Source organism: Microbacterium sufflavum (genome assembly GCF_023091155.1).
Taxonomy (GTDB): Bacteria; Actinomycetota; Actinomycetes; order Actinomycetales; family Microbacteriaceae; genus Microbacterium; species Microbacterium sufflavum.
Genome location: NZ_JAHWXK010000001.1, coordinates 333562 through 388194, shown reverse-complemented (window position 1 = coordinate 388194; position 54633 = coordinate 333562). Strand labels below are relative to the sequence as shown.

Here is a 54633-nt window from a genome sequence, read left to right as displayed (position 1 = left end):
ACTGGAGGGCGGCCTTGGTGGCGTCGTTGTCGATCGTGGACTCGGCGGTGCCGTCGCCGTTGTCGGTCTGCGTGCGGCCGCCGCGCGCGACGGTCTGCGAGGTGAGCTGCCAGCCGCCGGTGTTGTTGATCGCCATCTGCGCGTAGCCGGCCTTACCGGTGGCGTCGGTGATGGCCTTGGCGGCCTCGCGGATCTCGTCCCACGTCTGCGGCGGGTCGTCGGGGTCGAGTCCGGCCTGCTCGAACAGGTCGCGGTTGTAGTGCAGCGCGGCGGCGTAGGCCTGGCGGGGGAAGCCGTAGATCTTGCCGTCGTCGCCCGTGACGCCCTCGAGGATGATCGGGTTGAACTTGTCGGTGTACCCGAGCTCGTCGATCGCGTCGGTCACGTCCATGAGCTGGCCGTTCTCCAGCAGCGTCTTGGAGTCGGTGAACGGCACGGTGAACACATCGGGGAGGCTGCCGCCCGCGAGCTGCACGGCGAACGTCGGGCCCTCCCACTCGTACTCGACACCGATGATGTCGATGTCGGGGTGCTCCTTCTCGAACTGCTTCTCCTGGGCGGCGAACGCGTCGTACGCGGCGGCGTCGGCGCCGGGCGGGAACGTCGCGACGCGCAGCTCGAGCCTGCCGTCGGAGCCGGAACCGGTGTCATTCGCGGAGCATCCGGCCAGTGCGCCCGCCGTGGCGAGCACGGCGATCCCGGCGACCAGGGCCTTCTTCGGTGACTTCATCGTCTGTCCTTCCATGTGATGCGGATCGGGTGGTGCGGGTCAGTGGGGCGCGCGACCGGTGCGCGCCGGGCGCAGCGTGAGCCACGCGGTGGCGTCGGCCGGCAGGGTGCCGTCGAGCGGCGTGCTGGACAGCAGCACCGCGTGGTGGGCGGGGAGCGGGATCGGCGTCGCACCGAGGTTGGTGATGCTGACGGTGTCGTCGCCGCGGCGGAACGCGAGCACGTCGGACCCGAGCTCGAGCCACGACAGCTCGCCGTTCGCCAGGTCGCGCACCTCGCGGCGCAGCCGGATGGCCGCGCGGTAGAGGTGCAGGGTGGACGCGGGGTCGAGCTCCTGCGCGTCGACCGTGAGCCCGGCCCAGTCGGCGGGCTGCGGCAGCCACGGGGCACCGCCGAACCCGTACGGGCTCGCGTCGCCCGCCCACGGCAGCGGCACCCGGCACCCGTCGCGGCCGGGGTCGACGCCGTGCGACCGGAAGTGCATCGGGTCTTCGATCGCGTCGAGCGGCAGCTCCACCTCGGGCAGCCCCAGCTCGTCGCCCTGGTACACGTACAGGCTGCCGGGCAGCGCCGCCACGAGGAGGGCTGCGGCGCGCGCTCGCCGCAGCCCGCGCGCGGTGTCGGTCGCGGTGCCGAAGCGCTTGCGCTCGAACGCGAACGACGAGTCGGCCTGCCCGTAGCGGGTGACGGGGCGCGTGACGTCGTGGTTCGACAGCACCCAGGTGGCGGGGGCGCCGACCGGTGCGTGTTCGGCGAGGGTGCGGGTGATGGAGGCGCGCATGGCCGCGGCGTCCCAGGGCTGGGTCATGAACCCGAAGTTGAACGCCGTGTGCATCTCGCCGGGTCGCAGGTACCGCGCGAAGCGCTCGGCGTCGTCGAGCCACACCTCGCCGACGAGCACGCGCTCTCCGGCGTAGTCGTCGGCCACGGCCCGCCACTCGCGGTAGATGTCGTGCAGCTCGTCGCGGTCGATGTGCGGGTGGTCCTCCGCGGGGGCGGAGCCTGCGGGCAGGTCGGGCAGCGCGGGGTCCTTCACCGGCAGGGCGGCGGAGTCGATGCGCACACCGGCGACGCCGCGGTCGAGCCAGAAGCGCAGCACCTCCTCGTGCTCGCGGCGCACGTCGGGGTGGTTCCAGTTGAGGTCGGGCTGCTGCGGCGTGAACAGGTGCAGGTACCACTCGCCCGGTGTGCCGTCGGCGTTGCGCGTGCGCGTCCAGGTCTCGCCCTGGAAGCTCGACACCCAGTTGGTGGGGATGCCGGAACCGTCGGCGCCGCGGCCGGGGTGGAACCAGAACCGTTCCCGCTCCGGGCTGCCGGGGCCGGCGGCCAGTGCCTGCCGGAACCACTCGTGGCGGTCGGAGATGTGGTTGGGCACGATGTCGACGATGGTGCGGATGCCGAGCTCCAGTGCCTCGGCGATCAGCAGCTCGGCCTCCTCCAGGGTGCCGAAGCGCGGGTCGATGGCGCGGTAGTCCTGCACGTCGTAGCCGCCGTCGGCGAGGGGGCTGCGGTACCAGGGGGTGAACCAGAGGGCGTCAACGCCGAGGCTCTTCAGATACCCGAGGCGGGAGCGGACGCCGGCGAGGTCGCCGACGCCGTCGCCGTTCCCGTCGGCGAAGCTGCGCACGTAGATCTGGTAGATCACCGCGGTGCGCCACCAGCCCTCGTCCGTCGGGGGGACGGGCCGGGAAGCGGGGGCGGTGCTGCGCAGAACGTCGGTGTCCACGGGTCTCCTCATCGACGGTGATGAGTTGAATGTAGCTTTCCGAAGAGATCGACGCAAGAATCAAACAAAAGAATGAAAAACAGAAAGGATTTGAGCACGTGCGAAAGCCCCCGGGGGAGCCCGCGGGGGAGGAGCGGCGGAACGCCGCCGATTCAGTGCAGCGGACCGGTGGAGGCGCGCAGCACGAGCTCGGGCTCGAACAGCAGCTCGTCGGCGGCCTGCGGCGTGCCCGCGATCTGCGCGAGCAGCAGCTCGATCACGGCCCGGCCCATCGACTCGATCGGCTGGCGCACGGTGGTCAGCGGCGGCTCGGTGCAGCTCATCAGCGCCGAGTCGTCGAAGCCGACCACGCTCACGTCGCCCGGCACGGACAGCCCGGCGCGGCGGGCGGCACGCACGGCCCCGAGCGCCATCGGGTCGCTCGCGCACACCAGGGCCGTGGCTCCGGCGGCGAACAGTCGCGCGGCTCCCGCCTGGCCCGACTCGAGCGAGTAGAGGCCGCGCGCCACGAGCTCGTCGCTGAGCGGAGAGCCGAGCTGGTCGAGCAGTCGGCGGGCGGCGTCGAGCTTGCGGCGCGAGGGGATGTGGTCGTCCGGCCCGAGCAGCAGACCGATGCGCCGGTGCCCGAGCTGATGCACGTGGAGCACGGCCTGCTCCGCGGCCGCGACGTCGTCGGTGGAGACGGTGGGGAACGGCAGCTCCGGCACGCGCGCGTTCACGAGCACGGTCGGCAGGTTCACCGCCCGCAGCCGCTCGTAGTGCTGGTGGGCGGCATCGGCCTGGGTGTAGTTGCCGCCGAGGAACACCACGCCCGAGACCTGCTGGGCGAGCAGCAGGTCCACGTAGTCGGACTCGGTGACCCCGCCGGCGTTCTGCGTGCAGAGCAGGGGCGTGTAGCCGTTCTGGGTGAGCGCCCCGCCGACGATCTCGGCGAACGCGGGGAAGATCGGGTTCTGCAGCTCCGGCAGCACGAGACCGACAAGGCGCGCCCGCTCGCCGCGCAGCTTCGTGGGCCGCTCGTAGCCCAGCACGTCCAGCGCCGTGAGCACGGCCTGCCGGGTGGCGTCCGAGACGCCGGGCTTGTCGTTGAGCACGCGGCTGACCGTCGCCTCGCTCACGCCGACCTTGCGGGCCACCTCTGCCAGACGCTTCGACATGCGCTCAGTGTACGCAAGTCCTTGCAAGATCGCGCAAGCGGGTTGCGCTCACTCGCCGGGGCTCGAACTCACGCCGGTTTCGTCCACGTGAGGCTGTAGCGGTAGTAGAACCGTCGTCGCACCCGGCTGCCCGGGAGGATCGTGGCAGCGGCGTCGCGGATGTGCGTGAGGGATTCGGACGGTCGTGCGGTCGTCATGTCCGGATAGCCGGACTCACGGTGCACCCCGCTCATGACCCGGATCGGGAGCAGCAACGCCCCGGAGATCGCCCAGTCGAGGACGCTCGCGTTTGCCGACAGGCCGACGATGCGGAGCTGTCCTCCCGGAGCGAGCAGGTCGCGCAGGCGTTCGAGTGCCGGGATCAGCGGCAGGTGATGCAGCGTGGCCACGCAGGTGACGAGATCGAACCGCTGCCCCTCCAGGTCGGGTGAGCTCAACAGGTCACCGTGGATAAGGCGCACGGGCGAGGACTGCGGGAACCGCTCCCTCGCTCGGGAGAGCGCCGCGGCGTCGGGGTCGATGCCCGTGACCTGGCTCGCCCTTCCCGCGAGCTTCTGAAGGAGGAGCCCGTCGCCGCAGCCGACGTCGAGCACTCGGGCCCCCTGGCGCACGGCGGCGACGAGTTCCCGGTGGTAGGCGGTGTTGTGATTCCAGTAGTCGTCCACGCTGCTCTAACCCGCGTTGGCGGGTTCCCCCGCGAACGCGATCGCGCCCAGGAAGTTGTCGCTGGGGTCGGAGAACTTCAGGAACCGCGCGAAGCCCAGGTCCTCGATGCTGGCGATCTGCGTGTCGGACGCCCGCAGCCGCGCGGCCAGGTCGTCGAAGCGCTCCGTCTTGAGGAAGAGGGCCGGCTTCGTCTCGCCGTCCACGGTGACCCGCATCGGCGTGTACTCCGCCGCCTCCCAGAGCATGAGGTCGAGGCCGGGGTCCAGGCGCAGCATGGCGTAGGTCCCGTAGTGCGTGAGCACGCGGAAACCGAGCACGTCCGAGTACCAGCCGATGGCCTCGTCCAGGTTCTTCGCGGGCAGCTGGACATGGTCGAGGGCGGTGACGACGGGGGTCATGGGTGTCCTTCCGGGTGGGACTCCCAACCTATCCGCGGCCGCCGTGGGGAATGCCGCGTCCGATACCCGCCAGAACCTCGGGCGGCGGGCTGCTGGGCTGAGGGGATGCACCCGCGAGCCCCCCGCCCTCCGCTGCCTCCGGCGTTCACGCGACTGTCCTGGTCGAGCGTCCTCACGCAGTTCGCCGAGCAGATCGCCCTGGTGGCCGTCCCGCTCGCAGCCGTGCTGCTGCTGGGCGCCGACGCCGCGAGCACGGCGCTGCTCCAGGTCGCGCAGACCCTCCCGTTCCTGCTGCTCGCCATCCCGTTCGGGCTCCTCGTCGACCGTTCGTCTCCGCGCCGGCTCCTCCTGCTGTCCGAGGCGCTGCGCGCGAGCACGCTCGTGGCGGTGATCGTCCTCCTCGCCCTCGACGCCCTGCGCTTCGAGTCGTTGCTGGCCCTCGGTTTCGCGGGAGCCGTGGGCACCATGGGCATCAGCGTCGCCGTGCCCGCCGCCGTTCCGCGCACCGTCTCGCGCGATCGCCTGGTCGACGCGAACCGGTGGCTGGAGCTCGGGCGCAGTGCGGCGTTCATCGGGGGGCCGGCGGTCGCCGGTGCCATCGTGTCGCTGGGCGGCGCCGACACCGCGTTCGTCGTGGCGAGCGTCGCCTGCCTGGCCGCGCTGGTCGTGCTCGCGCGCACCGACATCCCCGCCCGCGTGGCCGCACCCCGCATGACACCCTGGCGCGACATCGGCGAGGGACTGCGCTTCGCGTTCTCGCATGCGCTGCTGCGGCCGATGATCGTGACCTCCTTCGTGTTCAACGTGGGATGGTTCCTGCTGCAGTCCGTGTTCGTGGTCTACGCGCTCGACCGCCTCGGCATGACCCCCGCGACGGTCGGTGCCGCGATGGCCGTGTACGGCGGCGGCATGGTCATCGGCGCGCTGCTCGCCCCGGTGCTGTCGCGACGGTTCGCGCTCGGCGCCCTGACGATGCTGGGGCCGCTCGGCGGGTTCGCCGCCGCACTCCTGATGGCTGCGACGCTGTGGGTGCCGGTGCCGGTGCCGGTGCCGGTGCCGGCGCCGGCGTTCGCGTTCGCGGCGTATCTGCTGTTCGGGCTCGGGCCGGTGCTGTGGACCATCGGCACGACGTCGCTGCGTCAGGCGGTGACGCCGGTGTCGATGATCGGCCGGGTGTCGTCGGTGCTGGTCGTCGCCACGTACGGGGCCCGCCCGGTCGGCGCGGCGCTCGGGGCCGTGGTCGCCGCCGGGGTGGGAGTCGAGGCGTGCATCGTGCTGTGCGCCGGGGTGTTCGCCGCGCAGCTCGGCTACGTCCTGCTCTCGGCGCTGCGCCGGGTGCGGGAGATCCCCGCCGACCCCGCGGACGCTGCGGTCGAGGCGACACCGCCGGACGAGTCCGCGGGCGGACGGACGGCACCCTCCGCCCGGGGGTCCGCATCCGAGTAGTTCCGCGTCAGACCCGGCCCGATGGCGTGCGCAGCGCCCTGGCCTCGGCCCGCGTGATGCGCGCCTGGACCACGGAGGTGACGCCCAGCGCGGCGCTCACCACCACCAGCCCCGCGACCACGAGGAACAGCACGTTCGCGTCGATCGTGTCGGACTGCCAGCGCGACAGATCGGCCGGGAGGGGGGCGGGCTCGCCGAGGATCGACGTGCACGTTCAGCTGCCGGACCGCCGCCGTCCCGCGGCGGTGCTCGGCGACGAAGTCACCGAAGTCCTGCTTGGCGCTGTGTGTCATGACGCCGAGTCAAGCGCGCGGGTGGCGTGCGGTTCAACATCCCGGAGGAATTGCGGACTCGACCGTTCGGCCAGTCCCGGAATCACGCGGGTGTGCGTCCGCCCGTCGCTCCATCGGACGACAGCCGCGGCTCGCCGATGCCGGAGGCGGTGAGGGCACCGAGGGTCTCGTCGAGCCACGCGATGCTCTCGGGAACCCAGCTCCGGGCGCGCGGCGTGAGGGGGCGCGGGTTCAGGTGCGCCGCCCCGGTCGAGAAACCGTGGGCACCGTACGAGTAGACGTGGGCCTCGAAGGGCACTCCGGCTCCGGCCAGCGCGGAGGCGAAGGCGAGCGTGTTCTCCACGACCGTCACGTCGTCGTCGCGCGTGTGGAAGAGGAAGGTGGGGGCGGTGTCGGCCGTGACGTGCTCCGCCGGGTAGGGCATGCCCGGTCGGCAGCGGTCGGCGATCTCCGGCAGGATCACCGGGTAGCCGAGGATCGCGGCGGCGGGCCGGTGCTCGGCCATGGTCGCCGCGACCGCCGCGAGGTGCCCGCCGGCGGAGAACCCGATGACGGCGATCTTCGTCGGGTCGAGGTGCCACGCCTCGGCGTTCGCCGTGAGCTGTGCCATCGCCTGCTCGTAGTCGTCGAGCGGGCGCGGCCAGGCTCCCTGATCGCCGACCGAATAGCGCAGCACGAACGCCTGATACCCCGCCGCGAGGAACGGGTAGGCGACGGGATCCGCCTCCCGGTCGCTGCAGTACTGGTAGCCGCCGCCGGGGAGGATCAGCACGGCCGGGCGGGCCGTGACCCCGGCGAACTCGCCGTCGACGGGCTGCACGTAGCAGGTGAGCGTGACGCCGCGCTCGGCGTTCAGGGTGACGGTCTCGCCGAGCATCGGGGCGGCCTTTCGGGGTGGGGGCGGGGTGGTCGTCAGGCTACCAAGCGCGGGACGTCGCCGGGGGAGCGCGGCGCTCACGCGCGCAGATACGGGTCGACGAGGAGCGGGCCCCGGATCTCGCGGAGCCGCTCGACGAGCCGATCGATCGCCGCCCGGCCGAGCCCCGTGAGCTGCACGTCGTACGGGCCGAGGGGTTCGAGCGGACCGGTGCGCAGCCGCACGACCTCCCAGCCGGCGCCCCGCACCGCGCGGTCCTTGCGGCGGTCGGCCTCCTCGCGCTTGCCGACGTGCTCGAGCCCGTGACGGCCGACGGAGTCGTACTCGATCGCGACCCGCAGCTCGGGCAGCAGGATGTCGGGCCACACCTCGGTGTGCCGGAAGAACGGCAGCACGACCTTGATCGCGTTGAGGCCATCGGTGAACTCCAGCCGGTCGCGCAGCATCGCGCGCAGCTTCGCCTCGGCCGCCGACGCGGGCTTCGGCGCGCACGCGCTGAGGAACGGGGTGCCCTTCGGCAGGTCGGGGGTCTTCGTGCACAGCGCGGGGGCGGGCTTCTTCGGGCGGGCGGGCAGCGCGCGAGCCTCGCCCAGCACCACCGGCTGCGGGCGGGCGAGCGCGGAGCACTCCGGACACCACGACGAACGCCGCCGCACGCGCCCCGGTCGTTCGCGCTGCTCGGTCGGGGTGGCCGCGAACCGGTGCCCGAGCGGACACTCCCAGCACAGCAGCACGTCGGCGGCCAGCGGCACCTGCGACAGCGCGATGCCGTGGTTCAGCTCCGGGTGGTACTGGCGGACGAGCTCGGGATACGCCGACCACGCCGACCGGTAGGTGCCCACCGCGTAGGGCACGGCGGCACCGCGCGAGAACTGGCGTCTCGCCCACCACGTCGGCACGGGATCTGGCATGCGGGAGACGGTAGGCGCGACCTCCGACATCGGTCGCGGATGTCGGAGGTCGACGGCAGACTCCCCGCATGGACACCCTCGCCCTGCGGCCGTGGTCGCCCGCCGACCTGCCGCTGCTGCACGCCGCCAACACCCCGGAGATGACCGCGCATCTCAACGGACCGGAGAGCGAGGCGGAGATCCTGGCGCGTCACGAGCGGTACCTCCGGCTGCAGCGCGACGGCGAGGCGCGGATGTTCGCGATCGTCGACGAGAGCGGTACGCCGCTCGGCTCGATCGGGCGGTGGAAGGTCGAGGGAAGCGCGGGCCCCTCATGGGAGACCGGGTGGTTCGTGCTGCCCGCGGCGCAGGGGCGGAGGGTCGCCGCGCGGGCGCTGTCCCTCCTCGTCGCGGAGGCGCGCGAGCACCACGAGGGCCGGAGGCTGCTGCTCGCGTTCCCCGCGGTCGACAACCCGGCCTCCAACGCGGTGTGCCGCCGCGGCGGGTTTGAGCTCGTGGGCGTGGCGACCGAGCGGTTCCGCGGGGCCGACCTCACCGTGAACGAGTGGGCGCTCGACCTCACCGCGACCCCTCGCGCGACCTGAGCCGCCGCGCCCGCGTCAGCGCCGCACGCGACCCCTCGCCCGCGCTGAGCCGCCGCGCCCGCGTCAGCGCCGCACGCGCGCCCTGGTCTTCGCGACGCCCGCGAGGGTCGCCCGCACGGGGGTGCCGAGGTAGAGGCCGAGGGAGGCGCCGGAGGCGAGCGCAATGCCGATCACCGCGGCGTCGATGAGCGAGCCGCCCGTGGCGAGCATCCCGGCGGAGGTGCCCGCCGCGTGCACCATCTCCAGCAGCCCCTGGAACACCGCGACCCCGGGCACGAGCGGCACGATCGCGGCCGTCGTCACCGCGACCGAGGGCACGTGCAGGTTGTGCGCGATCAGCATGCCGACGAAGCTCGCCAGCAGCGCGCCGACCGCGCTCGCCGCCGCGGGGTGGAGGTGCAGCGCCACGGTGCCCGCGTACCCGGCGAGCGTCAGGGCGCTCAGCAGCGCGCTCACCAGGATGATCCGCAGTCCCGCGCCGTTGAACACCGCCACGGCGACCGCGATGATGACGGCACCGGCGAACTGGTTCAGCAGCGGCCCGAACGGGGCGGGGTCGTCGGGCAGCCCCATCGTGAAGCCGAGCACGCCGCCCAGCTCCAGCCCGACGAGGATGCCGATCACGACCCCGAGGGTCTGCATCGTGAGGTCGAGGATGCGACCGCCCGCGGTGAGCGCGAAACCGTCGATCGCGTCCTGCGCGGCACCGACCACGGTGAGTCCGGCAAGCATGAGCACGATGCCGGACGCGACGATGATCGACGGCCGGATGCCCACGAAGGGCTCGACGCCGGCGCTGCCCAGCGCGGACACCGCGACCGCGACGACCGTCGTCACGAACCCGCCCGCGATCTGGCTGAAGAACAGAGGCACCCGCAGCCGCGCGAGCCCGGCCTGGGTGAGCGCGGCGCACAGGGCCGCGACGAACGTGAGCCCGACGATGATCGGGGAGGCGCCCAGCATGATGCTCACGCCCACCGCGAGCAGCGCACGGGCCACGATCACGACCGGCTGCTGGTAGCGGAACGGCATCCGCCGGATCACGCGGAAGGCGGTGCGGGCGGACTCCAGGTCGAGCCCGGCGTCGATGTCGGCGACCAGGGCCTGCACGCGCTGCAGCTTGGCGTGGTCGGGGGCGGCGACCCGCACCACGCGCACCAGGGTCTCCGGCCAAACCTCCCCGCTGAGGTGGAACGACACCGTGATCGAGTTGTAGGTGACGTCGACCTGGACGCCCTTGAGCCCGTAGGCCTCGCACACGCGGGTGATCGCGAGGGTCACCTCGTGCGCGGACGCCCCCACCGCGAACATCGACTCGCCGATGCGGGTCGCGAGGTCGAGCACGCGCGGCACGGTGCGCTCGTCGATGACGGGCAGGGCCTCGGTGTGCGCGACGCTCGACGGGTCGGTGTGCAGCAGCCGGCGGACCGAGGAGAGCAGTCGCTGGGGAGAACGCGCGGACATGGAGTCCATTCTCCCGCGCCGCGAGGGCGCCCCCGGTCGGCCGGCGGCGGTCAGGCGCGGCGCAGCTGCGCGGCGGCGGGGCAGTCGAACGGGTCGCGCGCGGCGAGCCCCACCCGGTTGAGGTAGTCGATCACGATCGCGTAGGAGCGCACGAGGCTCGTCTCGGTGTACGCGATGCCGTTGGCGGCGCAGTAGTCGCGCACGATCTCCCGCGCCTTCGCCAGGTGCAGGCGCGACATGTTGGGGAACAGGTGGTGCTCGACCTGGTGGTTCAGGCCGCCCATGAGCCAGGTGACCCAGCGGCCGCCGTGGATGTTGCGCGAGGTGCGCACCTGCTTGGAGAAGAAGTCGAGCTTGGCGTCGGGCGCGATGATCGGCATGCCCTTGTGGTTGGGGGCGAACGACGCGCCCATGTACACGCCGAACACCGCGAGCTGCACCCCGAGGAACGCGAACGCCATCCCGAGCGGCAGCATCAGGAACACCGGGATCAGGATGATCGCGAACCGGGCGACGATGAGCGACAGCTCGATCCAGCGGCCCTTCACGTTCTTGCGGGTGAGCAGGTGCTTGAGGCCGATGTAGTGCAGGTTGAGGCCCTCGAGCGTGAGCAGCGGGAAGAACAGCCAGCCCTGCTTGCGGGTGATCAGCCGCACGAGGCCGCGGGACTGCGCGGCATCGGTCTCGAGGAAGGAGATCGTGTCGACCTCGATGTCGGGGTCACGGCCGACCTGGTTCGGGTTGCCGTGGTGGCGGGTGTGCTTCGAGTCCCACCAGTGGTAGCTCATGCCGACGATCCCGGCGAGGATGCGCGCGAGGCGGAAGTTCGCGGGACCGGACGACAGGATCTGCCGGTGCGCTGCCTCGTGCGCGAGGAACGCGATCTGCGTGAAGACGATGCCGAGCGCCGCCGCGATGAGCAGCTGGAACCAGCTGTCGCCGAGCAGCAGGAAGCCGGTGACGCACCCGGCGAGGGCCAGCAGCAGGGCGCCGCCGACGAGCGAGTAGAACACGGGGGTGCGCTGCAGCAGCCCGGTCTCCTTCACCACCTGCTGCACGTCGCGGTACGCCCGTGTCATCGGGGGGAATTCGGCGGTGCCCGCGTAGGTCTGGCGGACGGGGCCGAGGGTGGAGGCGGGGGAGGCGGTTCGGGTGAGAGAGATGATGCTCTCCTGTCGATCGGGAGCCCTTGAGCTGTGGAAGCCAAGGGCGGATGCCGATCGCTGTCCTCAGGCTAACCCGGCCCGCATACGCCGCACGGCATGCGTCGAAGCGGCTCCGCAGACGACGAGAGCGGGGTGGCCGGATGGCCGCCCCGCTCCCGTCGAGCACCGTCGACTACTCGGCGTTCATGTCGCTCCGACGACGGCGGGCGACGACGTACACGCCGCTGCCGACCAGCAGGAGCAGGAGCGCGATCGGCACCGACCACACCGGCAGCTCGCCACCGGTGGTGGCCAGGCCCGGCATCGGCGGCACGTCGTGCTCGGTGCGGCACGGCTCGTTGGCCGCGCAGCCGCCGCGCGGGTCGTCGGTGGTGACGACGTTGTCGATGTCGCCATCACCGTTGCCCGTGACGGTCACCGAGTAGGTGATCGTCACCACGTCACCCGCGACGAGGTCGCCGGTCCAGGTGAGGTCCACGCCGTCACGGGTCACGGTCCCCGCGGACGCGACCGCATCGTCGTTGTACGTGGCGTCGTCGAGCACCGCGGTCAGATCGTCGAGGATCCGCGCACCGGGGATCGGTCCGACGCCGGTGTGGCGCACCGTCAGGGTGTAGTCGATCACGTCGCCGCGGTCGACCCGTCCCGGTGCGGGGTCCGATGTCTTCTCGAAGGTGTACGCGCCGACCTGGTGCACCGTGGCGCAGTCGGTCTCGCTCTGGCAGCCCGGGCTCGTGACCACGTTGGGCAGCTGCCCGTCACCCGATCCGATCGCCCCGACGGTCACGGAGTACGTGATCGTCGCGATCTCGCCGGGCGCGAGCGTCGCGTTCCAGGTGAGGTTCGCGCCGTCCATCGCCACCGTGCCGAGGCTCGCCGCCACGTCGCCGTTGTACGACGCGTCGTCGAGGACACCGGTCAGGTCGTCCGACAGCAGTGCGGCCACCGACCCGGCACCGTCCTGCGTGACCGTGATCGTGTAGTCGATCACCTGGCCGGCCGCGACCGTCGTGCCCGACACCGGGTCCGAGCTCTTCACGACGGCGTAGGTGCCGGTGTAGTGCTCGGTGGTGCACACCGACTCGGATTCGCAGCCGGGGCTGGTCACGACGTTGGTGAGCGTCGTGTCGCCACCCTCGACGACGGTGACCGAGTAGGTGATCGTCACCACGGCGCCGGGAACCAGGTCGCCCGTCCAGGCGAGCTGTGCCGTCGCCGGGTCGAACGTCGCGGCACCGCTGGTGGCGGTGATCGTGTCGTCCCACGTGGCGTCGTCCAGCACCTCGGACAGGTCGTCCGTGAGCGTCGCGCCCGTCACGGCGGCGAGGCCGGACTGGGTGACGGTCACGGTGTAGGTGATCGTGTCACCCGTGGCGACGTCGGTGCCCGGGGCGGGATCGGAGTCCTTCACGACGGAGTAGGAACCCGCGAGGTGGTTCGTCGTGCAGTCCTCCGGCGTGAGGCAGCCCGGGCTGGTGACCGTGTTGGTCAGGCTGGTGTCGCCCGCGGCGGTCACGGTCACCGAGTAGGTGATCGTGACGACGTCGCCCACGGCCAGGTCGCCGGTCCAGCTCAGCTCCTGCGTGTCCTCGTCGTAGTCGAGGTCGCCGGCGGAGACCTCCGCGTCGTCGTTCCACGTGGCGTCGTCGAGCACCTCGGGCAGCTCGTCGGTGAGGACGGCGTCCTGCACCGCCCCGCGGCCGGTCTGCGTCACCGTCACCGTGTAGGTGATGACGTCCCCCGGCTGGACGGCCGTCCCCGGTGCGGGGTCGGATGTCTTGACCACGGAGTACGCCCCGACGAAGTGCTCCGTGGAGCAGACGTCGGCGGTGGCACAGCCCGGGCTGGTGACGACGTTGAGCAGGTCGGTGTCTCCGGCGCCGCTGACCCCGACCGAGTAGGTGATCGTGGCCACCTCGCCCGGCTGGAGCGTGCCGTTCCACGTGAAGGCGTTCGTCGCGGGATCGAACGACGCGGTGCCGAGGTCGGCCGCCAGGTCGCCGTTCCACACGGCGTCGTCGAGCACCCCGGTCAGGTCGTCCGTGAGCACGGCGTCGACCGCGCCCGTACCCGCCTGGGTGACGGTCACCGTGTAGGTGATGGTGTCACCGGGGGCCACGTCGGTGCCCGACGCGGGGTCGGACTCCTTGACCACCGAGTAGGTGCCGTACAGGTGCGTCGTGCCGCACGTCTCGGGCGAGGCGCACCCGGGGCTGGTGACCTGGTTGATCAGCGACTGGTCGCCGTCTCCGGTGACGGTCACCGAGTAGGTGATCGTCACGACGGCGCCGGGGGCCAGGTCGCCCGACCAGTCCAGCTGCTCGCTGTCCTGGTCGAAGGACACCGTGCCGGCGGAGGCGACGAGGTCGTCGTTCCAGGTGGCGTCGTCGAGCACGTCGGAGAGGTCGTCGGTCAGCGTCGCGCCGTCCACGGAACCCTGACCGGTCTCGGTGACGGTGACGGTGAACGTCAGCTTCTGATCATCGGACACGGTCGTGCCGGACGCGGGGTCCGAGGTCTTCACCACGGAGTACGCGCCGATCGGGTGCACCGTCGAGCAGTCGTCCGCGGTCGCACAGCCGGGGCTGGTGACCACGTTGCCGAGACTGTAGTCGCCCGCGGGCAGGTCGGACATGTCGTCGACGGTCACGGAGTAGGTGATCGTCGCGGTCCCGCCCACGGGGAGGGTGCCGTTCCACGACAGGGTGGTTCCGGTCACGTCGACCGTTCCCGTGCTGGCGGCGACGTCGCCGTTGTACGCGGCGTCGTCGAGCACGTTCGCGAGGTCGTCGGTGAGCGTGGCGTCCGCGGGGACGTTGCCCACCTGTGCCACGTCGATCGTGTAGGTCACCACGTCACCCGACTGGACCGACTCGCCGTCGGCCGGGTCGGACGACTTCACCACGGTGTAGTTCGCCGCGGGTGCGACGATGATCTGCTCCTGCTCGTCGACCGGCGTGAAGGTCCAGTCGTCGATGTGGCGCACGTCGCCCCAGGGGCCGTCGACGCCGTTGTTCGCGTTGTTGGGCTGGATGCTCATGTCGCAGGGCCAGCCGTGCACGCCGCCGGGGACAGCGCTCGCCGTCCCCGCCCGTCCGTCCATCACGGGCGGAAGGCAGTCCGTGCGGTGGTTCGCGAGCTCCAGGGTCGTGTCGTTCCAGTACAGGGTGGACGACCCGGCCGCCGGGCCGTTGATCGCGGTCACGGAGATGCCGCCGCGGCTCTCGATGTCGGAGTTGACGAAGTGGATCTCACCCGCCTTGGAGATACCGGCGCGCGCGGCGAACTGCGTCGTCGCGGGAATCGGTGCTCCGAAGGCGTCGAGTCCGTCGAAGGACACCGCCTGCACGCCGTCCCCGTTGACCGCCACGGTGATCAGGCGATCGCCCGCGGTTCCGTAGAAGCCGTCGGCGTCCGCGTCGACCCAGAGGTCGACCGAGCCGACGTGACCGCTCGTGGTGAAGGTGAACGTGCCGGCACGCGTGTCGTTGCCGGCGGGCGCGAACGCGAAGCCGGAGATGTCCGGTGTTTCCGGCGCGGGCAGCACGAAGTGGCTGCCGTCCACGGCAGAGGCCGACGCGGGGAGGTCGGCCGCGGGCGTCTCGAAGAAGATGTGGTACGGCACACCGCACGAGTCGCTCGGCTCGATGCCGGGGATCTCCGAGCCGGTGGGCGCTCCCATGGCCGCGCTGCCGTAGTACGGCGTGCACGTCCCTGGCAGCACGTTGCCGAACTGGTTCACCTGGAACCGGCTCGAGATGCCGCGGAAGTCCGAGTACGTCGACCGGTACTGGTAGCCCGTCGAGCCGACGTACCAGAGGTCGAAGGTCGCCGGTTCCGTGTCTTCCATGATGAAGTCGTCGGACCACACGCGGCCGGGGATCGGCGTGCCGCCCGAGCTGACGGTGATGTTCCACTGGAAGGTGCCGGCGGCGGCCTGCGAGTCGGCGACGGGACGGACGAAGTCGATCGTCCAGATGCCGCTGACCGCCGCCGTCTGGGTGCCGAACGTGCAGGCGGTGCCGACGACCGCGTCGGCGGCCACGGTGCACTCGAACGTCTCACCGGACGGCGATGTGGCCCGGAGCGTGGCCGACTGGGATCCGACCCCTCGCACGAGCTTCGAGATGTCGCCGGTGAGCTGTTCGCCGGCGTTGACGTAGGCGAAGAACTGGTTGGTCTGACGAAGCGTCGTCGTGCCCCAGCTCTGGGTGGCCTCGGCGCTCGGAGCGGGGCCTCCGAGCGTGCTCACCCCGACCAGTGCCGAGGTGACGAAGAGCGATGCCAGGAGCATGCTCGTGAATCGGCGCACGCGACCGGGTGGTCGCGAGAGTACTGCTGCTGTGGAATCCACGGGTATCCCTTCAATGGTTGGTCGATCACGCCGGCGCGACGACACCGTGCGACGACGTGATGATCGGTTCCCTCGCGGACGCGCACCCGCGCCTGGCTGTCGGGACAGCCCGCGACCGTGAGGACGGCACACGGATGGCCGTGTGCCGTCTAGAAGGTAAAGGGTTACTCGTTACAGGCACAACGCCGTTCGGACGGCCTGGCGGGCCGGCGCAGAGGTCTGGCCGATCGTCGGATCCGCGCTGGACGAACGTCGAGCGCGACGTGCCCGGTCAGATGCGGCGGGGGCCCGGACCGTCGTCGCCGAGGGTGTCGTCGGGATTGAGCAGGCGGCACGCCTTGAGCGACAGGCAGCCGCAGCCGATGCACCCCGTGAGCTCGCGCTGCAGGTGTTCCAGCTGGGTGCGACGCTCCTCGAGCTGTGTGCGCCACAGCTTCGCGACCCGGCGCCAGTCGGCGTGCGAGGGCGGCGTGTCGATGGGCAGCGTCTGGAACAGCTCCTGCACCTCGCTGAGCGGGATGCCGATGCGCTTGGCGACGACGATCAGCGAGACGCGGCGGAGCATGTGCCGGCGGTAGCGGCGCTGGTTCCCCGCGGTGCGCGTCGACGAGATGAGGCCGAGCTGCTCGTAGAAGTGCAGCGCGGAGGGGGCGACGCCGGTGCGCCGGGTGACTTCGCCGATCGGAAGCAGGTCTTCGGGTTCCATCGTGCGCTCCCTTCGCTCGACCTCAACAATAGATGAGGTCTGCGCGGGTGCGGGGCGACGACGGCGCCCCTCCACCGGAGAACGGGGAGGGGCGCCGTGGGGCGAGGACGGCTCAGCTCGCAGGAGCGGAGCGGAACGTGCTCGACCGGGAGGGGATGTCGTCGGGCAGGAACGGGGCCGAGCCGACCTCGACGGGCGGGTCGTCCTTCGTGTGGCGGTTCCACAGCTGTCCCGGCACGGTCAGCAGGAACTCGTCGATCTGGACGACGGCACCGGCCGCCGGGTCGATCGACAGCCGATAGCGCTGCTCGTCGGAGGCGTAGGCGAGCACCTTGACCGCCGTGGAGTCCTCCTCGACCGTGATGCCCGGAGCGAGGGCGAGGGCTTCGAGGAAGGTCGCGCGGTACTCCGGCGATCCCGTGTGCAGCAGGGTCGAGGTGGAGAGCGTGGAGAGCATGTGCTCGGCGGCCGGCACGTCGTACCGCTCGTACGTCCGGTCGAGGATCCCGCTCGCCTCCAGGTCGCCGTCGACGAGTTCCGCGGACTCGGCGATCTCCGCGTCCATCAGATCCCTCATGCCCTGGGTCCAGGCCTCGAGGAAGGCGGCGGGATCGTGCGGGAAGTCCGCGGGCGACACGGGGAGCGTCTCCGGCGGCGAGTCCGCCGAGTGCGGGTCCTCGGCCACGGGTGGCGTGCCGAGGGGGCCGATCTCCGTGCTGCCGTAGTAGTCGTTCCACGCGGCCGCCACGGCGGCCTCGTCTCCGTAGATGTCGGTGGAGTGGAAGCGGATCTGGTCGGTGACGTGCAGGGTGCCGTCGGCGTCGAGCCGGTACGTGCCGCTCCACTGCGACACGACGGCGCCGGTGGCTCCGGCGCGGATGTCGCCGAAGGGTGCGAACACGGTGTTCGGGCCGCCGACCATCCCGAGGTGCCTGGTGGTGATGGTGACCGCGGTCATCTCCGAGGCGGGGGCCGCAGCCGCGGCGGCCCTGATGGACGCGGCGGTCTCGGTGAGGTACTCGGCGGCCGACGCGGCCTGTGGCTGGCTGACGACCCCGGGCGGCGCCACGGCGATGGCGGTCACGACGGCGGCGGCGACGGCGGCACCGCCGAGCGAGACCACCGCGATGCGGCGGAGGGGGCGCGAGCGCCGGGAGCGGGCGATCTCCTGGTGCAGCGCCCGGCGGGGCGCCTGGGGGGAGGTGGGATAGGTGGGCCGGATCTCCCTGACCTGGTCAAAGATGTCCATGAGCGGACTCCGTCTCTGCGTAGCGGATGTGTGTGGTGGCCGAGCGGGGGGCGTGCGCGAGGCGCGCGGGTGCCGGCGGTGGGGGCGCGGAGAGTTTCGCGCGGATGCGGCTCAGCCGGGAGCGCACCGTGCCGATGGGGATGCCGAGCGCCGCGGCGATCTCCGGGTAGGTCAGATCGCCCCAGGCGTGCAGGAACAGCACCTCGCGGTCCCTGGCCGACAGTGCGGCGATCCGGGGGAACAGATCCTCCAGCTGGGCCGAGGCGTCCAGCCGGGAGATCGAGCGGTCGAGGTCGTCGACCGTGTCCTCGTCGCCGGCGTCGAACGCGGCGTGCAGTGCGCGCCAGTGCGTGGCCTGCGCCCGCCGGTGCTGCGCGAGCACCTTGGTCGCGATCCCCATGAGCCAGGGGAGCGCGGAGGTCCTGGTCATGTCGTAGCGCTTGCGCCGACGGAACGCGGCGAGGAAGGTCTCGCTGACGATGTCGTCGCTGGCGTGGGGGCCGACCCGCCGCGCGACGTAGGCGGTGACGGCGGTGATATGTCGCTCGAAGATCTCGGCGAAGCGCTCCGGCGACGTGAGCGAGTCACGGATGATGTCGTTGTCGTTGGTCACAAGAGGTATCCGCATCCCGGCCGCATCCGGTTCCAAACCGGTCCGCGCGGCGAGGCGCTGCCGCTTGACCTCAACATTACTTGAGGTCATACCGTGACGGAAGGCCGCCGAGCACCGGCGCCACGGAGGTGATCGACCTCCGCCGACGCTGCAAAGGAATGCTCATGTCCTCACCACAGACGTCCACACCGGTCAGCGGGAGCTGGCGCGAGCTGCTGAGCAGTCGCTACGCCCCGATCGCCGCCGTGCTCGCCGGCGGCGTGCTGCTCGAGGCGAGCAACGTCTACCTCACCACGAGCCTCCTGCCCACGATCGTCGGCGACATCGGCGGGGCCGAGTTCTACGCCTGGACGATGATGACCTTCCTGCTCGCGTCGGTCGTGAGCGCGATGCTCGTGAGCCGCATCCTCACCCGTCAGGGGGCCGTGCGGGCCTACCTGCTGGCGCTCGGGCTGTTCGCCCTCGGCTCGCTCCTGTGCGCGGTGAGCCCTTGGATGTCGGCGCTGCTCGTCGGGCGCGCCGTGCAGGGGCTCGGCGGCGGCGTGCTCGCCGGTCTCGGCTATGCGCTCATCCAGCGTGCCCTGCCGGAGCGGCTCTGGGCCCGCGGCGCTGCTCTCGTGTCGGCCATGTGGGGCGTGGGCAACATCGTCGGCCCCGTCGTCGGCGGGATCTTCGCGCAGCTCGACGCGTGGCGCGCGCCGTTCGTCGGACTCGCCGTCCTGTCGGCGCTGATCGGACTGGTCGTGGTCCGCGCGCTGCCGCAGACCGCCCGTGCCCGCTCGAGCGAGTCGGTGCCGTGGGGGTCGCTGGTGCTGCTCGCCGGCGGGGTGGCGGCGGTCGGGGTCGCCGGCGTCGTGCCCGCGGGTGTCGGCACGGGCGTCGCGCTGGTCGTGGGCGTCGTGCTCGCCCTGTGGTTTGTGCGGCACGAGAAGCGCAGCCGCGTCGGGATCCTCCCCCGGGTCACGTTCGTGCGTGGCTCCTCCCTCGGGTGGGTGTACCTGACGGTCGCGGTGCTGGCCTTCGCGATCGGCACGGAGGCGTTCATCCCGCTCTTCGGGCAGGAGATCGGGGGACTGATGCCGTTCGTCGCCGGGCTGCTCGGTGCGGCGCTGTCGCTCGGGTGGTCCGTCACGCAGATGTTCACCGCGAACGTTACGGGGGTCCGGTCCCGGCGGGTGCTCATCACGGTCGGCCCGCTCACGGTCGCGCTCGGGCTCGCCGCGTACGGGCTGCTCCAGCACGAGGGGCCGTCGGCACTCGTCGTCGCGCTGTGGTTCGCCACGCTGTTCGTCGCCGGCGCGGGGATCGGCCTGGGCTTCCCGCACCTCACGGTCGCGGCGCTCGGCAGCACGCGCGATGAGGAGGAGGGGGCGAAGGCGGCGGCCGCCGTGAACACGGTGTTCCTCATCGCGAGCGCCTTCAGCGCGGCGATGGCTGGCGTGCTGGTGAACCTGGCGCTGCCGGACATGGTCGGCTCGGCGCGGCTGCTGATGCTGACCTTCGCGGTCGTGTCCGTGCTCGGCATGATGCTGGCGCGCGGAGCGAGCTGGGGCATCGGGCTTGGCGCGGACGCAGACGACGCGGACGACGCGACGCCCGCCACCACGGCGGTCCCGCGTCGGGCGCCGGACGCGGGGTGACCGGCGTCCGTCGAGGTGATGGGGCGGTGGCGGCGGGCGGCGATGGGTATCGTCGAGGCGAGGACGCCGATGTCCCGCCGCGGGAGGAATCATGGAACGGGTCGACACGGTCGTGGTCGGAGCCGGGGTCGCGGGACTGACCGCGGCACGGCTGCTGCAGGACGCCGGGCGCACGGTGGTCGTGCTGGAGGCGCGGGACCGCGTCGGCGGTCGCGTGCACACGGATCGGACGGACGGCGCCACCGACCTCGGCGCCTCGTGGATCCACGGCGTCGACGGGAGCCCGGTGGCGGCGGCGGCCGCGGCCTTCGGCATGCGCACGGTCGAGTTCACGGTGGGCGGCTACCAGGTCGACGGTCGTCCGATCGCGAACTACGGCGTGGACGGGCGGCGGCTGCCCGATGAGGCCGCCCGTGCCTTCGCGGCCGACGTGCACGCGGTCGATGCCGTCCTGCCCGAGGTCATCGCGGCGTCGGCGCCCGAGGCCTCGTACCGCGAGGCCACGGAGGAGGCCCTGGCGCGGCAGGGGTGGGATGCGGACCGCACCCAGCGCGTGCGCGAGTATCTGGAGCACCGCGCGGAGGAGCAGTACGGCGCGTGGATCGAGGACCTGGCGGCGCACGGGCTCGACGACGACCAGATCGACGGCGACGAGGTCGTGTTCCCCGACGGCTACGGCGCGCTGCCCGAACGGCTGGCGCAGGGTCTCGACGTGCGGCTCGGCCACGTGGTGACGGCCGTCGACTGGACCGACGGGGTGCTGGTGCACACGGGGCGCGGCGTGTTCGCGGGCGACACCGCCGTGGTGACGCTGCCGGTCGGGGTGCTCCACTCCGGGGCGGTCGACATCGTGCCCCCGCTGCCTTCGGCCAACGCCGACGCGCTCGGACGGCTGCGCATGAACGCGTTCGAGAAGGTGTTCCTGCGCTTTCCCGAGCGGTTCTGGGACGAGGGCGTCTACGCCATCCGGCAGCAGGGCCCGGAGGGCCGCTGGTGGCATTCCTGGTACGACCTCACCGCGGCGCACGGGCGTCCGACGCTGCTGACCTTCGCGGCGGGGCCGGCGGCGACCGCGACGAGGGACTGGGCAGACGAGCAGGTCGTGGCCTCGGTCATGGCGCAGCTGCGGCGGCTGTACGGCGACCGGGCCGTGGAGCCCGTGGCCGTGCACCGCACCGCGTGGCAGGACGACCCGTTCGCGCACGGCTCGTACGCGTACATGACGCTCGGCTCCACGACCGCCGACCACGACGACCTCGCGACGCCGATCGGGGGCGTGCTGCACCTCGCCGGGGAGGCCACCTGGACAGATGACCCCGCGACCGTGCCGGCCGCGATGCTGTCCGGTCACCGCGCCGCCGAGCGCATCCTGCGCGCGGCCGTCCCGATCGAGCGGCTCTGGGCCGACTGACCCCTGGGTGCTCGACGGGCGGGCTCGTGCTCGCGGGAGTGTGGGGCCTGGCGCGACGGCGGTCAAGCCCCTGCGCTCGGCCGTGGTCGCGCGCGTAGCGTCGGGGCACCAGACAGAGGAGGCACGACATGAGTGATCCGCAGAACACGCAGGGCACGCCGGGGGCCGACGAAGAGGCCGACACCGCCTCGGGTGGCGCTCCCGACGAGGGCGGCGACACGACGGACGAGGTGCTGGAGCGCGAGACCACCGACGACCAGGGGCGCCCGCTCGACAACCCGTCGGGCGGCTGACCCCGCGGGGGCGGCGGGTCAGGATCGGTCCAGGTGGCCCGGGTTACCCTCGGGTCATGCGCCGATTCGCCGTCGTCCCCCTCCTCCTCGCCGCCGGGCTCCTCGCGGGCTGCTCGCAGGTCACCCAGGCGGCCGGCGACGCCCTCGGGGTCGATGTGCAGGGCGCGTGCGCCACGATCGACGACGCCTACGCGCAGTACCAGGGTCTGCTCGACCAGGGTGGGGCGACCGCAGAGCAGGCGGATGCGGCGCGCGATCGGCTGGTGGCGACGCTCGACGATCTGGCGGCCGGGATCGACGGCCACCTGGGGGACGTGATCGCCTCGGGTGCCGATCAGATCGATGGACTGGGAGACCTCCAGTCTCCGGAGACGATCCAGGCCGTGGAGCAGTTGCACGAGTCGCTGGGGGCGTTCTGCGGCTGACGCGGACGGGGCACCCGGGATAGTTGCGTTTTCGCAACCATCGGCGTATGGTTGATCTCGATCAACTTTCTACGCAGGAGCGTTCCCCCTTGTCACACACCTCTTCTTCTCCGGCCGACGCCACGCGCTCGGCCCGCGAGGTCTTCACCGCGATCTCCGGCCTCATCGTCGGCATGTTCGTCGCCGTGCTCTCGGGCACCGTGGTGTCGACCTCGATGCCGGTCATCATCGCCGACCTCGGCGGCACGCAGTCCCAGTACACGTGGGTCATCACCGCGAGCCTGCTGGCCACCGCCGTCTCCACCCCGATCTGGGGCAAGCTCGCCGACCTCGTCGACCGCAAGGTACTCATCCAGATCTCGCTGATCCTCTTCACGGTCGGCACCGTGATCGCCGGGTTCTCCACCGACACGAACATGCTCATCGCCGTGCGGGTGATCCAGGGCATCGGCGTCGGCGGGCTCATGTCGCTGGTCATGATCGCGGTCGCCCTCATCATCTCGCCGCGCGAGCGCGGCAAGTACATGGGTGTCGTCGGCGGGATCATGGCCCTCGGCACCATCGGCGGCCCGCTGCTCGGCGGCGTCATCACCGACGCGTGGGGCTGGCGCGCCAACTTCTTCGTCGGCGTCCCGTTCGCGATCGTCGCGCTCGTGCTGCTGCAGTTCACGCTGCACCTGCCCAAGCCGCAGCGCGACACGAAGGTGTCGATCGACTACTTCGGCATCGTTCTCCTGGCCGTGGGCGTGTCCAGCCTCCTCATCTGGGTGTCGATGGGTGGCAACCAGTTCGACTGGGACTCCTCGACGAGCATCGTGCTCGCCGTGATCGCCGGCGTCGCCATCGCCGGGTTCGTGGCGGTCGAGTTCTTCGTGAAGGAGCCGATCGTGCCGATGTCGCTGTTCCGCAACCGCACGTTCACGCTGTCGGTCATCGCCTCCATCGCGATCGGCGTCTCGATGTTCGCCACCTCGGTGTTCCTCGCGCAGTACTTCCAGCTCGCCCGTGGCGCCACGCCCACCGAGTCCGGCCTCATGACCATCCCGATGATCATCGGGCAGATGGGTGCGTCGATCATCATCGGCCAGCTGGTCAGCCGCTTCGGCAAGTGGAAGGGCTGGATGCTCACGGGCTCCGTGCTCGCCACGGTCGGCGTGAGCCTCATGTCCACGCTGCGCTACGACACCCCGTTCATCCTGGTCGCCGTCTACATGTTCGTGCTCGGGGCCGGCCTCGGCATGGTCATGCAGAACCTCACCCTCATCGTGCAGAACGACACCGATCCGCGTCAGCTCGGCGCCGCGTCGTCGAACGTCAACTTCTTCCGCACGATCGCCGGCACCATCGGGGTGACCGTGATGGGATCGCTGCTCTCCTCGAGCGTCGCGACGTACGTCAAGGACGGGCTCGAGGGCTTCACCCCGTCGAGTCAGGCGGAGGTCGACGCGCTGAAGCACCTCGCCTCGGGCGACGTGCCGAAGGTGGGCCAGCTGCCCGATGCCATCCGCTCGATCGTCGAGAGCGCCTACGGCCACGGCATCGCCGACGCGTTCATCATCGCCATCCCGCTCGCCGTGATCTCGATCATCGCGATCGCGTTCATCAAGAACAAGCCGCTGTCCACCAAGAATGCCGCGGAGCAGCTGCGCGAGCAGGCCGAGGAGTCGGTCATCGAGGTGTCGGAGGCCGAGGTGGGCGCCTCGCTCTCCACGGGCACGATCCGTACCACGCGGGCCGAGCCGGCGACCACCACGGGAACGGTGGGCGTGCTCGAGCGCGAGGATCGGACGCGGGAGCGCTGAGATGATCGCCCCCGACGCGGTCGGCACTGCCGACGTCGACACGGCGCTCAGCGACCTGCAGGCGCACCTCAACCTGATCTTCGCGCGGACCCGGTCGCTGTGGAAGGAATCCGCAGCCCGGGTCCACCCGGAGCTCCCGGTGGCGGGGTACAAGCTGCTCACGTTCATCGACAGGGCCGGATCGGCCAATGCGCACGAGCTGGCCGAGCGCTTCGACATGGACAAGTCGGTCGTCAGCCGCCAGGTGCGGATGCTGGAGGAGCTGGGGCTGTTGGACTCCCACCCCGACGAGCGTGACGGCCGGCTGCGGGTGCTCACTGCGACCCCGGGGGCGTGCACCGCGCTCGCCGAGGTCCGTCGCGAGTACGGCACCCGGCTGCGGGCCGTGATCGACCAGCTCACGCCGCGCGAGATCGAGGCCGCGTCCAAGGCCTTCCGGCTGCTGTCGGAGGTGTGACGACGCCCGCCCGAAGCCCCGCCACCCCGGAGGTGGCGGGGCTTCGCCGTACACTGGCGGCATGAGTGCCCCGTCCGACCCCGCCCCCGGCGAGGGCGCCGTCGACACCTCCGCGTCGTCGGAGATCGACGTCGATCACGCCGCCGTGGTGCGCGTCGAGCACGAGCTCGGGCGACTGATCGCCCGCATCCGCGTCGCCTGGCGCGAGGCCGCGGTGACGGTGCACCCCGAGCTGCAGCCGCTCGGCTATCAGGTGCTCACCTCGATCCTGTCGGGCAAGGCGGCGACGGCCGGTGCCCTCATCGAGCGGCTCCAGACCGACAAGTCCGCCGTCAGCCGGCAGGTGCGGCAGCTCGAACAGCTCGGACTCGTGGAGAGCATCCCCGACCCGGAGGACCGTCGTGCCCGTCGGCTCGTGGCGACGCCCCTCGCGCAGGAGCGGGTGGCACTCGCGCGTTCCCGCTACGAGGGGCGGATCGGCGAACGACTGCGGAAGTGGTCGACCGCCGACCTCGACCACTTCGCGACACTGCTGGCCGACCTCGGCGGCGGCTGAGCGGGAATACCGCGGGCGCTGCGGGGATTGGTCCCCACTGTGACTCTTTACGACCCCGCCGTCCTCGGCGCCCTGCCGCTGTCCAACCGCGTCGTCATGGCGCCCCTCACGCGCACCCGTGCCGGCGCCGACGGCGTGCCGACGCCGGTCATGGAGGAGTACTACCGCCAGCGGGCCGGGCAGGGCCTCATCGTCTCCGAGGGCACCTGGCCCGCCCGTGAGGGCATGTCCTACCCGGGTCAGCCGGGCATCGTCACCCCCGCCCAGATCGAGGGGTGGCGTCGCATCACCGACGCCGTCCACGCGGCCGGCGGAACGATCGTGATGCAGCTCATGCACGGCGGACGCGTCGGGCACCCCGCCATCTCGGGTGAGCCGCGCGTCGTGGGGCCGAGCGCCCTCGCCGCCCCCGGCCAGACCCGGACGCCGGAGGGGAAGCGCGACCTTCCCGTCGCGCACGCGCTCACGCTCGACGAGATCCCCGTGGTCGTGGAGCAGTTCGCGCAGGCCGCGCGCAACGCGATCGCCGCGGGCTTCGACGGGGTCGAGGTACACGGCGCGAACGGCTACCTGGTGCACGAGTTCCTGTCGCCGGTGTCGAACGTGCGCGACGACCGCTACGGCGGGTCGCCCGAGAACCGCGCGCGCTTCGCGATCGAGGTCACGGCGGCCGTCGCGGCCGCGGTCGGCGCGGACCGCACGGGTATCCGCCTGTCGCCGCAGCACGGCATCCAGGGTGTTCTGGAAGACGACGCGGATGACGTGCGGGCCACATACACCGCGGTCGCCGAGGGGCTCGCGCCGCTCGGCCTCGCGTTCCTCGACGTGCTCCACGCCGAGCCGTCGGGCGACCTCGTGCAGCACCTCCGCCGGGTGGCGGGCGCGCCGCTGATCGTCAACACGGGCTTCGGCGTGCCCACCACGCGGGAGTCCGCGGAGGAGCTGGTGGCGGAGGGGTGGGCCGACGCGGTCGCGGCGGGCCGCCCGGTGATCGCGAACCCCGACCTGGTGGAGCGCTGGCGCACCCGCGCGGAGCTGAACGAGCCGCGTCCCGAGCTCTTCTACGGCTCCACGGCCGAGGGGTACGTGGACTACCCGTCGCTCGAGGGCGTGCGCTCCGGGAACTGACGGCGGAAGGGGTCGGCGTCAGGCCGGCCCCTCCTCCTGCTCGCGCCGCGCGGCCGCCTCGCGCATCCGCCGCCGGATGCGCAGCGCGATGAAGACCACGAGCAGCAGAACGATGGCGCCGACCGCGATGTCGGAGAGCAGGCCGCTCCACTGCTCCAGGATCGGGCGGATCGCGGGGCCGAACGCGAAGCCCAGGCCGATCCAGATGCCGTTCCACACCGCCGACCCGATGGTGGTGTAGAGCGTGAAGCGCCACAGGGCCATGCGCTCGATGCCGGCCGGGATGGAGATGAAGGAGCGCACCAGCGGCACGCACCGGCCGAGCAGCACCGCGCGGCCACCCCACCGCTGGAAGAACGCCTCCGCCTTGTCGAAGTCGTCGTGGTCGAGCAGGGGGATGCGACCGACGAGGCGTCGTGTGCGGTCCCGGCCGATCGCGGCACCGATCGCGTACCAGATCCAGGCCCCGACGAGACCGCCGATCGTGGCGGCCGCCCAGGCGCCCCAGGCGCTCATGCGTCCGTCGTACGCGAGGAAGCCGGCGGCGGGGAGGATCGCCTCCGAGGGGATCGGCGGCACGAAGGTCTCGATGAGCACGGCCAGCCCGACGCCGATCTCGCCGAGCGACTCGATCAGGCTGAGGACCCAGCCGATGAAGCCCTCGTATCCGGACTGGGGGGCGGCGAGGGCGAGGGTGCCGTGGGTCATCGTGTCCTCTGTTGGGGGATCGCGGTGATCGTGAGGGGGTCCCCTGCACGGTATCGCCCCTCCCTGGGCTCCACCTGCGCGGGTGCCGCACGCTCGCGCGTCCTGTCAAGGTGCTGGTGCGCGCAGGTCCGGTCGGCCGATGCTGGGACATCCGACCCCGAGGAGGAGACATGTCCGATCAGCGACGCGACGAGACGACCGGGTTCCACGGTGAACCGCCGACGGCGAACAACGGCGAGGGCGACGCCCCGGAGGTCGACGTCACCGACCTTGGTGAGGAGGAGCGGGAGGACGGCGTGGAGGTGGACGACCGCCCTTAGTCCGACTTTGACATAGGTCAATATCTGGCCTACGGTCGAGACATGGCCTCGGAAGACTCGCGCGATCCCCTCCACGACCGGATCGCCGGGTCGACCGCCGCTGAGATCTCCGACAGCATCCGCGACCTCGTCGAGCGCGGCGCCCTCGCCGCCGGCGACCAGTTGCCTCCCGTGCGCACCCTCGCCGAGCGCCTCGGCGTCAACCGCAACACGGTGCTGGCGGCCTACCGGGCCCTCGTCGTCGCGCGCATCGCGGCCACCGGCGGGCGCACCGGCACCACCGTGCTCGGCCCGGGGACCGGTCCCGACGAGGGTTTCACGCCGGGCACCGTGCTGCGCGACATCGGCAGCGGCAACCCGCAGGCGGCGCTGTTGCCCGACCTCGCCGCGGCGTTCGCGACCGTGCGCCCGGAGCACGTGCTGTACGGCGAGTCCGTCATCGACCCCGAGCTCGCCGAATGGGCGACCACGTGGATCGCCGAAGACCACCCGCGCCCGTTCCGGCTCTCGGTCACGGCGGGGGCGGTCGACGCGGTCGAGCGGCTCCTCGCCCAGACGCTCGTGCAGGGTGACCGCGTCGGGCTGGAGGACCCGTGCTTCCTCTCCAGCATCCAGACCGCGCGGCTCGCGGGGTACGCCCCCGTCGCCATCCCGGTCGATGCCGAGGGGATGACGGTCGACGGCGTGCGCGCGGCCCTCGACAGCGGGGTGCGCGCGATCGTCTGCACACCCCGCGCACACAACCCGACGGGCGCGAGCATCACCCCCGCGCGCGCGGCCGAACTGCGCGCCGTGCTCGCCCCCTACCCGCACGTGCTGCTGATCGAGGACGACCACTTCTCGCTGCTCGCCCCCGCGCCCTACGCCAGCATCATCGCGCCCACCCATGAGCGCTGGGCCCTGGTCCGTTCGGTGTCGAAGTTCCTCGGACCCGACCTGCGTCTCGCTGTCACGGCGTCCGACCCGGTCACGGCCGGACGCCTGGCCCTGCGACTGAGCCCCGGCACGATGTGGGTCAGTCACGTGATGCAGCGTCTCGCCGCCGGCATGCTGCGCGATGCCGATGTGCGGGAGCAGATCGCCAGGGCCGGCGCGCACTACGCCGCCCGCCACGCCGACTTCGTCGCACTGCTGCGCGAGCGCGGGATCGCGGCCGACGACGGGGCCGGGCTCAACGTGTGGCTCGACGCGCACGACGATGCCGCGCGCGCGGCCGAACGTCTCGCCGCGCGCGGCTGGCTCGTACGCTCGGGAGCAGACTTCGCGCTCGAGCACGGGGGGCCGGGCGCCCGCCACCTCCGCCTCACGGTGCACGACCTCGACGACGACGACCTGCAGCGCCTGGCCGACGATGTCGCGGCGGTCGTCACGGTCGCGGGGCGGGAGTCCGCGGAATGACCGGGGTACTGCGCGTCGGGCGCTCGTCGCGGCTCGACGGCGTGCAGTACGACCTGCGCGGCACGGTGGCCGCGCGGGCCGCGGAGCTCGAGGCCCGCGGCGAGGAGATCCTGCGGCTCAACATCGGCAACCCCGCGCCCTTCGGGTTCGAGGTGCCGACGGTGATCGTGGAGGCGCTGCGGGCCGCCCTGCCGCACGCGCACGGATACTCCGAGTCGCTCGGCCTGGTCGAGACCAGGGAGGCGATCGCGGCGCACTACGCCCGGCGCACGGGCTTCCCGCGGGTGGACCTCGACGACGTCACGGTGGGCAACGGCGTCTCCGAGCTGGTCGGCCTCGTGCTGCAGGCGCTGCTCGAACCCGGTGACGAGGTGCTCGTGCCGAGTCCGGACTACCCGCTGTGGACGGCGTCCACGGTGCTCGCCGGTGGCACCGCGGTGCACTACCCCTGCGTCGAGGAGGAGGGCTGGCTGCCCGACCTCGACGCGATGGCCGCGCTGATCGGCCCGCGCACGGTGGCCATCGTGGTCATCACCCCGAACAACCCCACGGGCGCGGTGTACGACCGGCGCACGCTGGAGGGCATCGCCGAGCTGGCGCGACGGCACGGGCTCCTGCTGCTGTCCGACGAGATCTACGACCGGGTCGTCTATCCCGGGCACGCGCACCTGTCGATGGCGGCGGTCGCGTCGGATCAGCCGTGCGTGACGTTCGCGGGACTGTCCAAGACCCATCGCGTCGCCGGGTACCGCGCCGCGTGGGCGGTGACCTGCGGCTTCGCGCTCGACGACCCGTTCCTGTCCGGACTGCGGCTGCTGGCCTCGCTGCGCATGTGCGCCTCCGTGCCGGCGCAGCACGCGATCACCGCGGCGCTGGAGCACGACACCTCGCTCGACGCCCTGGTCGCCGCCGACGGCAGGCTCACGGTGCAGCGCGACGCCGCCACCGCCGCGTTGCGGGCGATCCCCGGTGTCGAGGTGACGGAGGCGGGCGGCGGGCTCTACCTCTTCCCGCGGCTGGACCCCGCGCGCTACCCGGTGCTCGACGACGAGCGTCTGGTGCTCGACCTGCTCGACGCGGAAGGGATCCTCCTGGCGCACGGCCGCGGGTTCCACTGGCCGCGGCCCGACCGCCTGCGGATCGCGTTCCTGCCGGAGGCGCCGGTGCTGGTGGATGCACTGCGGCGCTTCGGCGGGTTCCTCCAGGGCTACTCTCCGCCGGGGAGCTGACGCCGTAGAACCCGGTGGAGTGACCGAGTGGCCAGGTCGCGGTCCGCAAGACCGTGTACGCAGGTTCGATTCCTGCCTCCACCTCCAGACCGGCTCGCCCGAGCCGACCAGACGACGAAGGACACCGCCATGCACGACCAGCTCATCCCCGCCGCGAAACCCCTGATCGGCGATGAGGAGGTGGCTGCGGTCGAGCGGGTGCTGCGCAGCGGCATGCTCGCGCAGGGCGCCGAGGTCGCGGCGTTCGAGGAGGAGTTCGCCGCCCAGTTCCTCCGCGGGCGGACGACCGTGGCCGTGAACTCCGGGACGAGCGGGCAGCTGCTGGGACTGATCGCGGCGGGCGTCGGGCCGGGGGATGAGGTGATCGTGCCGTCGTTCACGTTCGCCGCCGTCGCGAACTCGGTCGTGCTCGCCGGCGCCACCCCGGTGTTCGCCGACATCGAGCCCGTGCACTTCACCCTCGACCCGGAGCACGTGCGCGCACTCGTCACTCCGCGCACGAAGGGCGTCATGCCGGTGCATCTGTACGGCCACCCGTTCCTGGTCGACGGGATCGAAGAGGTCGCCGCGGCGCACGGCCTCGCGATCTTCGAAGACGCCGCGCAGGCGCACGGCGCGTCGTGGCGGGGTCGCCCTGCCGGCACGATCGGGTCGTTCGCGATGTTCAGCCTGTACCCCACGAAGAACATGACGGCGATCGAGGGCGGCATGGTCGCCTGTGCGGACGAGGGCATCGCCCGCCGTGTGCGGCTTCTGCGCAATCAGGGCATGGAGACGCAGTACGCCAACGAGATCGTCGGCTACAACAACCGCATGAGCGAGGTGCACGCGGCGGTGGGCCGGGTGCAGCTGCGCAAGGTCGCGGCCTGGACGGCGCAGCGGCAGCGCAACGCGGCCGTGCTCGACGCCGCGCTCGACGGCATCGACGGGCTCACCGTGCCGCGGGTCGCGGAGGGGGCGGAGCACGTGTACCACCAGTACACCGTGCGCATCGCGGACGGGGAGCGCGACCGCGTGCGGGAGGCGCTGCGCGAGGAGCACGGCGTGGGCACGGGCGTGTACTACCCGATCCCGAACCACCGACTGCCGTCTCTCACGCGCTACGCGCAGGGCGTGGAGCTGCCGGAGACCGAGCGGGCCGCGGCCGAGGTGCTGTCGATCCCCGTGCATCCCTCGCTCACGGACGGCGAGCTCGACCGCGTCGTCTCCGGGCTCACCGCCACGATGTCGGCGGGCGGCTGAGGCTACGCGGCGAGACCCAGCCACGCACGCGGCGAGTGGCCGAGACGCTGCGTGAACACCCGGGAGAACGCGGAGGCGCTCGCGTAGCCGAGCTCCGCGGCGACCGCGCTGACCGTCATGCCCGCGCGGAGCTGTTCCTGCGCGATCGTGAGCCGCCACTCGGTGAGGTAGTCGCCCGGCGCCCGGCCGACGACCTCTTTGAAGCGGGCCGCGAAGGCGCTGCGCGACAGGGCGGCGCGGCGGGCGAGGGCCTCCAGCGTCCAGGCCTCTCCGGGGGCCTCGTGCATCGCGACCAGGGCGGGGGCGAGCCGCTCGTCGGCGAGGCCCGGCAGCAGCCCGGGCGGTAGGGCGAGGCCGTCGGGGTGGTCGAGCATCCACCGCAGCAGTTGGATCAGCACGACCTCGAAGAGGCGGTCGGCGAGCAGCGGGCGACCGCAGCGGACGTTGTCGACCTCGGCGAACAGCAGGTCGAGCGCGGGGGATAGGGTGGCGACCTCGTCGAGGGGCAGCACGATCACGGGCGGCAGCGTGCGGACGAGGGGGTGGGTGGCACCGCCGTCGACGTCGATCGTGGCGCACGCGAAGTCGGATTCCGCGGTCGGGGCGTTGAGGAACGTATGGTCGAGCGGGCGGGGGAAGAACAGCAGGCTCGGGCGGGTGATGCGCTCGCGCGCACGGCCGCCGTCGACGCGCGGATACGTCAGCTCCAGTTCGCCGCGGCGCAGCACGTGCAGGAACCCCTGTCCTCGGCTCGCCGCGAACTCCGTGGTGCCGCACAGGGGCCCGGTGTGGAAGAGCCGCGTGCGCACGCGGAACCGATCGAGCAGGGGCGTGAGGCGGTCGAGGGGTGGCACCTCTTCATTCTCTGGACGATCTGCGGTGAATGCAAGACCAGATGATGCGTATCGTCCGAGGGGTTCGAGAAGACTGAGGGCGGGTCGACACCCGGCCCGATCGAACAAAGGAGCATCCCGTGCCCAACGTCCCTCTCATCGACCGTGACGCCGCCACCGGACCCGTCAAGGACCAGCTCGACCAGATCGGTGCCGCGTTCGGCGCCGTCCCCGCCATGTTCCGGGCCGTGGCGAACTCCCCGGCCGCGCTGACCAGCATGTGGAGCGCGTTCGGCGCCTACGGGGGCGGTTCGCTCGGAGCCGCGCTCAGCGAGCAGATCGCGGTGGCCGTCGCCAACCGCAACTCGTGCGGCTACTGCCTCGCGGCGCACACCGCGCTGGGCAAGAAGGCCGGGCTCTCCGCCGACGCGCTCGCCGCGGCGCAGGAGGGCACCTCGGAGGACCCGCGCACCGCGGCCCTGCTGACCTTCGCGCTCGCGGTGGTCGAGCAGCGCGGGCAGGTGAGCTCCGCCGAGGTCGACTCCGTGCGCGCCCAGGGCTGGAGCGACGAGGAGATCGTCGAGACGATCGGCCAGGTGGCGCTCAACCTGTTCACGAACTACGTGAACCTCGCGCTCGACGTGCCGATCGACTTCCCGACGGTGCCGCTGCGTCGCGCCGCGTGACGACGCGGGAAGGGGCCGGATCCGCGGGGGATCCGGCCCCTTCTCAGTGCGCGGGCTCGACCTCGTCGAGCCAGGTTCCGATCGCCGTGCGCGCGCGGTGCTCGAGTCGGGGGCCGTGCACGGCCGCCTGTCTCCGGATCGAGCGGGGGTCGATGCCGCGGTGGTGCAGCTCGTGCGCATGGCCGATCAGCCAGCGCTCGATCGTGCGGTGGTCGGCTTCGACGTGGAACTGCAGCCCGAGTGCACGACCCCGCGAGAACGCCTGGTGCGGGAAGCCGGGCGTGCGGGCGAGGTGGCGCGCGCCCGGGGGGATCTCGAAGGCGTCGCCGTGCCAGTGCAGCACGGGCTCGCCGTCCAGCGCCGACAGCGGTGACGTGCGCCCGTCCGGGGTGAGGTCCACCGGCGCGTACCCGATCTCGACGCCGCCCGTCGGGGCGACCCGAGCCCCCAGCGCCTCGGCGAGCACCTGGGCGCCGAGGCAGATCCCGAGCGTGGGACGGTCCGCCGCGAGTCGTGCCGACAGGGCGTCCTTCGCGGGGGCGAGGAACGGGTAGCGGTCGTCGTCGTACACGCCGATGGGGCCGCCGAGCACCACCACCAGATCAGCCGAGGCGACCTCGGCCCGGTCGAGTTCGTCGACGCCGGCGTCGTGATACCGGACGCGGTAGCCGCGCTCCTCCAGCAGCGGCGCGAGGATGCCGAGGTCTTCGAACGCGACATGGCGCAGAGCGAGGGCGGTGCGCGTGGGGGTCGATGCGCTCATGGGTCTCCTGGACGGTTGGGAGTCGCGGTCAGCCGAGTGCGGCGAGGGCGTCGTCGATCACGCTCACCGCCGTGTCGAGCTGCGCGTCGGTCGTGGTGAGCGTGGGGAGGAAACGGATGACGTTGCCGTCACTGCCCGCGGTGAGGAGCAGGATGCCTCGCTGCGCGGCGAACTCCGCGATGGCCGTCGCGGCACCCGCGAGGGGCCGGGTGGTGCCGGGCTCGCTCAGCTCGAACGCCTGCATCGCCCCGATCCCGCGGACGTCGCCGATGATCGGGTGGCGCGACGCCAGCTCGGTCAGCCGTGCCCGCAGGTGCGCGCCGATGCGGTCGGCGTCGTCGAAGAACTCGCCCTCTGCGAGCTCGTCGAACACCGCGACGGCCGCGGCGATCGACACGGGGTTGCCGCCGAACGTGCCGCCGAGTCCGCCGGGGTCCGGTGCGTCCATGATCTCGGCACGGCCCGTCACTCCCGCGAGCGGCAGTCCGGCCGCGATGCCCTTCGCGGTGAGCACGAGGTCGGGCACGAGGCCGAAGTGCTCGCTCGCGAACCAGGTGCCCGTGCGGCCCAGGCCGGTCTGGATCTCGTCGGCGATGAAGACCACGCCGTGGCGCGTGCACCACTCCTGCAGCGCGAGCAGGTAGCCGTCGGCGGGCACGACGAAGCCGCCCTCGCCCTGGATGGGTTCGGCGATGACGGCGGCGAGGTCGCCCGCGCCGATCCGCTGCTCGAGGTAGCCGATCGTGCGGGCCGCCGCCTCGGCGCCGCTCAGGCCGTCGCGGTACGGGTAGGAGTTGGGGACGCGGTGCACATCGGGCGCGAACGGGCCGAAGCCCGCTCCGTACGGCACGGCCCGGTGGTTCATCGCGAGCGCCAGGTTCGTCCGGCCGTGGAACGCGTGATCGAGGGCGGCGACGGCGCGGCGGCCGGTGTGCCTGCGGGCGATCTTCACGGCGTTCTCGACGGCCTCGGCGCCGGAGTTCGCGAGCATCGTGCGCTTCTCGTGGTCGCCGGGGGTGTGCGCGGCGAGCAGCTCCGCGAGGTGCACGTAGCCCTCGTAGGGGGTGACCGTGAAGAGGGTGTGGGTGACGCGGTCGAGCTGATCCGCCGCCGCGGTGACCGCCGCGCGGTTCGTGTGCCCGATCGTGGTCACGCCGATGCCGCTGCCCAGGTCGAGGAAGCGGTTGCCGTCGACGTCGGTGACCCAGGGGCCGTCGGCGTGCTCGATGTAGACCGGCAGCACGCTGCCGACGCCGCGGGGCACGACGCGCAGGCGCCTCTCGTGCAGCGCGCGACTGCGGGGGCCGGGCACCTCGGTGCGCAGGCGCGGGGTGATCAGGGCGGTGTCGGAGAACAGGCCGGGCACGGTCATGGGCGGACTCCTTCGGAGGGAGGGCGACGGCCGGCGGGCGCGCGGCGTGACTCGAAGCTATGTTAGATTTTGGCCTATGTCAAAGTCAGCCGACGAGGAGAACACCTCCGCCCGCTACCCCACGGCCACCACCGTCGCCGACTTCCGAGCCAACGTCGCCGCCGTCCGCGCGCGCATCGACGCCGCCGCCGACCGCGCCGGGCGCGATGCCGCGAGCGTGCGGCTGCTGCCGGTCAGCAAGACCGTGCCGACCGAGCGGGTGCGCATCGCGATCGACTCCGGGCTGCGGCTCCTCGGCGAGAACAAGGTGCAGGAGGCCGTGCGCAAGCACCGTGAGACGGAAGACCTCGACGTCTCGTGGGCGATCATCGGACACCTGCAGACCAACAAGGCGCGCGATGTCGCCGCGTTCGCGCACGAGTTCCAGGCACTCGACCGGCTCCGGGTCGCCGAGGCGCTGGACCGAAGGCTGCAGGCGGCCGGTCGCGGTCTCGACGTGTTCGTGCAGGTGAACACCTCCGCGGAGGACTCGAAGTTCGGCATGCCGCCCGCGGAGCTGTCCGGGTTCCTGAAGGCACTGCCGGTGTACTCGTCGCTGCGGGTGCGCGGGCTCATGACGCTCGCGATCCTCACCCCGGACGAGACCAGGGTGCGCGCGTGCTTCCGCGTGCTGCGCGAGCTCCGCGACCGCGCCAGGGCGGACGATCCCGACCTGATCGGCGACGGGGAGCTGTCGATGGGGATGTCGGGCGACTACGAGATCGCGGTCGAGGAGGGGGCGACGTGCGTGCGGGTCGGGCAGGCGATCTTCGGCGCGCGCGCCCTGCCCGACAGCTACTACTGGCCGGAGGGCTGACGCGGCCCCTCGTCGTCGGTCCGGAAGCCGGCCGCCTTGTGAGTGCCGTCGCAGAACGGCTTCACGGCGGACAGGCCGCAGCGGCACAGCGCGACCGTGCGGCGGCCGGGGTCGATCAGCGCGCCGTCCGCGGACCGCAGCTCGATGTCGCCGCGGACGAGCAGGGGCCCGTCCGGGTAGGGGGTGACGGTGACCGGCTCGTCGCGCCCGCTCATGACGACTCCCGCCCGCGCAGCGCCGAGGCGCCGGCCGCCCAGGCGTCGAGCATGTGCTGTCCCGCCCAGCCGTCCACGGTGAGGCACGCGGCGGCCCCGAACACGATGTCGCCGAGCACCTCGGGGCGGTCCTCCGCCAGGCTGCCGGCGAGGTCGCGCGCGGCGATCTGCTCGTGCACCGCGTCGGCCTCCACGTGCTCGTCGAAGTAGGCGGCCACCTCGTCGGTGAAGCCGAGGCGCCGCAGCCCGTCCGCGTAGAAGCGGCACGGGATCGACGACGTCATCTCGTACGCGGCGAGGTGCCCGACGATGGCGCCGACCAGCCGGCGGTTGAGCCCGAACAGGGTCATCAGATTGTGCGAGGCGAGCGTGATCGCGGGGGCGTCGTTGACGTAGGCGCCGTACGTGTCGTCGAGGTCGGCGGCCCGCATGGCCCTGGCGTACAGCTCCGCGTGCACGCGCTGCGGCCGGCCGCCGCCGTACTCGTCCGACTGGATCTCGACGAGGGCCGCCTTCGCCCGGCCGGTCAGACGCGGGATCGCCCACGAGTGCGGGTCGGCTTCGCGCAGCGTGTAGATCGAGCGGAGGATCAGCGACTCCTCCGCCTGCTCCCGCGTGGCCTTCTTGGCGATGTAGCGCGCCACGCTCGGTCCGGTGTCGGCGGCGGCGAGCGCGAACAGGGCCCGGCCCACCGCGTCGACCGTCGGCTCGGGCAGCTCCGGCACCGGCACGGTCTCGCGCAGGGCCGCCTCGAACGCGTCTTCCAGGAGGCGGCGGGCGGTGATGACGCCCGCGTCCCACTCCCGCGATGCGTCGAGCGCGGGAAGCGATCCGTACGACGACGCGTACAGCACGAACAGGGCGAGTTGGATGTCGTCGTCGCGGACGACGTCGGTGGTCTCGGCCACGGCGGTCGCCGCGAGTTCCGGCAGGGTCGCGGTGTCGTCGTCGCCGGTGAGGAACGACAGCACGGCCGCCGACAGTGGTCCGCGCGGGGAGAAGCCGACAGCGGTGTCGGGGTCGAGGGTGGAGACGGTCATGAGGAGGGGCTCCCATCGGTTCGATCACCGGCATCCTCGCGCGGGCGCGCGAACGGGGCCAGGGACTTGACGCCGAGCCGTCGGGCAGGCAAGCCGCGATCGCGGTCCCGTGCGCGGACGCGTTGCGCCTCAGCCGCGACCGGGGACGGGCGGGGCCGGGGTCGGGGCCGGGGCGCCCTCCGCGGAGGCCGTCGGGTCTTCGGACGGGTTGCGACGGATGCCGATCCACGACACCACGCCGCCCAGCACCAGGAGCGCGGCCGTGACCCAGGCGGCGCTGTGGAAACCGTCGAGGTCGAGGGCGCCGCCGACGATCGTCGACAGCATCGCCACCACCAGGAGTCCGGCCACGCGCGAGACCGCGTTGTTCACGGCCGAGGCGATGCCCGAGTGGTTCTCGTCGATCGCGCCGAGGATCGCGGCCGTCAGCGGAGCGACCGTGAGCGAGAGGCCCAGCCCCATCACGACCATGGCGGGAAGCACCTGCCACCAGTAGTCGAACTCGGCGGACACGGTCAGCAGCATCAGCGCACCGGCCGCCATGATCAGCGGACCGATCGTCATGAAGAGGCGCGGACCCCAGCGCCCCGCCCACCCTCCCGCGCGCGAGCTCACCAGGATCATGAGGATCGTCATCGGCAGGCTCGCGAGACCCGCGGCGGTGGCACTGAGCCCGGCGCCCTGCTGCAGGTACACCCCGACCACGAAGCCGTTGAGCGAGAGCGCGGCGTACACGAACAGCGTCGCGAGGTTGCCCCAGCCGAAGTCGCGCACGCGGAACAGCCACAGCGGCATGAGCGGGGCGGCCGAGCGGCGCTGGCGCAGCAGGAACGCCGCGAAAAGGGCGGCGCCCGCGACTGCGGGGACCCAGATCGCGGGCGAGGCCCATCCGAGATTCGGCTGCTCGATCAGGGCGAACACGACCGCACCGAGTCCCACGGCGCACAGCGCACCGCTCCACCAGTCCACCCCGACGCCGCGGGGCCGCTCGGGCAGCTGGAGTCGAGCCAGCAGCAGCAGCGTCACGCCGATGGGCAGCACGTTGATGAGGAACACGAACCGCCACGACAGGAAGTCGACGAACAGCCCGCCCAGCAGCGGCCCGACGAGCTGCGCCGCGGTCGTGAAGGCCGTCCAGACGCCGATGGCCCTCGCCTGCACGTCGCCGCGCATCGTGGCCGTGATCAGTGCCAGGGAGCTCGGCACGAGCAGGGCACCCGCCGCGCCCTGGGCCGCGCGGGCGATGATCAGCATGAGCGGGTCGACCGCCGCGGCGACCGCGATCGAGGCGATGCCGAACGCGATCAGGCCGATGCGCATGACCACCACCCGGCCATACGCGTCGGACAGCGACCCCGCCAGCAGGATCAGCGCGCTCAGGGTGATGAGGTAGGCGTCGACCACCCACTGCTGCGTGGTGATGCCGCCGCCGAGCTCACGGCTGATGGCGGGCAGCGCGACGTTCACCACCGTGCCGTCGAGGAAGGTCACGAAGGACGCGAGCACCGCGATCGCGATGACGAGCCGCTGGAGGGGGGCGAAGGAGGCCACGAGCCGACCCTACTCCCGGCCGCGGACGCCGGGGCGGGTCAGGCCGACGCGGTCTCCGTCCCCGCGCGGAGCAGTTCCGTGAGCCCCTCGCGACCGCCGTCGCGGTAGGCGGTCCGCTGCCGCTCGGCGCCGGTTCCCTCCGCGCGCAGGCGTCCCAGGGCCTCGTCGACCGCGGCCTCGTCACCGAGCTGCTGCAGCACCGGGCGGATCTCGGCGAGCAGGCCCTCCGCGACCGCCCACGCGTCGGCGACCTCGCCCGACAGCGGGTCGACGATGCGCGCGCCCATCCCGGCCCGCGCCGCCGTCCACACCGACGCGTCCAGGGCGTCGATGCGTTCCTCGGCCAGCCGCTGCTCGGTGCTCAGCGCGATCGCCCGGCACAGTAGCGCCGACAGCACGGCATCGTCGGCGGTGAGCTGCGCGTCGGCGATCCGTGCCTCGACGGTGGGGTATCGCTCGGACAGCCGCACCGCCCACGACAACGAGCTGGCCTCGCCGATAGTGCCCAGGGCGAGCAGCTGCCCGACCCGGGCGCGGTAGTCGTCGAGGTCGTGGAACCGCGGCGGGCACCACGATGAGGGCAGTCGCCGGATGAGCATGCTCCGCCAGCTCGCGAAGCCCGCGTCGAGGCCGTGGGCGAACGGGCTGTTGGCGCTCAGCGCGAGCAGCAGCGGGAGCCAGCCGCGCAGGCGGTTGAGCGCGCGCACCCGTTCCTCCTCGTCGAGCACCTCGACGTGCACGTGCAGGCCGTTCACCTCGTGCTCGCGGGTCAGGTGCGCGAGCCGCCGGGCCACGTCGTCGTAGTGCGGTGACGGGGAGAGCCGGGGCGAGCGCGCGGTGGTGAACGGGCTCCCGGTCGGGGCGGCCACCGCGTGGAGGGCGCGTGCGTGCTCGCCCAGCAGGCTGCGCAGGCCGCGCAACTGGCGCCGCGCCGCCTCCGCGGTCGACACCGGCTCGGTGAGGCACTCGAGCTGCGACGCCAGGTACTCCGTGGTCACCCGCCCGGTCAGCGGGCGGTCGCCGATGCGCTCCAGGACGTCGCCGGACAGGCCGACGGGCAGCAGCGAGTTCTCATCGAGCAGGAGGAACTCCTCCTCGATCCCGAAGCGCGCCATCCCGCCTCAGTGGTTGCGCAGAGCGGAGATGAGCTCCGCCTTGCGCTTCCCGCTGTAGCCGGTCAGTCCGATCTCCTTGGCCCGCTTGCGCAGTTCGGCGACCGTCCAGTCCTCGTAGTCGCCGTGCTTCCCGCCCCGGCGGCCGACCGTGCTGCGGCCGTCCCTGGCGGCGGCGTTGGAGATGCGTGCGGCCTTCTCCTTCGAGGCTCCGTCGTCGCGGAGCTCTTCGTACAGCTCCGGGTCCTTCAGGGAGTTGTTGCGTGCTCCTGGCATTGCTCTGCTCCTTCGCGCACTCGGAGGGTGGAAGTCAACCCCCTCGAACGAGGGTGTCCGTGCGGTCTAGCGTGAGGGCACCGCAGTCGGGCGCCCGCGCCCCCAGAGAAGGGAAAGACCGATGAACATCCTCCTGATCATCGTCATCGTCATCGCCGTGATCCTCGCGATCACCGGAGGACTGGTGCAGTCGCTCCAGTTCCTGCTGTGGGTCGGTCTGGTGCTCCTGGCTATCGCCGTGATCGCCTGGCTGATCCGAGCGATCAGCGGCAGCCGCAAGGTCTGACCCGTGTGCGGAGGGGGAGGCTCGCCGGTCCGGCGAGCCTCCCCCTCTTCATGGGATCAGCGGGGCGGGATCAGCGGTCGAACGCGTCCCGGACGCTGTCGCCGGCCTTGCCTGCGGCGTCCTTCACGTTCTCGCCGGCCTGCTTGGCGTCGGCCTTCACCTGATCCGCCTGGCCCTCGGCCTCGAGCTTCTCGTTGTCGGTGAGCTTGCCCACGCCCTCCTTGACCTTCCCGCCCAGCTTCTCGGCGGAGTTCTTCATGTCGTCTGCGCCACTCATGTGGGGCTCCTCTCCTCGGCGGATCGATTGCTCTCCGAGCCTCGCATCGGTGGCGACGACGGTCCACGGGATTGACAATCGCCCCAGGCCGTGTCAGCGTTCCGCCCCATCGACGGGGGACCCCCTCAGCGGCTAGCCTGGCGCCAGGCGGGTGGTCCTGCCCGCTGTCCTCGACGAAGGGAGCGGAGCCCGATGGACGCGACGATGATGGGCGCGATGTCGAAGAGCATGGAGTCGATGCCCGACATGGCGATGATGGACATGGCGGTGCTGCAGGCCTGCATGGACGCGTGCGCCGCGTGCGAGCAGGCGTGCACCGTGTGCTCGACGCAGCTGATGGACTGCGCGCCCGCGTGCATGAACTGCGCCGACATGTGCCACACGATGATGCGGTCGATGCTGCGGATGCAGGGCATGACCCCCGCGACGATGATGGCGATGCTCGACGCGTGCATCGCCATGTGCCAGATGTGCATGGACGAGTGCATGCAGCACGCCGATCACAGCGACGTCTGCCGCCTCTGCGCGCAGGCGTGCCAGGCGTGCATGAACGCGTGCATGGCCGTGCGCGACATGATGATGGCGAGCGCCTGACGCGGCAGGACGGTCGCCGTCAGACGGTGGCGACGTTGAAGCGCGCGTCTCCCACGGCCAGCACGCCGTAGGGGACGTGGAGGGCGACGGGGGTGCCGACGGCCGCTTCGAGCGCGGCGCCGGAGCCGTTCCACAGCGCGTGCGCGGTGCCGTCGAGGGTGCGCACGACCAGGTCGCCGGTCACCGGATCGGCGGACTCGACCAGCGCGTCTGCCCAGTCGGCGGGCGTGGCGGCGGCCAGGCGGGCCTGGATCAGGTGCAGCGCGTGTCCCGGTGCGATGGAGGAGCAGCGGCCACCCGCGCGGCACATGCACGTCGCACGCTCGCTCACCTCGAGGGGTGACAGGCGGTGGGGCGACGTGGACACGGTGGTCTCCTTCGGTTCGGCGTTCCGGCCACAGTAGGCGGCGCGGGCGGCGGGACGCGAGGGCGGGCGACATCGGGCGAAACAATCGGGTGTAGGCTCGCCGGGTGCTGTCGTCGATGAGCGCCCTCGGGGCGCGGAGCGGAGCCGCAGGCGCGTTCAGCGCCGCGGGCAGAGGCTGAGGACCGGCCGGAGGCGGAACCCCCGTCCCCGGTGCTGCACCGTACCCGGCTCCTGTCCGGGGTCCTCCATCCGACCCGACTCGCCGCACGGCGACCGTCCGAAAGCACACTCCCATGCGTCCCCTCGACGAGCGCGACATCCGCGCCTCCTTCCTCAACGCCTCCCGCAAGGAGGTCTCCGACCTCACCCTGCCCGCCGGTTTCGCCGACATCGACTTCGATCGGCTCGACTTCCTCGGCTGGACCGACCCCAAGCAGCCGCGTCGCGCCTACGTCGTGACCTGGGTCGACGACGCCCCGGTGGGCGTGCTGCTGCAGCGCGCCGAACAGCGGGTGCTCGCCCGCGCCCAGTGCTCGTGGTGCGAAGACGTGACCCTCCGCAACGACGTGCAGCTGTTCGTCGCCCGCAAGGCCGGTCCGGCCGGACGCAAGGGCGACTCGGTCGGCGTGCTGGCCTGCGCCGGGTTCGAGTGCAACCGCTCGGTGCGGATGCTGCCGCCCCTCGCGTACCAGGGCTACGACCGGGAGCTCGCGCGCGACCTGCGGATCGTCCGGCTGCAGGAGCACGTCACCGGGTTCCTGGCCGAGGTGGCCGGGACCGCCTGAGGCCGTGGGCGGCGGGCCGGTGCGTCCTCAGCGCCGGTCCGCCACCGCCGGATCCGGGGTATCCGCCCGATCCACCGCGGCCGCCGTGACGGCGCGCACGTGCGCCAGCGCCGGCGCGGACAGCTCGGCCGACAGCGCCGTGAACCGCTCCACGCTGCGGGCGCCGGGCCAGTCCGCCGGCAGCATCGACGCGGGCAGCCCGGGGTCGGTGTAGGGCAGCACGCGCCACCGGTCGAGCAGGTGCACGTACGCGGCGAACGGCTCGGGCGGCAGCGTGCTGAGCGACGCCTGGAAGGCGAGGTGCTCCGTCCGCAGCGCACCCAGGTCCCACCACTGGGCTGCCGCCTCCACGAGGGTGCCGGCGGGAGCGGGGGCCACGGCGTCGAACAGCGTCGCCCACTGCCGCGCGCCGAGCTCTTCCAGGATCTGCGTCGCCTCGTCGCGCAGGTGACCGGGGCAGATCCACAGGGCGGGCGACACCACGCCCGCGCCGATCCACTGCAGCCGGCGACGCAGCTGATGCCGCACGCTGCGGGCGCTCTCCGGGATCGAGAACGACACCAGGCACCACGGGTCGGTGTCGCCCATCTGCCGCATGGTGAAGATGCGCCGGTCGCCGCGCTCCAGCATGGGCAGCGCCTCCGGGTTCAGGCGGTATCCCGCGGTCTCGCCGCGCTCGGCCAGCAGCAGCCCCTTCTGCTTCAGGCGCGTCACGCCCGTGCGGGCCTGGGCGGCCGGGATCCCCAGCTCGCCCGCGAGGTGCACGAGATGCGCGGCGGAGATCCAGCCGCCGAGGGGCCGCAGATACAGCCCGATCAGCGTCCGCAGCAGCGACGCCGTGCTGCCGGGGCGGGCATCGATGTCGTCGCGCACGGCGGTCGGCGCCGCCTCAGTCGTCATCGGACTCCAGGGCGTCGCGCACGGCCAGCACGCCCGTGATCGTCTCGACGTGCGAGGTGCTGAGCGGGGAGAGTCCGAGGCGGATGCCGTCGGGGAAGCGGAAGTCGGGGATGATGCCGTCCGCCCAGAGCCGGCGGGTGACGTCGCGGAAGTCGGGGTGGCCGATCGTCACATGCCCGCCGCGTCGCGCGGAGTCGCGGGGGCTCAGCAGCCGCACGCCGAGCGGGGCGAGCACCTCGTCGTACGCGCGCACCGCGAGATCGGTCAGCGACTGCGACTTGGCCCGCACCCCCGCGATCGTCGACTGCTCGATCAGGTCGAGCATCCCCTGCATCGCGAGCATCGAGGTGACGGGCGGCGTGCCGCTGAGCAGCTGCCGGATGTCGCCGCTCGGCACGTACTCCGGCCCCATCGCGAAAATGTCCTCCGCGCTCCACCACCCCTGGATCGGCTGCCGGAGCACCCCCTGCAGCCCGTGGCGGAGGTACGCGAACGCGGGGGAGCCCGGGCCGCCGTTCAGGTACTTGTAGGTGCAGCCGACCGCGAGGTCGACGCCCCACGCGTCCAGCTGCATCGGCACGACGCCGGCCGAGTGGCACAGGTCCCACATCATGAGCGCCCCCGCCTCGTGCGCCGCCGCCGTGATGCCCGGCATGTCCGCCAGCGCGCCCGAGCGGTAGTCCACGTGGCTGAGCGACACGAGCGCGGTGCGGTCGGACACCGCGGCCGTCACGTCGTCCACCGTCACGCCGTGCACCGGGTCGGGTTCCAGCCAGCGGATGGTCAGCCCCGTCTCGGCGGCGACGCCCTCGGCGAGGAACCGGTCGGTGGGGAAGTTGCCCGTCTCGATCACGAGCTCCGTGCGGGCGGGGTCGGCGGCGGCCGCGGCGCGCATGAGCTTGTAGATGAGCACGCTGGTCGAGTCGGCCACCACGGTCTGCCCGGCGGCCGCCCCGAGCGCGACCTCGCCGATGCGGTCGCCCAGGCGCATCGGCAGCGCCATCCACTGCTCGTCCCACGAGCGGATGAGCCGGGTGCCCCAGTCCTCGTGAACGAACGCGGCGAGCTTCTCCGGCATGTCCCGCAGGGGGCGGCCGAGGGAGTTCCCGTCGAGGTAGGCCGTGACCCCCGGCGCCTCGGCGAACGCGTCGAGGTGCGCGGCGAGCGGGTCGGCCGCGTCGAGGGCACGGGCGGCGTCGAGCAGGGCGGCGTCGGAGGAACGGTCGGTCATGTCACACCTTCAGGTCGGCGGCGGTAAGCGGGCGGGCGTCGAACGGATCGGTCGAGCCGTCCGGGAGCAGGAGCAGCAGCGCGCCGGGCTGCCGCGGGTCCGCGGGGGCGAGGGCGCGCAGCAGGGCGGCGTCGTCGAGCCCCGCGCGGCGGAGGGCGTCGAGCTCGGCGGGGTGGAGGTCGACCGGGGTGGGGCCGTTGCCCATGTCGGTGCCGTAGAGCACGGTGCCCCCGGCGGCGTGGAACCGTCGCACGTTGTCGACGGCGATGCGCAGGGCGGCGGGGTCGTGGATCGCGAGGGTCGAGATCCAGGAGACCGAGGCCGCGTGGCGGGCGACCTCGGCGTCGTCGAGGCGCTCGGTGAACGGCGCGTGCGCGAGGCGGGCGGCTCCGAGGCGTACGGCCCGCTGCGCCTCGCCGGGGCCCTCGGCGTGCACGACCACCGGCAGGCCGCGCGCGTCCGCGCGTTCGACGATCGCGTGGACGAGCGCGTCGGCGAACACCGGACCGGCCGTGCTGTTGCCGGCGACCTTGAGGAGGGCGACGCCGGCGGCCGCGAGATCATCGACCGCGGCGACGGCGGCAGCCTCGTCCGCGACCTCCCGCACCGACCCCGCGGGGGCCCAGTCGCGGTCGGACGGGTAGCCGCCGGGCGGGGTGAGGAACGCTCCGGCGTACCGGACCTCGACGGCGTGATCGGGGGTGGCCGAGTTGTGCACCGCGAGCTCACGCAGCACCGCGGGGTTCCCGCCCAGGTCGTCGACCCGGGCGAGGCGCGAGGTGCGCAGCAGGGCGTGGTCGACGAGCTGCAGGTGCACGTGGTGGTCGGTGAAGCCGCCGACGACCCCGCCGGGGACGCGAGGGAGGCCGGGGGCCGGAGTCTCGGCGCGGAGCCGCACGTGTTCCGCGGTCGCCTCGACGACGCCGTCGCGCCACCGGGTGCCGTCGAAGTACGTCGCGGCGTGCATCTCAGCCGCCGATCTCGGTGCGGACGGTGTAGAGCTCGGGGAAGAACGTGAGGTCGAGGGCGCGCTGCAGGAATCCGACGCCGCTGGAGCCGCCCGTACCGACCTTCATGCCGATCGTGCGCGACACGGTCTTGAGGTGCCGGAACCGCCAGAACTGGAAGTTGTCCTCGAGGTCGACCAGGTCTTCGCACGCCTCGTACAGGTCCCAGTGCGTGCCGGGGTCCTGGTAGATGGCGCGGATCGCGGGGACCAGCGCCGGGGTCTCGCGGTAGGGCTCGCGCACGTCGCGGTCGAGGATCTCGGCCGGAACGGGCAGTCCGCGGCGGGAGGCGTAGCGCAGGAACTCGTCGTACAGCGTGGGCTTCTCCCACTCGGCGGTGAGCAGCGCCAGGTTCGCGGGATGGTCGCGGAAGACGCCGAGCATCTTCTCGTTCTTGTTGCCCAGCGCGAACTCCACGGCGCGGTACTGCACCGACTGGAAGCCGGACGAGGTGCCGAGTGAGCCGCGGAACTGCGCGTATTCGGTCGGGGTGAGGGTGGCGAGCACGGACCACTGCTGCGTCATCACGTCTTGGATCTTCTTGACCCTGGCGATGCGCTTGAGGGCTTCACGCAGGTCGTCGGCGGCCAGCAGCGTGCGCGCGGAGGACAGCTCGTGCAGCACCTGCTTGAGCCACAGCTCGGTGGTCTGGTGCTGGATGATGAACAGCATCTCGTCGTGGTGCTCCGGCTGGCTCACGGGGTGCTGTGCGGTGAGCAGCTGATCCAGGGCGAGGTACGAGCCGTAGGTCATCCGTCCGGTGAGGTCGGTGACGATGCCGTCTTCCAGGGCGCGCTGGTTCTCCGGGTGCATGCGGAAAACATATCACTTCCGTGGCGACCGTCACAGGAGTGAAATGTTCTCAGCGGGTGGTGTGCTTCCCCAGGAACGCGATCGTCTCGTCCAGAGCGGTCCGGGCATCCGGCAGGTCGAGGTGGAACTGGTACTCGTGCGGCAGGGCGGGCTCGTGATCCATCGGCCAGAACAGCGTCGTGACCTCCACACCCAGGGACTCGAGGCGCTTCGCCATCGGGATCGACTGGAGCCAGGTGAGACCGTCGCCGTTGCCGCCGGAGATGTAGGTGGCGGGGAAGTCCGCCGTGACCCAGTCGAGCGTCGACATCGTCGACCCGGTGGAGTCCTCCGCCCAGGTCTTGGTGCCCGAGTACGCCCACATCGCGGTCTTGAGGCCCCAGCCGGCGATGCCGTCGAGCTCGGCCAGGGCTGCGAGGTCGTACACGCCGCAGTTGAGGATCGTGGCGGCGAGCTGGTCGGCCTTCAGCGACGGGTCGATGCCGACGATCTCGGCGTAGTCGGGGTTGGTGATGAGCGTGGCCATCTGGCTGGCGAGCTGGCTGCCGGCGGAGTCGCCCGCGAGCACGATCTGGTCGGGGTCGATGCCGAGTTCCGCGGCGTGCTCGTCGATGTAGGCGAGGGCCTGATCGAGCTGCCGCACGGCGAGCGGGTACACGCCCTCGGGTCCGATCGTGTAGTTCACCCCGACGGTCGTGTAGCCCTCGGCCGCGAGGATCCGGAGGTACGGGTCGACGTTCTCCTTCTCGCCCGAGATCCAGGCGCCCCCGTGGATCCACACCACGGTCGGCAGTGGACCGTCGGCGTCGGCCGGGCGGAACACGTCCATCGTCGTGTCGGTGCCCGCGTCGCCGTACGCGATCCCCTGCTGCACGTCGAGCGCGGTGTCGGGCACGTGCTTGTCCATCTCGGCGGCGGTCTCGTCGCCGCCCTTCGTGAACACCGCGCGGATGACCATGGCGGACGGCCAGGGGGTGAGGCTGCTGATGAGGGCGACCACGGCGGCGATGGCGACCACGATCACCACGATCACGTTCGTGCGGTGCCAGGGCTTCCGGGCCTTCGTGGGGTGGACGGACTCTCCGGTGTGCGCATCGGTGCTCATGGACCCTCCCGGCAACAGTGTGCCAGTATTCCGGCCCGTCGAATCGCCGGTGCGGGCGGGTGTGTCCCGGCGCCCCGTGCGATCGCGGCCGTCCCTGCGGGCCCGGGCCCGGGGAGGGGCTCAGCGGGAGAGGCCGCCGATGAGCTGCCGCAGGCCGTAGGCGTAGGCGCGGTCGACGTCGCCGCCCAGGCGGAAGGCGCCCGCGAGCTCCATCTGCAGGAACCCGGTCGCCCAGGCGGTGAAGAGCCGGGCGGCGTCGAGGGCGTCGTCGTCGCCGACCGTGGCCGCGCACGCCCGGATGACCGGTGCCGCCGAGCGCTCGAGGGCTTCCTGCGGCACGGGTGCGGCGAACATCAGCCGGAAGCCCTCGGGGTGCGCGTGCGCGAAGGCGCGGTAGGCGGTGGCGAGCTCGGCGAGGTCGTCGCCGGCCCTCTCGAGGCGCTCGCCCAGAGCATCGACCGTGGCGGTCGCCACCGCGGCGAGCAGTGCCTCGCGATCCTTCACGCGCTTGTAGAGCGAGGGGGCGCGCACGCCGACGCGCCTCGCCACGGCCTGCATCGTGAGGCCCGAGGGACCGGACGCCTCGAGGATCTCTCGTCCGGCGGTCACGATCGCGTCGGTCGTGGTGCGTTCGGGGGTCGGCATGCATCCTCCAGTGATGGCTATTGACAGTAGCCATCATAGCTACGTATCGTAGCTATCGCAATCATCCGAGAGGACCCGCCATGCAGCTCGCCCCGCACCTCCACCGCCTCGGCAACGACATCGTCGCCTCGTACCTGATCGACCTGCCCGGGGGCATCACGCTCATCGACGCCGGTCTGCCCGGACACTGGAAAGACCTGCAGCACGAGCTGTCCGCGATCGGTCGTCCGCTGTCCGACGTCCGCGGTCTCGTGCTCACCCACGGCGACAGTGACCACATCGGGTTCGCCGAACGCCTGCGCCGCGAGACCGGCGTGCCCGTGATCATCCACGCCGCCGACGCCCACCGCGTGCGCACGGGCGAGAAGCCCCGGACGCCGATGGGGCCCGCGCGCCCGCTCCCGATGCTGGGCTTCCTCGCCTACGGTCTGCGCAAGAAAGCGCTGCGCACGCCGCACGTCGCCTCGGTCGTCGAGGTGGAGGACAGTGCGGTGCTCGACCTGCCCGGCGCCCCGGTGGTCGTCGGTCTGCCCGGCCACTCGCCCGGCAGCATCGCGGTGCACGTGCCGGCGGTCGATGCGGTGTTCGTGGGCGACGCGCTCACGACGCGGCACGTGCTCACCGGGCGCGAGGGTGCCCAGCCGGCTCCCTTCACGGATGCACCCGCAGAGGCCCTGGCGTCGCTGGACCGGCTGGCCGCGCTCGACGCGTCGTGGGTGCTCCCCGGGCACGGCGCTCCCTGGCGCGGCTCCCCGGCCGACATCGCCGCCGCCGTCCGCGCCGCCGCCTGACCCCGTCCGTTCCGGTCGCGGTGCCCTGGTCGCGGTGCCCCCGGTCGCGGTGCTGGATCGAAAACGCGCGCGGGTGGGCCTCGCGCGGTCCGTTTTCCACCCCGCACGCGGGGTCAGCGCGACAAGAGGGCGGACGTCTCGGCGACCGTGATCTGCGGCGGGTAAAGGCTCATGACCTGCACCGCGGCGGCGTGGTTCTCCGCCGTGGAACCGGCGCAGGCGTCGGCGGCGACGGTCACCCGGGCCCCCGCGTCCGCGGCAGCGAGCGCCGTGGAGATCACGCAGCAGTCGGTGGACACGCCGGCCAGCACCACCGGCGCGCCGTGTCCCACCACCGCCTCCAGCTCCGCGCCCCACTTGCCGAACGTGGGCAGGTCGAGCGTCGGGTGCGGGGACAGCCCGCGCGCCGCGGGAACCAGGTCGAACAGTGCGTCGTCGGCCGGGCGGTCGGCGAAGGGCCACGCGGCGAAGTAGTCGCCCCAGGAGGTGGAGCGGTCGGCCGTGGGCAGCCACCGCGTCACCAGCACGCGGTCGCCGAACGCGTCGGCGAGCCGCCGGATGTTGCCCATCGCGTCGTCGAAGAACGGCGACCCCCACGCGGAGTCGGGCGAGGCGAAGATGTGCTGAGGGTCGATCACGACCAGCCAGGCGTCCCGTGAACCCGGGCCGGCGGTCGTGGTCACGCCGCCTCCTGCCGGCGGATCTTCCCCGCCCTGGCGAACCAGGTCACGACGAACGACAGCACGAGCGCGAAGAACACCCCGAGGTTGGCGTACGCCCAGTCGCCGTCAGCGCCGCCGACCAGGAACAGCAGATACCCCTGCCAGTTGTTCCACGGGGCGGCCTCGGCGAAGCCGTTGAGCACGAATCCCCAGCCGATCACGCTCGCGACCACCAGGGTGACGATCGAGGTCCAGTCCCAGGCGCCGTAGCGGCCGCGGCTGTCGAACAGCGCCTGCTCGTCGTAGTCGGCGCGGCGGCGGAGGATGTCGGCGATCAGGATGCCGGCCCAGGAGGCGAGCGGCACGCCGAGCGTGATGAGGAAGCTCTGGAACGGGCCGAGGAAGTCGGTCGCGAAGAACACCACGTAGATCGTGCCGAGCGTGAGGATGACCCCGTCGATCGCGGCCGCCGACGGGCGCGGGATGCGGATGCCGAGGCTCAGCAGGGTCAGGCCGGAGGAGTAGATGCCCAGCACGGCGCCCGACACGAGCGCGAGGACCGCGGTGAGCAGGAACGGCACCAGCACCCAGAGCGGGAGGATGCTCGCGAGCGCGCCGATCGGGTCGGCCGCGATCGCCGTCAGCAGGTCGTCGTCGGAGCCGCCGAGCAGCAGGCCGAACACGACGAGGATGACCGGCGCGACCGAGCCGCCGATCGTGTTCCAGGCGACGATCGCGCCGTCGGAGGCCGTGCGCTTCTGGTAGCGCGACCAGTCCGCGGCGATGTTGATCCAGCCCAGGCCGAACCCGGTCATCACCATCACGAGTGCGCCGATCACCTGCCCGATGCCGCCGTCCGGACGCGCGAGCACCACGCCGAGGTCGATGCTCGGGATCGCGAGGACGATGTAGAGCACGGTCACCACGCCGGTGACCCAGGTGAGCACCGACTGCAGGCGCATGATCGTGTGATAGCCCAGCACGGACGCCGTGACGATGAGCGCGGCCACCACGACGGTCGCGACGACCTTGAGCCACAGGCTGTCGCCGTCGCCGCCGAGCTGCGTGATCACGGTCGCGGTGGCGAGCACGGCCATGATCGCCAGGAACGTCTCCCAGCCGATCGAGGTGAGCCACGAGACGATGCCGGGGATCTTCTGCCCCTGCACGCCGAACGCCGCCCGCGAGAGCACCATGGTCGGCGCGGAGCCGCGCTTGCCCGCGATCGCGATCAGCCCGCACAGCAGGAACGACACCACGATGCCGATCACCGACACGAGCGTCGCCTGCCAGAACGAGATGCCGAAGCCGAGCACGAACGAGCCGTACGACATGCCGAACACCGACACGTTCGCGGCGAACCACGGCCAGAAGAGGTCGCGCGGCTTCGCGGTCCGCTCGGATTCGGGGATGATCTCGATGCCTGCGCGCTCGATGAGAGCCGGCCTGATGTCGGTCATCTGCTCATGATGGCACTGCTGCGCCGGTGCGGGGCTCAGCCGGCGAAGAACGCTCCGGCCACGCGTGTCAGGTCGTGCAGGTCGCTCACGCCGGCGAGCTCCCGCGCCGAGTGCATCGACAGGATCGGGATGCCCACGTCGACCGTGCGGATGCCCAGGCGCGTCGCCGTGATCGGTCCGATGGTGGAGCCGCAGGGCACGCCGTTGTTCGACACGAACTCCTGCGTGGCGACGCCCGAGCGCTCGCACCACTCACGCCAGGCGGCGCTGCCGACCGCGTCCGTGGCGTAGCGCTGATTGGCGTTGAGCTTGAGGATGGGGCCGGAGCCGAGCACCGGCTGCACCACGGGGTCGTGGCGGCCGACGTAGTTGGGGTGCACCGAGTGACCCACGTCGCTCGACAGGCACCACGACGCGGCGTAGGCCCGACGGCGGGCCGACGCGTCGGCGCCCAGCCCGTCGTAGACCCGCTCCAGCACGTCCTCCAGGAACGGGCCGGCCGCGCCGGAGCGCGACTCCGACCCGAGCTCCTCGTGGTCGAACGCGGCGAGCACCGCGATCGGCGCACCAGCGGCGGGCTCGTGCGCCTGCAGCGCCACCACGCCGGCGTGCACGGAGGCGAGGTCGTCCAGGCGACCGGAGGCGAAGAAGGCGCTGTCCTTGCCGAACACCGCGCCGCGTGCCGCATCGGCCACCACCACGTCGTAGCCGCGGATGTCAGACACCGACACCTCGGCGGAGGCCGCGAGCTCCGCGAGGATGTCCGCCTCGGACGGGTCGCCCAGTCCCCACACGGGCTGCGTCTCGGTCTGCTTATCGAGCGCGAGGCCGTTGTTCACGCCGCGGTCGAGGTGGATCGCCAGCTGCGGCAGTCGCAGCAGGGCACCCGTGTCGGCGAGCACGACGCGGCCGTCGGCGAGGGCCAGGCGACCGGCGAGGCGCAGCTCCCGGTCGAGCCAGGAGTTCAGCAGCGGGCCGCCGTAGACCTCGACCGCCGCCTGCAGCCACCCGCGGACACCGGTCGTGGGCTGCGGCTTGAGCTTGAAGCCAGGGGAGTCGGTGTGGGCGCCGAAGACCTGCACGGGCGTGGTCGCGGTGGCGTCGGCGGGGACGACCCAGGCGATCGCGGCTCCGTCGCGCACCACGACGTACCGCCCGCCCGCGGCGGACGGCCACCCGTCGTGCTCGTCGAGCCGCGTGAACCCGGCGTCCTCCAGGCGACGGGCGACCTCGGCCGCGGCGTGATAGCTGGAGGGGGAGGCGGCGACGAAGTCGGCGAGGTCCTCGGCGTGGGCGAGAGCGACCGGGGTGACGGGCATGGGCATGACCTTCCTGCGCGGGGTGTCTTTCGAGCGTAGTCGCGACCGGCGTTCCCCTCCGGTTCACCTCGGACGGCTAGGGTGGTCCCGATAGCGCCTAGGGTTCCGGGGTCCGCACCCGTCTGGTCCGAGCGGCGCCACGGTCCGCTCCCGTGAGCGGGCCGTCATCTGACAGGACAAAAGCCCGGAGGACCCTGTTCGTCGTGCCTGCGCCGAACGGAAGGGTCTGTCGTGTCCCCACTCGCCTTCGTCCTGGTCCTCGGTGCCGCCGTCGCCCACGCCGCCTGGAACGTGATCGCGCACGGCATCAGCCGCGCCGGCTCGCCGTTCCTGTGGTGGGGCGCGGTGGCCAGCACGGCCGTGTGGATCGGGGCGGTGCCGTTCACGGGGGGCCTCGGCACGTCCGACCTCGCCTCGTTCGCCCTCGGGGTGGGTGTCTCGGCCGTGCTGCACGTGGTGTACATGGCGGTGCTGCAGCGCGGCTATCGCGAGGGCAGCCTGTCGACCGTGTATGCGACGGCGCGCGGGACCGGTCCCTTCCTGTCGGTGATCGTCGCGGTGCTGCTGCTGGGGGAGCGGCCGTCGGGCATCGCACTGGTCGGCGTCGCCGCGGTGATCGTCGGCGTGGTGGCGGCCGGGCTGGTCGACCGGGGGAGCGGCGGAGGGCGGGGCGTCGACCTCGGCCTGGTGTTCGGGCTGCTGACGGGCGTGGCGATCGCGGTGTACACGATCTGGGACACGCACGCGGTGCGCACGTGGAGCCTGTCGCCGGTGGCCTTCATGGTGGGCACGACCCTGCTGCAGGTGCCGTTCTACTCGATCGCGGTCCGTCGCCGCTGGCCCGCGGTGTGGGCGCTCGGGCGTGCCCAGTGGCGCCGCATCCTGGCGTTCGGTGTGCTGTCGCCCCTGTCGTACATCCTCGTGCTGTCGGCGATCCAGATCGCTCCGGTCGCGCTGGTCGCGCCGTTGCGCGAGGTGAGCGTGGTGCTGGTGAGCCTGTTCGGCGCGGTCGTGCTCAGGGAGTCGCGGCCAGGGTGGCGGGTGGGCGCCTCGCTCATCGTGCTGACCGGCATCGTGCTGCTTGCGCTGTGACCCCCGCGGTTCCATTCTGGAGATGGCGCGGGGTGGAAGAACGACAGCCCTCGGACCGTCGACGCCGACGGTCCGGAGATGGATGCAGGTGTGAGCACTCTCCCGGATCCCCGCGGCGCGAGCGGTGCGCCAGCGGGATGCCCGCGTGCCGCGCGAGGCACGGGGTCAGCGGAAGGTGACCAGCCCCGCGTGCGCGGCCGTGACGAGGATCTGCACGCGGTCGCGCAGGTGCCACTTCGACATCATGCGCCCGAGGTGCGCCTTGACCGTGCCCTCCGACACGATGAGTGCCTTGGCGATCTCGGCGTTCGACATGCCCTTCGCGAGGCACTGCAGCACCTCTTCCTCACGGTCCGTGAGAGGTTCGAGGGCGTCGGCGGCGGTCGCGGCGGGCGTGGAGGCGCGCACGTGGCGGATCAGCATGGAGGCGATGCGCGGGGACAGGGAGCTCTGGCCGGCGAACACCTCGCGCACGCCGGTCACGATGTCCTCCGCGCTGGAGTCCTTGAGCAGGTAGCCCGACGCCCCGGCGCTCAGCATCGGCAGGACCGTGTCGCTGCCGTCGAGGGTGGTCACGGCGAGGATCCGCACCTCGGGCCACCGTTGCGCGATGGCCGCCGTCGCCTCGATGCCGTTCATCTCGGGCATCTGGACGTCCATCATGACGACGTCCGGCTTCTCCCGTTCCACCGTGGTGAGGGCCTCGCGACCGTCCTCCGCCTGCGCCACGACCGTGATCTCCGGCGCGCGCGACACGAAGTGGGACAGCGCGGAGCGGACCAGTGGATCGTCATCGACGATCACGACGCGGATTTCCTGCATGGAGGAAGCCTAACCGCGCTGCACCCGCGGATCCGCGCTGTAGACCTTTGGCCATCGAGGTCTGGACTCAAGACAGATGTGCGCGCTCAGCGTCGTCGAGAAGATGAATACAGACATCGACAAACGACTACAAAATGGAGGTGAACGTAATGACTTTCTGGCAGCAGGTTAGCAAGTTCTTTGGTCTCGTCCGCTAGAGTACCTGGCGAATAGGAGATAGTGAACCATGGCCTTCGACCATTCGATTCGCGGGTCTGCGGATACACTCCGGCTGGTCCGAGGTGAGAAACTCACCGCTATCGAACGCATCGTCGTTCTGGTGATCATCTCCATCACTATCGCCGTCGATCTGATCGGCCTCGTCGTGACTCCGGGTGTGAACCCGGCCGTCCTCGTGGTGAGCATTTCTTCGACGGCAGTCTTCGCCCTTTATCTCTGGAAGCCCCTCATCGCGACATGCGCCCTCGGCGTCGTGTTCGCGCTCTCCTTTCTGGCAGGAACCGAGTACCAGGTCCTGACCGCCGCCGCTGTCGCGGCCGGATTGGTCATGCGACTCGGCTGGACCTCGCTGATCCTGTCGTACACCGGCGCGTTCCTCGTCGCTGCCGCCGTCGTCGCCATGCGCGACGCCGACGCCGGCGTGAACGTCGCCATCTACCTCGTCTTCGCCGCTGTCGCGGGAGCCGTCGGCTTCGCGCTGCGGATCGCGTTCGCACGCGGCAGCCGCCTGGAGCGTCAGCTCGAGGCAGCGGCCGAACAGGAACGCGAAGCAGTGCTCGCCGAGCGGCGATGGATCGCCGGCGAGTTGCACGACAGCATCGCGCA

The 54633-nt window shown here is 72.0% G+C and carries 57 protein-coding genes and 1 tRNA gene (2 of these 58 cut by a window edge); 23 read left to right on the top strand and 35 right to left on the bottom strand.

What is annotated here, in order from left to right; genetic code table 11:
- The 5 genes from KZC56_RS01990 to KZC56_RS01970 all read right to left on the bottom strand — a co-directional run.
- On the bottom strand, positions 1–730 hold the 5' portion of the coding sequence (locus KZC56_RS01990) for an ABC transporter substrate-binding protein (RefSeq protein ID WP_247637734.1). 641 nt of this gene lie to the left of the window's left edge; only the first 730 of its 1371 coding nucleotides appear in the window; the start codon lies at positions 728–730; the stop codon falls past the left edge of the window.
- A gap of 39 nt (positions 731–769) precedes the next feature.
- Complete coding sequence (locus KZC56_RS01985) at positions 770–2467, bottom strand: glycoside hydrolase family 13 protein (RefSeq protein ID WP_372490537.1); 1698 nt, start codon at positions 2465–2467, stop codon at positions 770–772.
- A 140-nt stretch (positions 2468–2607) separates the two neighbouring features.
- Positions 2608–3612 carry a LacI family DNA-binding transcriptional regulator gene (locus tag KZC56_RS01980; RefSeq protein WP_136035510.1) on the bottom strand — a complete coding sequence of 335 codons (1005 nt, stop codon included), beginning with the start codon at positions 3610–3612 and terminating at the stop codon, positions 2608–2610.
- 68 nt (positions 3613–3680) lie between these two features.
- Positions 3681–4277, bottom strand: coding sequence for a class I SAM-dependent methyltransferase (locus KZC56_RS01975; protein ID WP_247637732.1), 597 nt, complete (start codon positions 4275–4277; stop codon positions 3681–3683).
- Between the two features lie 6 nt (positions 4278–4283).
- Positions 4284–4676: a VOC family protein gene (locus KZC56_RS01970; RefSeq protein WP_247637731.1), complete on the bottom strand. Its 393-nt coding sequence runs from the start codon at positions 4674–4676 to the stop codon at positions 4284–4286.
- Between the two features lie 105 nt (positions 4677–4781).
- Here KZC56_RS01970 and KZC56_RS01965 point away from each other — a divergent pair, with 105 nt between their 5' ends.
- The gene (locus KZC56_RS01965) at positions 4782–6122 is read left to right on the top strand and encodes an MFS transporter (protein WP_247637730.1); all 1341 of its coding nucleotides are present in this window, start codon (positions 4782–4784) and stop codon (positions 6120–6122) included.
- Between the two features lie 7 nt (positions 6123–6129).
- Here KZC56_RS01965 and KZC56_RS17615 read toward each other — a convergent pair whose 3' ends face one another.
- The 3 genes from KZC56_RS17615 to KZC56_RS01955 all read right to left on the bottom strand — a co-directional run bounded on the left by KZC56_RS17615 (position 6130) and on the right by KZC56_RS01955 (position 8203).
- Positions 6130–6255 (bottom strand): hypothetical protein, encoded by a 126-nt coding sequence (locus tag KZC56_RS17615; protein ID WP_281733184.1) that lies wholly within the window; start codon positions 6253–6255, stop codon positions 6130–6132.
- Positions 6256–6497: 242 nt separating this feature from the next.
- Positions 6498–7292, bottom strand: a complete 795-nt coding sequence (locus tag KZC56_RS01960) for an alpha/beta hydrolase (RefSeq protein WP_136035505.1) — start codon at positions 7290–7292, stop codon at positions 6498–6500.
- Positions 7293–7369: 77 nt separating this feature from the next.
- Complete coding sequence (locus KZC56_RS01955; protein ID WP_247637729.1) at positions 7370–8203, bottom strand: zinc-ribbon domain-containing protein; 834 nt, start codon at positions 8201–8203, stop codon at positions 7370–7372.
- A gap of 68 nt (positions 8204–8271) precedes the next feature.
- Between KZC56_RS01955 and KZC56_RS01950 the strand changes: the two genes are divergently transcribed.
- Positions 8272–8787, top strand: a complete 516-nt coding sequence (locus KZC56_RS01950) for a GNAT family N-acetyltransferase (protein WP_247637728.1) — start codon at positions 8272–8274, stop codon at positions 8785–8787.
- Positions 8788–8850: 63 nt separating this feature from the next.
- Here KZC56_RS01950 and KZC56_RS01945 read toward each other — a convergent pair whose 3' ends face one another.
- The 6 genes from KZC56_RS01945 to KZC56_RS01920 form a co-directional block, all read right to left on the bottom strand.
- Complete coding sequence (locus KZC56_RS01945) at positions 8851–10251, bottom strand: threonine/serine exporter family protein (RefSeq protein ID WP_136036643.1); 1401 nt, start codon at positions 10249–10251, stop codon at positions 8851–8853.
- A 50-nt stretch (positions 10252–10301) separates the two neighbouring features.
- Positions 10302–11330, bottom strand: a complete 1029-nt coding sequence (locus tag KZC56_RS01940; protein WP_136034775.1) for a fatty acid desaturase family protein — start codon at positions 11328–11330, stop codon at positions 10302–10304.
- 259 nt (positions 11331–11589) lie between these two features.
- On the bottom strand, positions 11590–15711 hold the full coding sequence (locus KZC56_RS01935; RefSeq protein ID WP_247637727.1) for a DUF7927 domain-containing protein: 4122 nt from the start codon (positions 15709–15711) through the stop codon (positions 11590–11592).
- A 331-nt stretch (positions 15712–16042) separates the two neighbouring features.
- Positions 16043–16477 carry a redox-sensitive transcriptional activator SoxR gene (gene soxR, locus KZC56_RS01930; RefSeq protein WP_136034779.1) on the bottom strand — a complete coding sequence of 145 codons (435 nt, stop codon included), beginning with the start codon at positions 16475–16477 and terminating at the stop codon, positions 16043–16045.
- Between the two features lie 112 nt (positions 16478–16589).
- Positions 16590–17726 carry a hypothetical protein gene (locus KZC56_RS01925; RefSeq protein WP_247637726.1) on the bottom strand — a complete coding sequence of 379 codons (1137 nt, stop codon included), beginning with the start codon at positions 17724–17726 and terminating at the stop codon, positions 16590–16592.
- Positions 17713–18339 carry an RNA polymerase sigma factor gene (locus KZC56_RS01920; RefSeq protein WP_247637725.1) on the bottom strand — a complete coding sequence of 209 codons (627 nt, stop codon included), beginning with the start codon at positions 18337–18339 and terminating at the stop codon, positions 17713–17715. Before KZC56_RS01920 ends, KZC56_RS01925 begins: the two co-directional genes overlap by 14 nt.
- Before the next feature lie 164 nt (positions 18340–18503).
- On the opposite strand from KZC56_RS01920, the gene KZC56_RS01915 reads away from it, so the two are divergent.
- From KZC56_RS01915 to KZC56_RS01880, 8 genes are all read left to right on the top strand, one after another.
- Positions 18504–19979, top strand: coding sequence for an MFS transporter (locus KZC56_RS01915; RefSeq protein ID WP_247637724.1), 1476 nt, complete (start codon positions 18504–18506; stop codon positions 19977–19979).
- A gap of 91 nt (positions 19980–20070) precedes the next feature.
- Entirely contained in the window at positions 20071–21390 is a 1320-nt protein-coding gene (locus tag KZC56_RS01910) for a flavin monoamine oxidase family protein (protein WP_247637723.1), read from the top strand.
- 128 nt (positions 21391–21518) lie between these two features.
- Complete coding sequence (locus KZC56_RS01905; protein WP_168442898.1) at positions 21519–21683, top strand: hypothetical protein; 165 nt, start codon at positions 21519–21521, stop codon at positions 21681–21683.
- Between the two features lie 56 nt (positions 21684–21739).
- Positions 21740–22108 (top strand): hypothetical protein, encoded by a 369-nt coding sequence (locus KZC56_RS01900; RefSeq protein ID WP_136034789.1) that lies wholly within the window; start codon positions 21740–21742, stop codon positions 22106–22108.
- 173 nt (positions 22109–22281) lie between these two features.
- Positions 22282–23910: an MFS transporter gene (locus KZC56_RS01895; protein ID WP_372490598.1), complete on the top strand. Its 1629-nt coding sequence runs from the start codon at positions 22282–22284 to the stop codon at positions 23908–23910.
- 1 nt (position 23911) lies between these two features.
- Positions 23912–24367: a MarR family winged helix-turn-helix transcriptional regulator gene (locus KZC56_RS01890; protein WP_136034793.1), complete on the top strand. Its 456-nt coding sequence runs from the start codon at positions 23912–23914 to the stop codon at positions 24365–24367.
- A 61-nt stretch (positions 24368–24428) separates the two neighbouring features.
- Positions 24429–24923 (top strand): MarR family winged helix-turn-helix transcriptional regulator, encoded by a 495-nt coding sequence (locus tag KZC56_RS01885; RefSeq protein ID WP_136036657.1) that lies wholly within the window; start codon positions 24429–24431, stop codon positions 24921–24923.
- A gap of 39 nt (positions 24924–24962) precedes the next feature.
- On the top strand, positions 24963–26051 hold the full coding sequence (locus KZC56_RS01880; protein WP_206252755.1) for an alkene reductase: 1089 nt from the start codon (positions 24963–24965) through the stop codon (positions 26049–26051).
- A gap of 18 nt (positions 26052–26069) precedes the next feature.
- Here KZC56_RS01880 and KZC56_RS01875 read toward each other — a convergent pair whose 3' ends face one another.
- Complete coding sequence (locus KZC56_RS01875) at positions 26070–26759, bottom strand: DedA family protein (RefSeq protein ID WP_206252757.1); 690 nt, start codon at positions 26757–26759, stop codon at positions 26070–26072.
- Positions 26760–26929: 170 nt separating this feature from the next.
- Between KZC56_RS01875 and KZC56_RS01870 the strand changes: the two genes are divergently transcribed.
- The 5 genes from KZC56_RS01870 to KZC56_RS01850 all read left to right on the top strand — a co-directional run bounded on the left by KZC56_RS01870 (position 26930) and on the right by KZC56_RS01850 (position 30948).
- Positions 26930–27079 (top strand): hypothetical protein, encoded by a 150-nt coding sequence (locus KZC56_RS01870; RefSeq protein WP_168387185.1) that lies wholly within the window; start codon positions 26930–26932, stop codon positions 27077–27079.
- A 42-nt stretch (positions 27080–27121) separates the two neighbouring features.
- On the top strand, positions 27122–28477 hold the full coding sequence (locus KZC56_RS01865; protein ID WP_206252760.1) for an aminotransferase class I/II-fold pyridoxal phosphate-dependent enzyme: 1356 nt from the start codon (positions 27122–27124) through the stop codon (positions 28475–28477).
- A complete protein-coding gene (locus KZC56_RS01860) occupies positions 28474–29706 on the top strand; it encodes an aminotransferase class I/II-fold pyridoxal phosphate-dependent enzyme (RefSeq protein ID WP_247637722.1) in 1233 nt (410 codons plus the stop codon). Before KZC56_RS01865 ends, KZC56_RS01860 begins: the two co-directional genes overlap by 4 nt.
- A 13-nt stretch (positions 29707–29719) precedes the next feature.
- Positions 29720–29793 (top strand) — tRNA-Cys (locus tag KZC56_RS01855).
- Positions 29794–29835: 42 nt separating this feature from the next.
- Entirely contained in the window at positions 29836–30948 is a 1113-nt protein-coding gene (locus KZC56_RS01850) for a DegT/DnrJ/EryC1/StrS family aminotransferase (RefSeq protein ID WP_206252763.1), read from the top strand.
- A gap of 2 nt (positions 30949–30950) precedes the next feature.
- On the opposite strand, the gene KZC56_RS01845 is transcribed toward KZC56_RS01850, so the two are convergent.
- Positions 30951–31802 (bottom strand): AraC family transcriptional regulator, encoded by an 852-nt coding sequence (locus KZC56_RS01845; protein ID WP_136034807.1) that lies wholly within the window; start codon positions 31800–31802, stop codon positions 30951–30953.
- 119 nt (positions 31803–31921) lie between these two features.
- Here KZC56_RS01845 and KZC56_RS01840 point away from each other — a divergent pair, with 119 nt between their 5' ends.
- Positions 31922–32467, top strand: a complete 546-nt coding sequence (locus KZC56_RS01840; protein ID WP_247637721.1) for a carboxymuconolactone decarboxylase family protein — start codon at positions 31922–31924, stop codon at positions 32465–32467.
- Between the two features lie 43 nt (positions 32468–32510).
- Here KZC56_RS01840 and KZC56_RS01835 read toward each other — a convergent pair whose 3' ends face one another.
- On the bottom strand, positions 32511–33230 hold the full coding sequence (locus tag KZC56_RS01835) for a glutamine amidotransferase (RefSeq protein ID WP_247637720.1): 720 nt from the start codon (positions 33228–33230) through the stop codon (positions 32511–32513).
- Positions 33231–33258: 28 nt separating this feature from the next.
- Positions 33259–34602: a 4-aminobutyrate--2-oxoglutarate transaminase gene (gene gabT / locus KZC56_RS01830; protein ID WP_247637719.1), complete on the bottom strand. Its 1344-nt coding sequence runs from the start codon at positions 34600–34602 to the stop codon at positions 33259–33261.
- Positions 34603–34678: 76 nt separating this feature from the next.
- Between gabT and KZC56_RS01825 the strand changes: the two genes are divergently transcribed.
- The gene (locus KZC56_RS01825) at positions 34679–35458 is read left to right on the top strand and encodes a YggS family pyridoxal phosphate-dependent enzyme (RefSeq protein WP_136036665.1); all 780 of its coding nucleotides are present in this window, start codon (positions 34679–34681) and stop codon (positions 35456–35458) included.
- On the opposite strand, the gene KZC56_RS01820 is transcribed toward KZC56_RS01825, so the two are convergent.
- From KZC56_RS01820 to KZC56_RS01800, 5 genes are all read right to left on the bottom strand, one after another.
- Complete coding sequence (locus KZC56_RS01820) at positions 35440–35673, bottom strand: CDGSH iron-sulfur domain-containing protein (protein ID WP_136034818.1); 234 nt, start codon at positions 35671–35673, stop codon at positions 35440–35442. The two genes, KZC56_RS01825 and KZC56_RS01820, sit on opposite strands and share 19 nt — an antisense overlap.
- Positions 35670–36713 (bottom strand): iron-containing redox enzyme family protein, encoded by a 1044-nt coding sequence (locus tag KZC56_RS01815; protein WP_247637718.1) that lies wholly within the window; start codon positions 36711–36713, stop codon positions 35670–35672. Before KZC56_RS01815 ends, KZC56_RS01820 begins: the two co-directional genes overlap by 4 nt.
- A gap of 129 nt (positions 36714–36842) precedes the next feature.
- Positions 36843–38264, bottom strand: a complete 1422-nt coding sequence (locus KZC56_RS01810; protein WP_247637717.1) for an MFS transporter — start codon at positions 38262–38264, stop codon at positions 36843–36845.
- A 38-nt stretch (positions 38265–38302) separates the two neighbouring features.
- Positions 38303–39379, bottom strand: a complete 1077-nt coding sequence (locus tag KZC56_RS01805) for a carboxylate-amine ligase (protein WP_247637716.1) — start codon at positions 39377–39379, stop codon at positions 38303–38305.
- Positions 39380–39385: 6 nt separating this feature from the next.
- Positions 39386–39652, bottom strand: a complete 267-nt coding sequence (locus KZC56_RS01800) for a DUF7218 family protein (protein ID WP_136034827.1) — start codon at positions 39650–39652, stop codon at positions 39386–39388.
- A gap of 121 nt (positions 39653–39773) precedes the next feature.
- Between KZC56_RS01800 and KZC56_RS01795 the strand changes: the two genes are divergently transcribed.
- Positions 39774–39938, top strand: coding sequence for a hypothetical protein (locus tag KZC56_RS01795; protein ID WP_017829325.1), 165 nt, complete (start codon positions 39774–39776; stop codon positions 39936–39938).
- Between the two features lie 70 nt (positions 39939–40008).
- On the opposite strand, the gene KZC56_RS01790 is transcribed toward KZC56_RS01795, so the two are convergent.
- Positions 40009–40215: a CsbD family protein gene (locus KZC56_RS01790; protein WP_136034830.1), complete on the bottom strand. Its 207-nt coding sequence runs from the start codon at positions 40213–40215 to the stop codon at positions 40009–40011.
- A 192-nt stretch (positions 40216–40407) separates the two neighbouring features.
- Between KZC56_RS01790 and KZC56_RS01785 the strand changes: the two genes are divergently transcribed.
- Complete coding sequence (locus KZC56_RS01785; protein ID WP_136036669.1) at positions 40408–40809, top strand: four-helix bundle copper-binding protein; 402 nt, start codon at positions 40408–40410, stop codon at positions 40807–40809.
- Positions 40810–40828: 19 nt separating this feature from the next.
- On the opposite strand, the gene KZC56_RS01780 is transcribed toward KZC56_RS01785, so the two are convergent.
- Complete coding sequence (locus KZC56_RS01780) at positions 40829–41176, bottom strand: hypothetical protein (RefSeq protein ID WP_206252770.1); 348 nt, start codon at positions 41174–41176, stop codon at positions 40829–40831.
- A 293-nt stretch (positions 41177–41469) separates the two neighbouring features.
- On the opposite strand from KZC56_RS01780, the gene KZC56_RS01775 reads away from it, so the two are divergent.
- A complete protein-coding gene (locus KZC56_RS01775; protein ID WP_136034836.1) occupies positions 41470–41961 on the top strand; it encodes an FBP domain-containing protein in 492 nt (163 codons plus the stop codon).
- A 27-nt stretch (positions 41962–41988) separates the two neighbouring features.
- Here the strand turns inward: KZC56_RS01775 and KZC56_RS01770 are convergent, their stop codons facing one another.
- The 6 genes from KZC56_RS01770 to KZC56_RS01745 all read right to left on the bottom strand — a co-directional run bounded on the left by KZC56_RS01770 (position 41989) and on the right by KZC56_RS01745 (position 47662).
- Positions 41989–42861: a PaaX family transcriptional regulator gene (locus KZC56_RS01770; RefSeq protein ID WP_247637715.1), complete on the bottom strand. Its 873-nt coding sequence runs from the start codon at positions 42859–42861 to the stop codon at positions 41989–41991.
- A complete protein-coding gene (locus KZC56_RS01765) occupies positions 42851–44092 on the bottom strand; it encodes a kynureninase (protein WP_247637714.1) in 1242 nt (413 codons plus the stop codon). The genes KZC56_RS01770 and KZC56_RS01765 overlap by 11 nt, the downstream gene beginning before the upstream one ends.
- 1 nt (position 44093) lies before the next feature.
- Positions 44094–45059, bottom strand: a complete 966-nt coding sequence (locus KZC56_RS01760) for an amidohydrolase family protein (protein ID WP_247637713.1) — start codon at positions 45057–45059, stop codon at positions 44094–44096.
- Between the two features lies 1 nt (position 45060).
- Entirely contained in the window at positions 45061–45912 is an 852-nt protein-coding gene (locus tag KZC56_RS01755) for a tryptophan 2,3-dioxygenase (RefSeq protein ID WP_136034845.1), read from the bottom strand.
- A gap of 49 nt (positions 45913–45961) precedes the next feature.
- Positions 45962–47017, bottom strand: coding sequence for an alpha/beta hydrolase (locus KZC56_RS01750; protein WP_247637712.1), 1056 nt, complete (start codon positions 47015–47017; stop codon positions 45962–45964).
- 120 nt (positions 47018–47137) lie between these two features.
- A complete protein-coding gene (locus KZC56_RS01745) occupies positions 47138–47662 on the bottom strand; it encodes a TetR/AcrR family transcriptional regulator (RefSeq protein WP_247637711.1) in 525 nt (174 codons plus the stop codon).
- An 80-nt stretch (positions 47663–47742) separates the two neighbouring features.
- Here KZC56_RS01745 and KZC56_RS01740 point away from each other — a divergent pair, with 80 nt between their 5' ends.
- Positions 47743–48453: an MBL fold metallo-hydrolase gene (locus KZC56_RS01740; protein ID WP_247637710.1), complete on the top strand. Its 711-nt coding sequence runs from the start codon at positions 47743–47745 to the stop codon at positions 48451–48453.
- 113 nt (positions 48454–48566) lie between these two features.
- On the opposite strand, the gene KZC56_RS01735 is transcribed toward KZC56_RS01740, so the two are convergent.
- From KZC56_RS01735 to KZC56_RS01725, 3 genes are read right to left on the bottom strand one after another with little or no spacing between them, the layout of a single operon-like run.
- On the bottom strand, positions 48567–49136 hold the full coding sequence (locus KZC56_RS01735; protein WP_206252780.1) for a cysteine hydrolase family protein: 570 nt from the start codon (positions 49134–49136) through the stop codon (positions 48567–48569).
- Positions 49133–50575, bottom strand: a complete 1443-nt coding sequence (locus KZC56_RS01730; RefSeq protein WP_247637709.1) for a purine-cytosine permease family protein — start codon at positions 50573–50575, stop codon at positions 49133–49135. Before KZC56_RS01730 ends, KZC56_RS01735 begins: the two co-directional genes overlap by 4 nt.
- A 35-nt stretch (positions 50576–50610) precedes the next feature.
- Positions 50611–51894 carry a M18 family aminopeptidase gene (locus KZC56_RS01725; RefSeq protein WP_136036456.1) on the bottom strand — a complete coding sequence of 428 codons (1284 nt, stop codon included), beginning with the start codon at positions 51892–51894 and terminating at the stop codon, positions 50611–50613.
- Positions 51895–52125: 231 nt separating this feature from the next.
- Here KZC56_RS01725 and KZC56_RS01720 point away from each other — a divergent pair, with 231 nt between their 5' ends.
- Positions 52126–52986 (top strand): EamA family transporter, encoded by an 861-nt coding sequence (locus KZC56_RS01720; RefSeq protein WP_247637708.1) that lies wholly within the window; start codon positions 52126–52128, stop codon positions 52984–52986.
- Positions 52987–53151: 165 nt separating this feature from the next.
- Here KZC56_RS01720 and KZC56_RS01715 read toward each other — a convergent pair whose 3' ends face one another.
- A complete protein-coding gene (locus tag KZC56_RS01715) occupies positions 53152–53808 on the bottom strand; it encodes a response regulator (RefSeq protein WP_247637707.1) in 657 nt (218 codons plus the stop codon).
- Positions 53809–54127: 319 nt separating this feature from the next.
- On the opposite strand from KZC56_RS01715, the gene KZC56_RS01710 reads away from it, so the two are divergent.
- Positions 54128–54633, top strand: partial view of a sensor histidine kinase gene (locus tag KZC56_RS01710; protein ID WP_247637706.1) — the 5' end (the start) only. The gene runs 544 nt beyond the window's last position; only the first 506 of its 1050 coding nucleotides appear in the window; it begins with the start codon at positions 54128–54130; its stop codon lies off the right edge, out of view.

Coding starts and splice junctions, on each gene's coding strand:
- KZC56_RS01850 (WP_206252763.1), top strand. CDS start 29,836: ATGCACGACCAGCTCATCCCCGCCGCGAAACCCCTGATCGGCGATGAG.
- KZC56_RS01755 (WP_136034845.1), bottom strand. CDS start 45,912: ATGCACCCGGAGAACCAGCGCGCCCTGGAAGACGGCATCGTCACCGAC.
- KZC56_RS01895 (WP_372490598.1), top strand. CDS start 22,282: ATGTTCGTCGCCGTGCTCTCGGGCACCGTGGTGTCGACCTCGATGCCG.
- KZC56_RS01760 (WP_247637713.1), bottom strand. CDS start 45,059: ATGCACGCCGCGACGTACTTCGACGGCACCCGGTGGCGCGACGGCGTC.
- KZC56_RS01725 (WP_136036456.1), bottom strand. CDS start 51,894: ATGCCCGTCACCCCGGTCGCTCTCGCCCACGCCGAGGACCTCGCCGAC.
- KZC56_RS01740 (WP_247637710.1), top strand. CDS start 47,743: ATGCAGCTCGCCCCGCACCTCCACCGCCTCGGCAACGACATCGTCGCC.
- KZC56_RS01730 (WP_247637709.1), bottom strand. CDS start 50,575: ATGACCGACATCAGGCCGGCTCTCATCGAGCGCGCAGGCATCGAGATC.
- KZC56_RS01985 (WP_372490537.1), bottom strand. CDS start 2,467: ATGAGGAGACCCGTGGACACCGACGTTCTGCGCAGCACCGCCCCCGCT.
- KZC56_RS01940 (WP_136034775.1), bottom strand. CDS start 11,330: ATGACACGGGCGTACCGCGACGTGCAGCAGGTGGTGAAGGAGACCGGG.
- KZC56_RS01935 (WP_247637727.1), bottom strand. CDS start 15,711: ATGCTCCTGGCATCGCTCTTCGTCACCTCGGCACTGGTCGGGGTGAGC.
- KZC56_RS01925 (WP_247637726.1), bottom strand. CDS start 17,726: ATGGACATCTTTGACCAGGTCAGGGAGATCCGGCCCACCTATCCCACC.
- KZC56_RS01910 (WP_247637723.1), top strand. CDS start 20,071: ATGGAACGGGTCGACACGGTCGTGGTCGGAGCCGGGGTCGCGGGACTG.
- gabT (WP_247637719.1), bottom strand. CDS start 34,602: ATGACCGTGCCCGGCCTGTTCTCCGACACCGCCCTGATCACCCCGCGC.
- KZC56_RS01915 (WP_247637724.1), top strand. CDS start 18,504: ATGTCCTCACCACAGACGTCCACACCGGTCAGCGGGAGCTGGCGCGAG.
- KZC56_RS01885 (WP_136036657.1), top strand. CDS start 24,429: ATGAGTGCCCCGTCCGACCCCGCCCCCGGCGAGGGCGCCGTCGACACC.
- KZC56_RS01765 (WP_247637714.1), bottom strand. CDS start 44,092: ATGACCGACCGTTCCTCCGACGCCGCCCTGCTCGACGCCGCCCGTGCC.
- soxR (WP_136034779.1), bottom strand. CDS start 16,477: ATGGAACCCGAAGACCTGCTTCCGATCGGCGAAGTCACCCGGCGCACC.
- KZC56_RS01815 (WP_247637718.1), bottom strand. CDS start 36,713: ATGACCGTCTCCACCCTCGACCCCGACACCGCTGTCGGCTTCTCCCCG.
- KZC56_RS01860 (WP_247637722.1), top strand. CDS start 28,474: ATGACCGGGGTACTGCGCGTCGGGCGCTCGTCGCGGCTCGACGGCGTG.
- KZC56_RS01870 (WP_168387185.1), top strand. CDS start 26,930: ATGTCCGATCAGCGACGCGACGAGACGACCGGGTTCCACGGTGAACCG.
- KZC56_RS01790 (WP_136034830.1), bottom strand. CDS start 40,215: ATGAGTGGCGCAGACGACATGAAGAACTCCGCCGAGAAGCTGGGCGGG.
- KZC56_RS01875 (WP_206252757.1), bottom strand. CDS start 26,759: ATGACCCACGGCACCCTCGCCCTCGCCGCCCCCCAGTCCGGATACGAG.
- KZC56_RS01800 (WP_136034827.1), bottom strand. CDS start 39,652: ATGCCAGGAGCACGCAACAACTCCCTGAAGGACCCGGAGCTGTACGAA.
- KZC56_RS01745 (WP_247637711.1), bottom strand. CDS start 47,662: ATGCCGACCCCCGAACGCACCACGACCGACGCGATCGTGACCGCCGGA.
- KZC56_RS01715 (WP_247637707.1), bottom strand. CDS start 53,808: ATGCAGGAAATCCGCGTCGTGATCGTCGATGACGATCCACTGGTCCGC.
- KZC56_RS01980 (WP_136035510.1), bottom strand. CDS start 3,612: ATGTCGAAGCGTCTGGCAGAGGTGGCCCGCAAGGTCGGCGTGAGCGAG.
- KZC56_RS01825 (WP_136036665.1), top strand. CDS start 34,679: ATGTCAAAGTCAGCCGACGAGGAGAACACCTCCGCCCGCTACCCCACG.
- KZC56_RS01900 (WP_136034789.1), top strand. CDS start 21,740: ATGCGCCGATTCGCCGTCGTCCCCCTCCTCCTCGCCGCCGGGCTCCTC.
- KZC56_RS01960 (WP_136035505.1), bottom strand. CDS start 7,292: ATGCTCGGCGAGACCGTCACCCTGAACGCCGAGCGCGGCGTCACGCTC.
- KZC56_RS01955 (WP_247637729.1), bottom strand. CDS start 8,203: ATGCCAGATCCCGTGCCGACGTGGTGGGCGAGACGCCAGTTCTCGCGC.
- KZC56_RS01795 (WP_017829325.1), top strand. CDS start 39,774: ATGAACATCCTCCTGATCATCGTCATCGTCATCGCCGTGATCCTCGCG.
- KZC56_RS01890 (WP_136034793.1), top strand. CDS start 23,912: ATGATCGCCCCCGACGCGGTCGGCACTGCCGACGTCGACACGGCGCTC.
- KZC56_RS01950 (WP_247637728.1), top strand. CDS start 8,272: ATGGACACCCTCGCCCTGCGGCCGTGGTCGCCCGCCGACCTGCCGCTG.
- KZC56_RS01775 (WP_136034836.1), top strand. CDS start 41,470: ATGCGTCCCCTCGACGAGCGCGACATCCGCGCCTCCTTCCTCAACGCC.
- KZC56_RS01970 (WP_247637731.1), bottom strand. CDS start 4,676: ATGACCCCCGTCGTCACCGCCCTCGACCATGTCCAGCTGCCCGCGAAG.
- KZC56_RS01905 (WP_168442898.1), top strand. CDS start 21,519: ATGAGTGATCCGCAGAACACGCAGGGCACGCCGGGGGCCGACGAAGAG.
- KZC56_RS01865 (WP_206252760.1), top strand. CDS start 27,122: ATGGCCTCGGAAGACTCGCGCGATCCCCTCCACGACCGGATCGCCGGG.
- KZC56_RS01805 (WP_247637716.1), bottom strand. CDS start 39,379: ATGGCGCGCTTCGGGATCGAGGAGGAGTTCCTCCTGCTCGATGAGAAC.
- KZC56_RS01750 (WP_247637712.1), bottom strand. CDS start 47,017: ATGAGCACCGATGCGCACACCGGAGAGTCCGTCCACCCCACGAAGGCC.
- KZC56_RS01785 (WP_136036669.1), top strand. CDS start 40,408: ATGGACGCGACGATGATGGGCGCGATGTCGAAGAGCATGGAGTCGATG.
- KZC56_RS01965 (WP_247637730.1), top strand. CDS start 4,782: ATGCACCCGCGAGCCCCCCGCCCTCCGCTGCCTCCGGCGTTCACGCGA.
- KZC56_RS01945 (WP_136036643.1), bottom strand. CDS start 10,251: ATGTCCGCGCGTTCTCCCCAGCGACTGCTCTCCTCGGTCCGCCGGCTG.
- KZC56_RS01820 (WP_136034818.1), bottom strand. CDS start 35,673: ATGAGCGGGCGCGACGAGCCGGTCACCGTCACCCCCTACCCGGACGGG.
- KZC56_RS01835 (WP_247637720.1), bottom strand. CDS start 33,230: ATGAGCGCATCGACCCCCACGCGCACCGCCCTCGCTCTGCGCCATGTC.
- KZC56_RS01770 (WP_247637715.1), bottom strand. CDS start 42,861: ATGACGACTGAGGCGGCGCCGACCGCCGTGCGCGACGACATCGATGCC.